This window comes from Mesorhizobium sp. M1227, assembly GCF_040318315.1.
GTDB lineage: Bacteria > Pseudomonadota > Alphaproteobacteria > Rhizobiales > Rhizobiaceae > Mesorhizobium.
Map to the genome: position 1 here is coordinate 337,741 of NZ_JAMYLZ010000003.1, position 56,383 is coordinate 394,123.

Genomic DNA, 56,383 nt, shown 5'->3' on the forward strand with positions numbered 1-56,383 from the left:
TCCTGTCAAATACGGCGGGGATGCCGAGGACGCCTTCGATGTCGTCGCACCGTCGCTTCCGGGTTTCGGCTTCTCGTCCCCGCCGCATCAGGCCGGCGTTAGCTCAAAGCGTGTCGCGAAGCTGTGGCGGGGGCTGATGCGCGAACTGGGATATGATCGCTTCGCCGCACAAGGTGGCGACATCGGCGCAGGCGTCTCGACCTGGCTCGCTCGGCTTTACCCGGACGACCTTATCGGATTGCACCTGAATTACATTCCAGGCAGTTTCCGCCCGACCCTCGGTCGCGACGACCCACCTGTCACGCCGGAGGAGAAGGCATTCCTCGACAGTGTGGCGAATTTCGCCGCAACGGAGGGGGCCTACGCTTTTCTGCAGGGGACCAAGCCCCAGACGCTAGCCTTTGCACTGACAGATTCCCCAATCGGGCTAGCCGCATGGATTGCCGAGAAGTTCCGCAGTTGGAGCGACTGCGAAGGCGAACTCGAACGCGCCATCCCTCTAGACACGCTGCTTACCGACATCTCGCTCTACTGGTTCGGTAACACGATCGAGGCCTCGCTCCGGATTTACAAAGAGAACCGGCTCTGCCCCCTGATCTTCGGGCCAAGGGAGCGAATAACACCGCCCCTCGGCGTTGCAGTCTTCCCTCGAGAGCTTCCTATGCCACCTCGCTCCTGGGTCGAGCGAGTCTTCCGTGTCGAGCGCTGGACCGACATGCCGAAAGGCGGACATTTCGCGGCGATTGAGCAACCCGAACTCCTGGTCGAGGACATCCGGGCGTTTTTTCGGCCGCCGAGGCTCCGGCCGGCAAAGTAAGGACGAAAACCTGCCCGTTGTCACGGCTCGGAAGTCCTGATGAGACGGTAGCATCGCATTCGCTTTCGCTAAAAGCGCCCGTTGGTCCTGACTAAGGGTCAATGGGTCAATGTCGACCTTCGACTCGATCAAGACCTCATCGCGGGTCGGAACCGGTATTCGGCTTAAGGTACCAAGCGCTAGGTTTTCACTTCAACCGGCTCCGGCCCGGTCAGAAGGTAACGCGGCCGAGTACCCGCAGGCCGTCGCCTTGCGGCTCGACGACCACGGCCTCGCCTTCGCGCGGCGAGATGCCGGTCAATTCCTTGATGTCTTCGAGATGCGTGACCATGACCAGATTGTCGGAGCCGGAATAGCCGCGGATCTCGGCCAGGATCGCAGCGATCTGGGCGGCCTTCTCCTTTTCGTCGGTCTTCAGCAGGTCAAGCGGTGCGAACGGCTCCGGTTCGCTTTCGAAAGCGATGCGGGCGGTCTCGAGGCAGCGGCAATAGCGGCTGGACAGCACGCGCTCGACCGGTGCGGCGCGGGCGCCAAACAGCGCGCCGATCTTGCGCGCCTGTTGCTTGCCGCGCTCAGAGAGATTGACCTGGGTGGCGCATTTGCCGAGGTCGAAATTGGCCGCATCGGTGGTGCCGGTGACCATGGCATGGCGAAGCAGGACCACATGCCCGCCGTCGCGCAGCAGCGCCCAGCCGGCTTCCGTCGCATGGGCTGTGGCGGAAACGGCAAGCAACAGCAGCGCCAGCACAAATCGAAGCATCAGACATCCTTTTCGGGTGACCGGCAGGCAGGTCCCCGGTGACCGGCATATAGGGACGGCAAAGCCGGCTGAAAGACAAGCCGAGTGCAACCTGCGGCCGAAATGCCTATTTCTTCGCTATCTGCTTCTTCACCAGATCGATCTTGCGGTCGGTCAGCGGGATCGGGAGTGTGTAGCCGGCTTCGGTAAAGCCCTGCTTGGCGTTCTCGAAGAATTCGATCGCCTTTTGGTATTCGGCATTGCCACCGCCATAGCTGCCGCGGTTCCAGTGGACGTCGCCGAGATTGTTCTGCTCGAAGGCCCATTGCATCGGCTGGCTTTCGCGGGTGAAGACCTTGAGCGTTGCCTCGAAGGCGGCTTCGGCTTCATCCAGATATTTGCCGGTGCGTTCGAGATTGCCAAGATTGATCAGGCTCATGCCGATGCCGTTCTGCGCGTTTGCCCAGTCGACGGGCGAGGTCTCGAAGGTCAGCACCTCCAGCGCCGCCCGGCGCGCGGCGATCGATGCCGCCAGTTTGCCGGGGTCGGCCTCGCTCATGCTCAGCCATTGCAGCGCCGAGCCGAGGCCGGCCTGCGCCAGTGCCCATTGCCGCGGCGTCGTCTCGCGCTTGTATTCGCGCAGTGCATCGCGATAGGCCTCGATCGCCGCCTCGTAATGCACCGGCTTGTCGGTCACGCCGCCGAGCAGTTGCAGCGTGTTGCCGAGATTGTAGTGGGTCATCGCCCAGTCGAGCGGAAACTCCTTTTTGGTATAGACGCGCCGTGCCGCCCGGTATGCAGCAGCCGACTGCTCAAGCCTGGCAGGATCGCGCGTGCGCTGGCCGAGCGTCTGGTAGATCGAGCCGAGATTGTTCTCCGCCGAAGCCCAATCCGTCGGAAAACGCTGGCGTGTAAATATGGTCAGCGCGTCGCCATAGGCGGCAGCCGCCTCTTCGAGCAGGCCGGTGCCGAGATCGAAACGGGCAGCACTGCTCAGCGCGTTACCCAGATTGAGACGGCTGCTCGCCCACGAGAGCGGGAAGGTATCGCGTGTGCGGATTTCGAGCGCGGCGCGGAAGGCGTCGGCTGCCTCGTCGATTTTTGCCTTGTCGTTGCGTTGCGTGCCCAGAGACACCAGCGTATTGCCGAGATTGTTCTGGACCATCGCCCACTGAACGGGCGCCTTTTCGCGCGTGTATTCTTCAAGCGCCAGCCGGTAGGCGGCCTCGGCCTCGGTCAGGCGCTCGCCGCCCGGTTCGCGTTCCGAAAGCGCGTAAAGCGCAAGGCCAAGGTTGCTTTGCGAGGCGGCCCAGTCCAGCGGGACTTTGTCGCGCGGCCGCTTCTCCAGCGTGGCGCGCATCGCCACCACCGCCTCGTTCAGGCGTTTCGGGTCGCTCTGGCGTTCGCCGATCTTCAGCAGCACATTGGCCAGGTTGTTCTGGGCGGCCGCCCAGTTGAGATCATCCTTCTCGCGCTCGAACACGGCAAGCGAATCGCGAAAGATTTTCGCTGCCTCTTCCAGCCGGTCGGTTTGGCGCTCGCGCTCGCCGATCGTCTGCAGCACCACCGCCATGTTGTTGCGGGTGATCGCCCAATCGCGGTTCTGCTCGCCATTGGGGATGAAGTTCAGGATGACGCGGTAGGCGTCGATGGCGTGCTGCAGCGCTTGCCTGTCGCCGGTGGCGTTGCCATGCGCGTTAAGCGCTTCCGCCTCCTGGTTCTTGTAGTTCCAGCGCAGCCTGTCGTCCCATTTCTCGACCAGCGAGAAGGCCTTGCCGTAATCGTTGGCGGCCGACAGATAGTCGAAGACCAGCGCCGAAGCGTCGGCGCGCCTGGCATAGATCGCCGCGTCGGCAAGACGCTTCTGCCTGACCAGATCCTCTGCCCGATCGACCACGCCGCTGGCCTGCTCGACCCGGCCCACCGCCTGGTCGAGGAAGTTGCGCGCGGTGACGATGGCGCCCTGGCCGATCGCCTTGTCGGCCGAGGCGACGAGGCGGCTGATCTCGGGGTCGTCGGTGCGCAGCGCGTCGCGCTCGGAGATCATCTTCTTCAGGCGCTCGGCCTGGGCGTCGAGCAGCTTTTGCAGGTCGGTGGGGTCCTCCGGCATGTTTTCGGTGCCGAGCGCCTTCAGCACGCCATAAAGCGCGTCGAGCGGGACGCCGTCCTGCAGCGAGGCCAGTTCGACCTGTACCCGCTTGGGGTCAGGCAACTCGGCGATCGTCAGCAGCAATTGCCGCCGCTCGCCGGTGATCAGGCCGTCGTCGCCGGTCGGCTCCTGCGGTGCAACGCCGAAATAGAGCAGCCGGCGCAGGCTTTCATTGACCCATGGCCGCTGCTTTGCCTTGGTGTCGAGATAGACCTCCTCTGTCACCATGCGCATGACCGAGCCGAACTCGGTGCCCTTCATCGCCGCGAGATGGCGCAGAAGTGCCGCTGCGTAGGGGCTGTTTTCGCCGACGATGCCATCGAGTGCCGGCCGCCCCGGCTCGGCGGCAAAGCCGATCACCGTTCCCAGATTTTCCGTCGCGGTCGCGTTTGCCAGTGCCCTGGCGCCGCGCACCGGCTCCAGGCCGCCGGCGCCAATCGGCGAGGCCGAGGCCGTCGGCGCCCGGCGCAGCACCGCATCCGCCGGAAACGGGTTGGTGCGGCAGGCATCGAGCAGCATGATCGTTACCGGCACGGTCGTCTTCAGTTCGTCCATGACGGCGGAAATCGGCACCAGGGCCTGATCGGCGTCCTTCAACGAAGAAACGTCAGCGTCGACCGGCGCCAGATAGTTTTCGCCGCCGGCCTCGATGCCGTGGCCGGAATAGTAGATCAAGGCGACGTCGGCGTCCTCGGCATCCTCGGCGAAACGCTCGAGGTCGCGCTTCAGCTTTGCCGTGTCGCGGTCGGTGACGCTGCGCGCCTCGAAGCCGAGATCGGTCAGCATCTTGGCGATGTCGCGGGCGTCGTTGGCGGGGTTGGGGAGCGCCGCTATGTGCTGGTATTTCGACTGGCCGACAATCAGCGCCACGCCTTTGAGGCTTGCCGGCTCCGCGGCATGAGCCGAGGTCACCACGAGGCAAAGCAGGGCGCCGACGAAAACCGTCAGCCACGCCTGCTTGAAGAAGTGCTGATTTCCGACAGCGCCCATTCGCCGCGTTTCCCCCCAACAACCCTGTATAGCGCTGGCATCCAACCATGAGCAAATTCGGGCAAGATCCGAGCGGCCGGATTGTTGGCCGGTACATTCGCGAGGGAAGGGCGATTGCGCCGCCGCCGGGGCTCGCCTATCACGGGAAAAATGTCTCCGCTTACCGAAACCGTCCTCTTCGTCTTCAGTCTCGTCGGGCTCGGCTATCTTGCCGGGTTGACCGGCTATTTGAAGCCGGCGAGCGGCGAGGGCGTATCCGAATTCGCCATCAACGTGGCAATGCCGCTTTTGCTGTTCCAGACCATGGTAAAGGCTGATTTCCACGGCGTGGCGCCGTGGTCGCTGTGGGGCGCCTATTTCGCGGCGGTGGCGCTTACCTGGGCTGCCGGCCATCTGGTCATTACGCGCATCTTCGGACGGGACGCCCGCGCCGGCGTCGTCGGCGGCGTGTCGTCGTCCTACTCCAACGTTGTCCTGCTCGGCGCGCCCTTCATCATCGGCGTGTTCGGGCCGGCCGGGTTCGAAGTGCTGTCACTGCTCGTCTCCATTCACCTGCCGGTGATGATGATGGCCTCGATCATCCTTTTCGAGATGTTCGGCCGCGGCGGCAGCGAGCCTGTGCATCCGCTCCGCGTCGTCAGGAGCTTTCTCAGGAGGGTATTCATCAATCCGCTGATCATCGGCATACTGGCCGGGCTGGCGTGGCGCTTCACCGGTGCGGCGCTGCCGGTGCTTGCGACGCGGCTGAGCGACGCGCTGGCCGGCACGGCCGCCCCGGTGGCGCTGTTCGCAATGGGTCTCAGCCTGCGCCGTTTCGGCATTTCCGGCAATGTAAGGCCGGCGCTGGCGCTGTCGGCGCTGAAACTGTTCCTGATGCCGGCGCTGGTTCTCGGCCTGGTCTGGCTGATCGGCCTGCCGCCATTGACGGCCAAGGTGGCGGTCATGGTTGCGGCGTTGCCGTCCGGCATCAATTCCTATCTCATCGCGGTGCAGTTCAACACCGGCCAGGCGCTGGCGTCGAACCAGATGACCATCGCCACCGCCTGTGCGGTCGTGACCACTGCGTTTTGGCTGACAGTGGTCGTCCATGTTTTTGGATAAGAACTCGGGTTTTTGGATAAGAACTCGGGTTTTTTGGATAAGAATCCGGGTTTTTGGATAAGAACCCGGCTGCATCGCCTCTCGCTTTGGCTGGCCCAAACCCTATATGCCATCTTGTGATTGCTTGCGGGGCTTGCCCTGGGCTAAGAGCAGTGGCTCTAGCGATGCTATCGCGCACGTCCATTCACGAAATCAGCGACCGGCCCGCCAGGTGCCGAACGGAGGCGAGATCATGCTTCAGAAAACCAGCCATTTCATGCGGCAGGCCAATCTCATCAATGGCGAATGGGTGCAGGCCGATTCAGGCCAGACGGTCGACGTCAACAATCCTGCCACCGGCCTCAAGATCGGCACCGTGCCGAAGTCGGGCAAGGCCGAGACCCGCCGCGCCATCGAGGCCGCCGACGCTGCCTTCAAGACGTGGCGCAAGACCACCGCGCTCGAACGCTCGAAGCTGTTGCGCAAGCTGCACGACGCGATGATGGACAATCAGGACGTGCTGGCCGAACTACTAACCATCGAGCAGGGCAAGTCGCTGTTCGAATCGAAGGGCGAGATCGGCTCGGCCGCGTCCTACATATTGTGGTTCGCCGAAGAAGGCCGCCGCACCTATGGCGACGTCGTGCCGTCGCCTTGGGCGGACCGCCGTATCCTGGTGACCAAGGAGCCGGTCGGCGTCATCGCCGCCATCACGCCATGGAATTTCCCGTCCTCGATGCTGGCCCGCAAGCTCGGTCCGGCGCTTGCCGCCGGCTGTACCGCCGTGGTCAAGCCGGCGTCGCAGACGCCTTACTCCGGCCTTGCCTGGGGCGCGCTTGCCGAGGAAGTCGGCTTCCCCAAAGGCGTGATCAATATCCTGACCGGCGCTGCCGGCGAGATCGGCGACGAGATCTGTGCCAACCCGCTGGTCAAGAAGATCACCTTCACCGGCTCGACCGAGGTCGGCAAGATCCTGATCCAGAAGTCGTCGGTGACGGTCAAGAAAGTGTCGATGGAGCTCGGCGGCAATGCGCCGTTCATCGTCTTCGATGACGCCGATCTCGAGCGGGCCGTCGCCGGCGCCATCACCGCCAAGTACCGCAATTCCGGCCAGACCTGCGTCTGCACCAACCGCTTCCTGGTGCAGGCCGGCATCTACGACCAGTTTGTCGAAAAGCTGGCTGCTGCGAGCAACGGGCTGAAGGTCGGTTCCGGCCTCGAGGAAGGTGTCCAGCAGGGACCGCTGATCGACGAAAAGGCGGTGGAGAAGGTCGAGGAGCTGATTGCCGACGCTACCGCCAAGGGCGGCAAGGTCGTCGCCGGCGGCAAGCGCCACGCGCTCGGCGGCTCGTTCTTCGAGCCGACGGTGATCGCCAATGCGACGCCGAAGATGCGCTTCATGAAGGAAGAAATCTTCGGCCCGGTGGCGCCGGTATTCAAGTTCGAGACCGAGGAAGAGGCCGTGGCACTCGCCAACGACACCGAGTTCGGGCTGGCCTGCTACTTCTACACCGGCGATCTCGGCCGCGCATTCCGGGTCATGGAAGGGCTCAAATACGGCATGGTCGGCGTCAATGAAGGGCTCATCACCACCCCTGAAGCGCCGTTCGGCGGCGTCAAGGAATCGGGCCTCGGCAAGGAAGGCGGCCACCAGGGCATCGAGGATTATCTCGACACCAAATATGTCTGCATCGGCGGACTTGGTCTCTAGAAGCCTGATGCGGTAATACCGAAGAAGACCCTGAGCCGCTTCGAAAGGCCAGGCTGGCATCGATCAATGAACTTGCGAGCATGGCAATGAAGGACGGCGAGGTTTTCGGCACGACGCAGGCGGGCGAGGCCGTCCGCCGCTTCACCATCCGTGGCGGCGGCCTCACCGCCAACATCATCGGGCTGGGTGCGATCATCCAGGATCTGCGTCTGGCCGGGCACGACGCGCCGCTGGTGCTCGGCTATGATCGTTTCGAGCACTATGAGACGGACACCGCCTTCTTCGGCACCGTCGTCGGGCGCTATGCCAACCGTATCCGCGACGGCCGCTTCACGCTTGCCGGCAAACGCTATCAGACTGAGCGCAATTTCCTCGAAAAGCACACGCTGCATGGCGGTTCGCAAGGTTTTTCGCGCCGGGCCTGGGCGGTTTCGCTGCATGGCAGGGATTTTGTCACGCTGACCCTGCACGACCCGGACGGCACGATGGGCTTTCCCGGCGCGCTCGACGTGACCTGCACCTACCGGCTCAAGATCCCGGGCACGCTCAGCGTCGAACTGACCGCCACCTGCGAGGAGCCGACGCTCTGCAACCTCACCCAGCATTCCTATTTCAACCTGGATGACGGCGGCGCCGGCGACATTCTCGATCACCGGCTGATGCTGAATGCCGGCGCCTATCTGCCGGTCGACGCGGATCTCATTCCGACAGGCACGGTAAAGCCGGTCGACGGCACGCCCTTCGACTTTCGCCAGGCGCGGCCGCTGCGCATGGAGACCGAGGGCGAACAGCTCCCCTATGACCAGAATTTCTGCCTCGCCTCGACGCGCGGGCCGCTGAAGCAGGCGTCGTGGGCGCAAGGCGCGAATTCCGGCGTCGAGATGGAGCTCTGGACCACCGAGCCGGGCGTCCAGCTCTATACCGGCCAGTATCTGGCGCCGTCCTCGCCTGGACTGGGCGGACGCCAGTACAAGGCGTTTTCGGGCTTCTGCCTGGAGCCGCAAATCTGGCCGGATGCGCCGAACCGGCCGTATTTCCCGCAAGCCACGCTGTGGCCCGGGCAGATCTATCATCACGTGACCGAATACCGGTTCAGGCTGCCTTAGGGCGGGACCCCCGGAAACCGGCATGGTTTTGCTGCGCTGACCTCCGGTTCGGAAAGGGTCATGCAAAATTCAAAGTGTTATAGCGTCCTTTGCGCGTCCAATGACGCGCGGCGCACTGGAGTCAAAACGCAATCACTCTGAACGACCGACGTCGAACTCTCTCGGACCTTTGACGCCGAGAGCCCTGACGACGCAAGTTGACCCTTATCCAACATTCGGGCTCTCATGCAGCAAAGTACACAGACCTGAAAAGCTGTCTTTCAGGGGCGGCGGCAATGGCATCAACCTGCGACCTGCTGTAAGCTTGGAAAGCGGGTAACAATCCGCGAAGGATTGGGGGGATGGAACGTCATCTCGCAGCCGTCCTGATTGCCGATGTCGTCGGCTATGGCCGCTTGAGCCAGATCGACGACGAGGGTACGCGTGCGCTTTTCCGAACCGACCTGAACGAAGTATTCAAGCCAAGGATCGCTGCGCACCATGGTCGACTGGTGAAAACCATGGGAGATGGGATGTTGGTCGAGTTCCACAGTGTGGTCGACGCCCTACGCTGCGCGGTCGAAATCCAGCAACAGAAGGCGGAGGTGAACGTTTTCACGCAGCCAGAACGGCGGCTTGATTTCCGCATCGGCATCAATCTGGGCGATGTTATCGTTGAGGGTGACGACATCCACGGTGACGCGGTGAACATCGCCGATCGGCTGCAAGGGCTGGCGGAACCTGGAGGAATCGCGATTTCCGCCACCGCCTGCGACCATGTGAGGGGAAAGGTGCCGATCGGCTTTGCCTCACTCGGCGTGCAGAAAATGAAAAGTATCGCCGAACCGGTTCGCGTGTACCGTGTCTTGATCGACCCCGCTACTGCGGGCAAGATCGTCGGTGCCAAACCACGCCTTTCTTCCGGCGACGACAGTAAGCCGCCGGTAATTGCGGTTTTGCCGTTCGAAAACCTGAGCGCCGACGACGGCTGGACGCGGCTGGCAGACGGCCTGTCGGCCGACATGATCGGCGACCTAGCGCGCTATCCCGACCTTGCGGTCATTTCGCGCCAGACCATGCAGTCCTATCGGGGACGGGCGAGCGACACACGCTCGGTTGGACGGGAACTGAACGCCGATTACCTGCTGGAAGGCACCCTCCAGGCGATCGGACAGCGTGTCCGCGTCGCGGTGCAGCTGGTCGACACCCGGACCGGAGCCAACCTTTGGTCGGCGCGGTTCGACGAGTCGACCGATGATTTTTTTCTCATGCAGGACAGCATCACACAGAACGTTATCAACGCCCTGGCAGGCACTTTCGGCAAGCTCGCCAATCTCGGGCGTGAGGTGGCTCGGCGGAAGCCTCCCTCGAGCCTGGGTGCTTACGACTGCTATCTACTCGGGGTGGAACTGCACGACAGATTCACGACCGATGCGAGGGCAGAAGCCATACGCATGCTGTCCCGCGCCGTGGAACTCGACCCCGGCTTCGCGCGGGCCTGGATGACGTTGGGATTGGCACATGCGGTCGATGCCTTCAATGCCTTCACGCCAGATTCAGCCGCTTCGGTCGAGCGCTGGCGAGAATGCGTGGAAAAGGCTCTGGCGCTCGACCCTACCGATCCGATGACGCGCCTTTACATGGGCGCTCTCCGCGCCATTGACGGCGATATCAGCGGGGCCGCAGAGGAATACGACCGGGCGCTGGCCCTGGCACCCAATGACGCCGATGTGCTGTCGATGCTCGCCTCAAGCCGAGCTCTCGTGTGTGGAAATCCGGAAGAAGGCTGTGCTCTCGCCGAACGGGCGCTTCGCCTCAATCCGCAGGCTCCGAGTTGGTACTACGCGCAGCTCGCCCGGGCGCGGTTCGTCGCCGGTCGCTATGCCGACAGTCTGTCGTCGCTGTGCCAAAGTCCGCCGGATATTCCCGTCACTCTGATGTTCCGTGCCCTGTGCCACGCGCTGCTCGAAGAGTCGGCGCAGGCGCAGTCGATCGCCAGGCGGATTGCCGTCGAGTTTCCAAGGTTCACCGTCGAGAACTTCATCCGAACCTATCCCGTCACCAATCCTCTGGCCCTCGCTGCGATTAAGGAAGGGGCTCGTCGCGCAGGCATAGCGTAGAGCCGAAAACGGTGCCTAGCTGAGGAGGGGGACGCGCTTCCTGGATATGCCACTTGGTAAGCCGGGCCCCGCTTCCGGCACAGGCTGAAGGTCTGCTTCGTAGCGCTAACTGGGCGCTGGCGTGACCGCTGCTAAGCTTCCGCTCATGGCGCTCTGTGCTCATTCCCGCCGACTAATTCAAACGGCAAGTTCGGCCCATCTGGGCCATTGGCGGCAGCCAGTCTGATTGAGTTTTGACCCTAATCCTCAAACGCCGCCCTCAGCGTTTCGAACGTCGCAAACACGCCCAATGCAGCGCCCTCGGGATTCTTGGTCGGTGGCAGAGCTTCAGCTATCCGGCGCACCAAGGTCGTCTCAGAACCGGCTGGAGCGTTCTTTCGGCTGAGGCGACTTCAAGCCGTTACAGGAGCATTCCGGATCAGCGGGAAGTCGCGCGGCGGTCTCCAGCGCGACCCGCGAGGCTGTCATGGAGAGACTGGGCAGCACGTCCTCCTGCAGCAATTTCTGGCGATTGCGATCCGTGTAGTCGTTGAAGCCCGCCGTCACGAACGCGCAAGGCACGAAACACGCGCCGATCTCGCGCGACAAGGTCGCCTCAGGGGCGATGGAATGGTTGAGTACATCCGCCCCCATGCCCCGATATGCCAAGGCTTCGGCAGGTGTTGTCAGCCGGGGCCCATAACAATGGGCAGCCACCAACTGCTGTTCGATGCCATAAACGCGGCATTCGGCTGGCCAATGACGGCGGGCCGTTTCGACCAGAACCGCCGCACATCTTGGACACACGATTTGCTTGCCCGAACAGTCAAAGCTCTGACGGTCAGGAAGCAGTGAAAACGGGGTCTGCGTCAGTTCGATGATATCGGCGGTCACCACCATGTCGCCCGGCTGGATCGCCTTGTTGACGGCGCCTACGGTCGAGCAGGCGAGAACTTGCCGTACACCCGCCCGCATCAATACCCAGAACGCGCGGCGATGGCAGGAATGGTCGATACGGTCGCGGGGATTGCCGTGCGAATACATGCACAGCGCGCGTTTTGCTCTCCCTTCGGCAGTAATCGACGCATCGAACTCGAGCAGCTTCCAGTTGTCGGTGCGACCGAAAGGCGTTTCAAAACTCATGTCGCGCCGCAAGGTGCGCACACCATCGAATTCGACATCTTCCGGGAAGGCAAGCCCCCAGTTTGCCGACCCGGTGATGATGGCCAACCCTACCTGAGGGATGTCCGTCGAATGATCCGTCAGATCGTCGGCTGCATGATAATTGGTGGGCATGTTTCCAGTCTCGGTCAGGATTTTTGGCGAAGGGTCACAATCAGGACCACGGCCACGACGATGACGGTCCACAATGTCGAGATCGCCGCAATGGTCGGATCGATCTGATCGCGCAGCGACAGGAACATAAGCTTCGGCATCGTGCTGTTGCGACCGCTTGCGATGAAGATCGAAATCACGGACTCGTCGAGCGAAGTCAGGAACGCCATCAATGTCGCTGACAGCAAGCTGATCCGAAGTTGCGGAACGATGATTCCGCCAATGGACCTGGCCCAGTTTGCACCGAGGCTGCGCGCCGCCTGAACCTGGTTCCAGTCAAAGCGGGCGAGAGCGGGTAGCAACACAATGCAGGCGACCGGAACGGCCAGCACCACATGTCCGACCAGCACACCGAATAGCGTTCCGATCAGATGTTGTGCGGCCAACACAAAGAAGAGACCGATCGCAAGCAGGATACCGGGGGTGATCGAGGGGGTCAGCAGGACGCTCTGGATGGCCGCAGCGGTCTTTCCGCCCAGCCGATTCATTGAAATGCAGGCGAGCAGCGCGAAGGGCACCGCGATCAACGCCGTCAACGTCCCAAGGATCAAACTCGTTCTGAGCGCGGCCATCCACGTTGCCGAGCCGAAGAAGTTCTCGTACCAGCGCAACGAATAGGCGTGCGGCGGAAACTCGAGGAGATTCGACGCCGAAAAGGAAAGCGGCACCACCACGAGCGTCGGCAGCATCAGAAATGCCATGACAAGAGCGGCAAAGCTCCAGAGCAAAATGCGGGCGAGCCTGTTTTGCGGATAGGCTTCAAGCATGGGAGGCTTCCACGGTGTTCTGGGCCACCAGACGGCGTGCCGCCAGCAACATCACACCGATCAGCGCCATAAGAACGAGGAGCAGAATGCCCAGGACGCTTGCCGACCCCCAGTCCTGAAAGGTCGATAGTGTACGCTCGATCCGGGTAGAGAGCGGATTTACCTTGCCGCCGCCAAGCACCGCCGGCGTGATGAAAAAACCTATGGCGTAGATGAGGACGATGATCGAACCCGAGAAGATGCCGCCCGCCGAAAGCGGCATAATGACTGTGCGGATGACCTGCCTGAGAGTGGCTCCCATGCTCGCAGCCGCGCGAATGAGATTTGGGTCGATATCGCGCATCGCAGCATAAACAGGCAGCAGAAAGAGTGGCAGCATGTAGTGCACCATGCCGATGAGCGTTCCCGTGAAGTTGTAGACCAGCGGCAATGGCTCCGCAGTCAGGCCTGAACCGGTCAAAGCCGCGTTGATCAGGCCGTCGCGCCGCAAGAGCACGAGCCAACCATAGGTACGCACCAGAATAGAGGTCCACAGCGGCAGCATGACGAACGCCATGAGCACGTTGGCCAGCCTTGGTCTGACGCTGGCCAGCGCCAGCGCCAGAGGAGTGCCGAGGAGAATGCAGCCCGCCAGCGTACCCAAGGACAGTTCGAGGGTCGTGACGAGCGCCGACCACGTCAGTCCGCTAGAAAGGACCTTCTGGTAATTGCCGACGGTGTACTCACCCCCGGTGGTCAGGAAGGATTGCCGGATGATCCAAAGGATGGGCAGTATCGCCGCCAGTCCAACGATGAACAGCGCCGGGAGCGAAAGTGAAAGAAAAAACCGCCGCTCGCGCCGCGCATCCGCCGCGAGCGCCGGGTCCCGGACGACGGTCACGCCATCGCTCCCGGTATCGCGTGAACCTTCGCTGCCGGTGCATATGCGGTCATCCGCTGACCGGCGGCAAGCTCGGCGCAGCCGCCGGCCAGCGCCGCCGGAATGCAGACAAGAACCTCTTGCCCGCCGTCAAGCGCCAGCGTCAAAAGCCAGTTCTCGCCGCGGAACGCTTTGGCGCGCAGTATTCCTTCGAGAGCCACTCCGTCTCCCCCGACGAGCTTCGCATCAAGATGGAAGCTTTCGGCGCGGATCATCAGGGTTTCGCGTGATGCTTCGGCGCCGTCGATTCTGCGCGCTGAGCCCGGGGCCACAATGTTGGCCTCACCCATGAACTCCGCGACGAAGCGGGTCGATGGACGATCATAAATCCGCTGCGGCGTATCTATCTGCTGGATGCGGCCAGAATTCATCACCGCAATCCGGTCAGACATAATCAGCGCTTCGCGCTGGTCGTGGGTCACATAGATCGTGGTGATCCGTAGATGATCATGCAGACGCCGGATCTCATACTGCATGGTCTCGCGCAGGTTCTTGTCGAGCGCCGACAGCGGCTCGTCCATCAACATCACGCGCGGTTCGAAGACGATAGCCCGCGCCAATGCCACCCGTTGACGTTGGCCGCCGGATAGTGCGGCAATATTGCGCTCCGCCAGACCATCCAGCTTCACGCGGGCCAAGGTATCAAGCGCCCGCTGACGCGCCTCCGCTCTCGGTACCTGGCGCAGCACCAGCGGATACGCGACATTCGCCAGGACATTCATGTGGGGAAACAAGGCGTAATTCTGGAATACTATACCGATGTCTCGTTTGTTGGGCGGCAGGCGGGTGATGTCTCGATCGCCCAAGAAAAGTTTACCGGAATCCGGCCGGACAAAACCGGCCAGAGCCATGAGTAACGTGGTCTTGCCCGATCCCGATGGTCCTAACAGCGTGAGGAATTCGCCAGCCTGAATGTCGAGCGAAACATCATCCAGTGCGACGTAGGACCCATAAGCCTTGTGCACGCTTTCGATGGTGATCGCGAGCGACTTCATCATGTGCTCCAGCCTTGAAGCGCGTCGCGTTCGACCGGCTTCACGCGACGCGCTTTAGGTTCTTGTTTTCATGCATGTCATTGTCGCGCGCTGCACATTTTTGCGCGACATGCGTCAGAGCTGAGAGTCAGCGAGCCATCATTTCATCGAAGGCTCTTTGGGCAGCCTCGCCATTCTTGACCCACCATTCTGAATTGGAAAACACCGAAGTGCCAGCATTTTCAGGTGCGGTCGCAAGGGTCTTCAGACGGTCCTCGGGAATAAGGCCACCCTCATATGCCGCAGGATTGACTGGGCCGTAGGCAATGAAATCGGTCAGCTTGGCAACCCGCGCGGGCTGCGTCATCGCTGCGATGAGCTTCATCGCGGCTTCCTTGTTCGGCGCTCCCTTCGGCACCCCAAGACAGTCCGTGCCGATGACCGAACCCTTGAACGTGTAGTCAGCCGCGCCGCCATCTGCTTTCACGGTTTGGGCGCGTCCGTTCCAGGTAATGACCAAATCCGCCTCACCGTCTTTCAGCAACTGCGCGGACTGGGCGCCCGAGGTCCACCACACGGCGACATCTGGTTTGATCGCTTCAAGCCGCTTGATGGCGCGCTCTAGCCCTTCCGGGGTGCTGAGCACGGAATAGACGTCCGCCGGTGCCACGCCATCGGAGAGCAGCGCGATCTCGATCGAGTCTTGCGCATTGGCGCGCAACGCGCGACGGCCAGAAAATTTGGCAACATCCCAGAATTCCGCCCACGTCTTCGGCGGGTTCTCGCCATAGGTCTTGGTGTTCCACGACATGACGGTGCCATAGGAGTCAAACGGATAGCAGTAGTCGGACTTTGCACCCTCCGGCACGGATTTCGGATCGATGATCTTGTAGTCGAGTGGCTCCAGCAGCGATTGTGCGGCCGCCTGGGCACCTTCCGGTGAGCCCAGGTGAATGACGTCGGTCGTGACCGCACCCGAGGTGACCTGCATCTTCAAGGCGGCCAGGCCGTCGCTTAGGGTCTCCTCGCGGACATCATAGCCAAGCTCTTTTGCAGCCGGGCCCCACATGGCCTCCTTCATGGCGTTACCATAATCGCCACCTGCGGTCGTGATGGTGACCGTCTGCGCATGAACGGGCAGGGCAGCCGAGATTGCGAATGCTGTTAAGGAAATGCGTAGCCAGGACATAGGTTCTCCTCCCCAACTTTATCAAACATCGCTCAAAAGAGCCATTATTTTGTAATCGTAACGTTACGATTGCATCTCAATGCACTGGAGTCAAGCTGCTTCCTACGGGAGTTTCGATTGACCGGGATGTCGAATTCGGTAACGTTATGGCGGTCAGCAAATCAGCCGGCGCTTTCGCAAATGAAGTCGGGCGAACAATGGCCAATCTAAAGCAGATCGCCGCGGAACTTTCCCTCTCGGTGACCACGGTTTCCCGCGCTCTGAAAGATGGACCGGAAGTGCAGCCCTCGACCATAGCCCGCGTCAAGGAGGCGGCTAAGCGGGTCGGCTATTTACCAAATCATCATGGTCGCGCGCTCAAAACCGGTCGAACGCAGACGCTGACGGCAGTACTCCCGATGGAAACACGAGACCATCTGTCCGATCTGTTGAAGCTTCCTTTAATCGAAGGCATGACGCTGGCGGCGCGGCAAGCCGGTTATAGTCTGTCCATCTATTCCACCACTCCCGACGACGATCCCGTTGAGAGTGTGCAGCGGCAGCTTCAGGCGCACAGCGCAGACGGCCTGGTCATCACGCGCCTGGTGTCGGCTGATCCGCGCGTCGAGCTGCTGCTGGATAAACGCATGCCGTTCGTTGCGTTTGGAAGAACCGACCTGGATATCGCGTATCCTTATGTCGATGTCGACAATGAACAGATTGCCTACGAGGCGACCCGGCGGCTCATGGATAAGGGCTGTCGACGCATTGCGCTGCAACTTCTCGTTCCGGAGGACCAGGCGAGTGCCACGCGTCTTTCCGGGTATGGAAGGGCAATGGCCGAGGCTGGTATTCCGATCGACCAGTCGTTGATCGGTCATGGCATGTTCACCATGGAATCGAGCGCAGGCTGGTTCGATCGCTTGCTGGCGTCATCAGATCCGCCAACGGGCTTGGCGTGCGCCAACGAACTGGGCCTTCTGGGAGCGTTGCACGCTCTCGGCAAGTGGGGTCTCACACCAGGCCGCGACGTCCACATCGTCACCCGTGACAGCACGCGGCTGGCACGCTTCCTGCCGGCAAAGATCGGAGTTCATTCCGTGGATATGGCGGGTGTTGGACGCAAACTTATCGAAGTCCTGGAGAGCCGGATCATCAATCCGCTCGGGCCGGTGGAGACAGTCTTGGTGCAAGGCAGATTCGAGCCGGCCGAATAATCCGGGCTGCCCTCAGGAGGCCGCCTCGTCTTGAACCGGCCGGATCAGCGCCTTTGCGGCAGCTGCTCCCGCCGCTAGGATACGATCCGATAATTCCGTTCCTTCCACGGCGCGCGCGAGTTGAAGCGCGCCGATGAGCGTTGCAAACATGCCCAACGCAGCGCCCTCGGGATCGTTCGTCTGCGGCAGAGCTTCAGCTATCTGGCGCACCAGGGATTGAGCGCGCTTGGCATAGAGGGCTCGCGTTTCAGGCGGCTGCCGCGCGATTTCCGGCAACAACGCGGCCGAAGCGCAACCCTTTCCAGGATTGTCCCGGTGCTCGGCCGATAGATACGTCTCTATGGCCATTTCCGGACCGCCGGCGGCCAATGCTTCCTGCACTTCATGCGACTGCGCGTCCAAGGCCGCCGCCACGCTTTCACGGACGAGCTCCGCCTTCGACTGGAAGTGCGGATAGAAGGCGCCGTTCGTCAGCCCGGCGTCGCTCATGATGGTTGCCAGCCCGGACGCCGCGATGCCGTCAGATCGAAAACGTTCGGCGGCGACCTCCATGATCCGGCTGCGTGACGCGTCTTTTCGGCCCTTTTCGTAGCGCATGGTCTTTCTTTCCTGTCCTGCTATTGCATTATGCTCATAATCTGATATTACGATCATAAGTCAATTCGTGGAAATAAGCTAGACCTCTCGAACCTGGAACATCAAAATGAATGGGAATTCTGAAAAGACCGCAATCGTGACCGGGGCCTCCTCGGGCATCGGCCGCGCCAGCGCCGAGGCCTTGGCGCGGGCGGGTTTCACTGTCTTCGGGACAAGTCGCCGCAAGACCAGTAATGGTCCGGGCGGAGTGACCATGCTGGCATGCGACGTGACCGATGATGCGGCCGTCAATGCGCTCGTTGCCAACGTGCTCGCGCAGACCGGCCGGATCGACCTCCTGGTCAACAATGCCGGTGTCGGTCTGCTAGGAGGCGCCGAGGAATCCTCGGTCGCACAGGTACAAGCCCTGTTCGACGTCAATCTGTTCGGCGTCATGCGGATGACCAATGCGGTGTTGCCGTCGATGCGGCGGCGCGGCGAAGGGCGCATCATCAATATCGGCTCGATTCTGGGACTGGTACCCGCGCCATACTCAGCTCATTACTCGGCGGTCAAGCACGCGCTCGAAGGCTATTCGGAATCGATCGACCACGAGGTGCGCGCCTTCAACGTCCGCGTTTCCGTCATCGAGCCGGCATTCGTCCGCACCGTCTTCGACCAGAACGGCATCGAGCCGGATTCGCTGTTGAAGGAATACGATCGGGCTCGAGCCGGGTTGAAGGCGCTGCTGGGCGATGTGATGCCCAAGGCCGATCGGCCGGAAGTGGTGGCGGATGTGGTTGTCAAGGCAGCGACCGATGCCCGTCCGCGACGGCGCTATACCGCTGGCAAGGCAGCGCGCCAGGTCAGCCTGCTGCGCCGCTTTGCCCCCGCGGGGATTTTCGACAAGAGCCTGCGCAAGCAGTTCCGACTGCCGGTCTGAACAACGGCGAGCCAGAGGATTTCACGCACATGCGACTAGCAACCACAACACATTTGGCCAGGCCCTACGAAACGGAGACGCCAAGCATGACACATAGATCAATCGGTTGCCGCGTTCACCGGCGTTGTTCCAGGACGTGCCAACGCTCTCGATCGACGTCGGCGGCACAGCCTTTGCTTACAGGGAACTCGGGCCCAGGGCGGGCGTGCCGGTGATCCTGCTCAACCATCTGGCTGCTCAGCTGGACAATTTTGATCCGCGCATCGTCGATGGCCTCGCTGCGACCCGGCGGGTAATTGCCTTCGACAATCGCGGAATCGGTGCTTCGGGTGGCAAAACTCCGTCGACCATTTCCGGCATGGCGCGGGATGCGGTCGCCTTTGTCCGGGCGCTGGGGTTCGAAGAAGTCGATCTCTTCGGCTTTTCACTCGGCGGCTTCGTGGCGCAAGAGATTGTGCTGACCGAGCCCAAGCTTGTGCGCAAACTCATCCTGGCTGGCACGGGGCCGGCCGGTGGGCAAGGCATCGACAAGGTGACGCCGCTGACGATCGTGGACATGATCAAGGGCGCGCTGACTTTTCGGGATCCGAAGTACTATCTCTTCTTCACAAGAACGCCGAATGGACGCCGCGCCGCAAACGCATTTCTGCAACGGTTGAAAGAGCGCCGGAATAACCGGGACAAGGCGATATCGCTGAGCGCGTTCGGCGCGCAACTCAAGGCGATCAAGGCCTACGGACTCCAGGCGCCACAAGACCTGAGCACCATCCGCATTCCCACTTTGGTTGCGAATGGCGACCAGGACAGGATGGTGCCGAGCAGCAATACCTACGATCTCGCCGGGCGTATCCCGGGGGCGCATCTGGTCATCTATCCGGATGCCGGGCATGGCGGGGTATTTCAGAACCACGCCGCTTTTGTCCCGAAGGCGCTGTCCTTCCTCGAGGCTGAGGCCTTGCCGCAGGGCGGCCATGCAGCTGAAAACGTTCGGCTTGTTTCGTCCCGAACAGCAACAGACATTCTTGGAAAGTAACTGCCATGAAGGCATTCGTTGTCGATAAGTATAATAAAAAGGGCGCCCTGCGGCTGGCCGAAATGCCGGAGCCGGAGCTCCAGGACAGCGATGTCTTGGTCGAGGTCCATGCCGCAGGGGTGAACCTGCTCGATTCCAAGGTCAAAACCGGAGAATTCAAGCTCATCCTGCCCTACCGCCGGCCCTTCATCCTGGGCCACGACGTGGCTGGGAAGGTTATCCGCGTAGGATCGCAAGTCAGCAAGTTCAAGGCCGGCGACGAGGTCTATGCGCGGCCGCGCGACGGCCGGATTGGGACATTCGCCGAATTCATTGCCGTGAATGAGGCCGACGTAGCCTTGAAGCCCGAGAATCTCAGTATGGAAGAGGCGGCGTCGATTCCCCTGGTCGGTCTCACCGCCTGGCAGACGCTCATCGAACGGGCAAACCTGAAGAAGGGACAGAAGGTCTTCATTCAGGCTGGTTCCGGCGGCGTCGGGACATTTGCTATTCAGTTGGCCAAGCACCTCGGCGCGACCGTTGCGACAACCGCGAGCGCGGCGAGTGCCGATCTGGTCAAAAGTCTCGGCGCCGATGTCGTCGTCGACTACAGGAAAGACGACTTGGAGAAAGTTCTGTCGGGCTACGATGTCGTCTTGAACAGCCAGGACGCCAAGACACTGGAAAAATCCCTGAGGGTGCTGAAACCGGGTGGCAAGCTCATCTCCATCTCCGGTCCACCGGATGCCGAATTTGCCAGGGAAAAGGGACTGAACTTGATGCTGAGGCTGGTGCTGCGCTTCCTGAGTCGCGGAATTCGGGCCAAAGCCAAGCGCCGCGGCGTGCAGTTTTCGTTCCTGTTCATGTGGGCGCAGGGCGATCAGCTGAGCAAAATCACCGCTCTCATCGAAGCCGGCGCGATCCGCCCGGTTGTGGATCGGGTCTTTCCATTCGAAGCGACCAATGACGCCTTGGCCTATGTCGAAACAGGACGCGCCAAGGGCAAGGTCGTCATCAAGGTCAGATAGCAGTTGCCTCGAACGCAGCCTTGAGCGTCTCGAACGGCGCCAGGGCGCCGCGCACCTGCACGACGGCGGCGGCGACGCGATGAGCGCGCAGCACGGCTTCTGCCGGGGCATGGCCGGCAAGGCGGGCGGCGAGGTAGGCGCCGTTGAAGGAGTCGCCGGCGCCGGTGGTGTCGACCGGGGTGGCGACGTGTACCGCCGGCACCGATTGCGAGGTTCCGTTTTGCGCGATCAGCGCCGGTTCCTCGCCGTTCTTGACGACGACTTCGCCGACCAGCTTTCGCAGCCGTTCAGCTGTTTTCTGCGGTGTTGTATCACCAAACAGCATCTGCTCGTCGGGAAAGGTCGGTAGCGCGATGTCGGCGACGGCGAGCGCCTCGAGGATCGCGGCCTGCGCTTCCTCGCTTTGGCGCCACAGCCTCGGCCGGTAATTGGGGTCGAAGGCAATCAGCGAGCCGGCCGCGCGCGCCTTGGCCACGGCCGTCAGCAGTACCTTGCGTGGAGCCTCGTCGAGGATTGCCAAAGTTATACCGGAAAAATAGACAAGCGCTTGGCTTTCAAGGCTTTTCTGCAATGCGGCTGGGTCCGAAGCCAACTGCCTTGCGGCCGCATCGGCCCGCCAATAGGTGAAAGAACGTTCGGCGCCGGTCAGCGTGATCGCATAGAGGCCGGGGCGGGCGCCCGCTATCACCGGGCTGGCGCCGATGCCGATGCCGTTCTCGGCCAGGAACTTGATCTGGTCGCGTGAGAACGGGTCGTCGCCGAAGGCCGACACATAGGTCGCCGGCCGCTCGCCGCTCAAAGCATGCAGCGCCCACAAAGTGTTGAACGTGTCGCCGGCAAAGCCCATGCGCCAGTTCGGCCCGGCCTGGCCCGAAAGCTCGAGCATGCACTCGCCGATCGAGGCGATGCCGTTTCCTGCCATGAAGCACTCCTCCATCCTGCAATTGCGGTGCTGTAGCTTTTTGCAGCCGGCAGCGCCATGCTTGGCGACGGCGGATTCTTGCACTGGGCTCGATTTCCCACAGGGGCGTGGGACGCGATCTGCCCAGCGAAACGTTATCCGCAGAACAGGAATGGGTTTGGCATCGTTATGGCGTTATCTTCTTGGAGGCCTCGGCCTGGCTGCCTTGCTCGCCGGCGTGCTGGCAATCGTCTATCTGACGGCGCCGCATGCACCGCAACCAAGTTCGGACGTCGGCCGTTCCAAGACGACGGCGAACAAGCTGTTCGTGGCGACTTTCGAGCCCGAGAAAGGCGTCATCCGGCAGGGCGAACTGGAATCCTGGCTGCTGACGCTCAAAACCGTCGAGGGTGCGCCGGTGGAAGGTGCTGCGATAACGATTTCCGGCGGCATGCCGCAGCACAAGCACGGTCTGCCGACGAGCCCGCAGGCGACCGATTACCTCGGCGCGGGGCGCTATCGCATCGACGGCGTCAAATTCACGATGAGCGGGTGGTGGCAATTGCATTTTGCCATTTCCGCTGCGGCCGGTTCGGACACTGTCGTCTTCAATGTGGTGCTGTGAGCCACTGATGAGCCGGTTTCCCAGTCTTCTCGCGTTGGTGGTGGTGGCCCTGCTTGCCGGCTGCGGCAGACCGGAGTTTTCCGATGCCGAAAAGCAGACCATCGCCTCGCTGGCACTATCCAAGCTGCCGCCGCTGAAGCCCGACACCACCAATCGCTTCGCCGATGTGCCGGCCGCCGCGGCACTCGGCTCGACGCTGTTCTTCGACACCGGGATGAGCGGCGACGGCACGGTATCGTGCTCGACGTGCCACAAGATCGACCGCCAATTCCAGGACGACTTGCCGCAAGCGGTCGCCGTCGGCCGCACCAACCGTCGTACCATGCCGTTGGCCGGCGTCGCGCATGATTCCTGGTTCTTCTGGGACGGGCGGCGCGACAGCCTGTGGGCGCAAGCGCTGACACCGCTCGAAAATCCGCTGGAGCAGGCCGGCAACCGCGCCGCCTTCGCGCATTACATCAAGGCCCGCTTCGGCGAGCGCTACGAGCGCATCTTCGGGCCGCTGCCGGACCTTTCGGGCGTGCCGGCCAATGCCGGCCCGCTCGGCACCGATGCCGAGAAGGCGGCCTGGAACGCCATGCCCGCCAGTCAAGCCGAGGAGGTCAACCGCGTCTTTGCCAACATCGGCAAGGCGATCGCCGCCTTCGAGCGCTCGATCGCGCCGCCGCAGACACGCTTCGACCGCTTCGCCATCGACCTGGCTGCGGGCGCCGAGCCGAAAGGCGACGCCGCCTTTTCGCCGGAGGAAATCCTCGGCCTGAAATTGTTCATCGGCAAGGCCAATTGCGTGACCTGCCACAACGGCCCGCGTTTTACCGACGGCAGCTTCCACAACACCGGCGTGCCGCCGGTCGCGGGCCTGCCACCGGATCGCGGCCGCGTCGAGGCGGTGGCGCAGGTCGAGGCCGATCCGTTCAACTGTTTCGGCGCCTTTCGCGACGGCGATGCCAGCGCCTGCCGCGAGTTGCGCTTCATGGTCAAGACCGGGCCGGAACTCGTCCGCGCCTACAAGACGCCGTCGCTGCGGGGTGCCGCCACCCGGCCGCCCTACATGCACGCCGGGCAGTTTTCCTCCCTCGACGAGGTGGTGGCGCATTATTCGAAGGCACCGGCAAGCGTCGAGGGCACATCCGAGATCCACCCGCTGCAGCTTTCGGACCGCGAACGCGCGGCGCTGGTGGCGTTTTTGAAGACACTGGCGGAGTGAGGGCGGGACAACAACAGCGCTCTCCTACCGATCCTTCACCGTCTCCATCGCGACAAACGTCGAGGTCTGGGCAACGTGCGGCAGGGCGGAGATGCGCTCGCCAAGCACACGGCGGTAGGCGGCGATGTCGGTAGTGCGGACCTTCAGCAGATAGTCGAAGCTCGATGCCATCATGTGGCACTGCTCGATCTCCGGCACCGCCTGCACGGCGCGGTTGAAGGCGTCGAGCGCGGCCGAGCGGGTGTCGGACAGTTTCACCTGGACGAAGGCGACATGGCCTTCGCCCATGCGCTCACGGTCGATGATTGCCTGGTAGCCCCTGATGAAGCCGTCCTTCTCCAGCCGTTTGACTCGTGCCTGCACCGGCGTCTTCGACAGACCGACTTTCGCCGCCAGTTCTGACATGGAAAGCCGGCCATTGCTGCCCAGAGCCGACAGGATGTTCCTGTCGATGCGGTCCAATTGGTCTTCCGTCACTGAATTCCTGGTCGAATTGGAGGTGATCAGTCCTAATGATAGATCGATCGATCTGTTCTGTCGACTTCTTTGGACCGACTGCAATCCCTACTTATGTTAGCTTGCGCCGTTCGGTCCGGTGACCGTCGGCCCGCTCCCTTATGCTCGCTCTACAGGACCGCCATGCCAGCGCTCGACACCATCCGCCAGCAGATCCGTGCCAATTATTTGCCCGACGAAGACCAGGCGGTGAAGCGGCTGGCCGAGGCGGCCGGGCTGTCCGCGCAAGACCGCAAGGCGATTTCGGCGCGTGCCGCCGATCTAGTGCGGGCGGTGCGCGGCTCGTCCGATCCGCGGCTGATGGAGGTCTTCCTGTCCGCCTATGGCCTGTCGACCAAGGAGGGCGTGGCGCTGATGTGCCTGGCCGAGGCGCTGCTGCGGGTGCCAGACACCGAGACGATGGACGACCTTATCGCCGACAAGATCGCGCCGCACGACTGGTCGGCGCATGCGGGCGGCTCGAGCTCGATCTTCATCAATGCGTCGACCTGGGCGCTGATGCTGACCGGCCGCGTGCTCGACGAGGGCGAGGGCGGCATCGAAGGCACGCTGCGCGCCATGGTGCGCCGGCTTGGCGAGCCGGTCATCCGCAAGGCCGTCGCCGCCGCCATGCGCGAAATGGGCGAGCAGTTCGTGCTCGGCCGCACCATTGCCGAGGCGGTCAGGCGCGGCCGACCGATGACGCAGAAGGGCTATCTCTATTCTTTCGACATGCTGGGCGAGGCGGCCCGCACCGAGGCCGACGCGCTGCGCTACCTCAAGGCATATGCCGATGCCATCTCTTCGCTCGATGCCGGCGCCAACGGCCCCGACATCCGCCAGAACCACGGCATCTCGGTAAAACTGTCTGCGCTGCATCCGCGTTATGAAGTGACGCAGAAGGAAAAGATGCTGCCCGTCATGGCCGAGCGGCTGTTGTCGCTGGCGCTGGCGGCGCGCCATTCACGCATGGGCCTCAACATCGACGCCGAGGAAGCCGACCGCCTCGATTTGTCGCTCGACGTCATCGAGCGGGTGCTGGCCGAACCGGAGCTTGCCGGCTGGAACGGTTTTGGCGTCGTCGTGCAGGCCTATGGCCCGCGCGCGGCCTTCGTCATCGACTGGCTCTACGAGCTGGCGAGGAAATACGACCGCAGCATCATGGTGCGGCTGGTCAAGGGTGCCTATTGGGACACCGAGATCAAGCGGGCGCAGACGCTCGGGCTCGACGGCTATCCGGTTTTTACCCGCAAGGCCAACACCGACGTCTCCTACCTGGCCTGCGCCAAGAAGCTGTTGGCGATGACCGACCGCATCTACCCGCAATTTGCCACCCACAACGCCCACACCGTCGCCGCGATTCTGTCGATGACGACGGAGCGCGATACGTTCGAATTCCAGCGGCTGCATGGCATGGGCGAGGCGCTGCATGAGACGGTGCGGCGGGCCGAAGGCACTCGCTGCCGCATCTATGCGCCGGTCGGTGCTCATTCCGACCTGCTCGCCTATCTGGTCCGCCGGCTGCTCGAAAACGGCGCCAATTCCTCCTTTGTCCACCAGCTCACCGACGAGGAAGTCGAGCCCGAGGACATTGCCCGCGACCCGCTCGAAACGGTGGAGAAACAAGGTCCCGCCGCCAATCCAGCGATCGTGCCGCCGTCGGCAATCTTCGGTCCAGGCCGGCGCAATTCCAAGGGCTTCGATATCACCGACACGCTGACGCTGGCTGCGATCGACAAGGCGAGGGCCGAGTTCGCCGGGCCGGAGCGCTGGCACGCCAAGCCGGTCAGCCGCGCGGCCGGCTACGGCAAGCAGCGTCCGGTCGTCAATCCGGCAAAACCTTCGGAAGTGGTCGGCACGGTCAGCGAGGCCGGCGCCAAGCAGGTCGAGACCGCCGTGCGCATCGCCGTCGAGGCACAACCGGCATGGGCAAGACGGCCGGTCGCCGAGCGCGCTGCCATCCTCAACCGGGCGGCCGATCTCTACGAAGCAAACGCCGTCGAGTTCTTTGCACTCGCCGCCCGCGAGGCCGGCAAATCGCTCGCCGACGGCGTCGCCGAAGTGCGCGAGGCGGTCGATTTCCTGCGCTACTATGCGGCTGAGGCCGCCAATGCCGAGGCGGGCACCGAGGCGCGCGGCGCCATCGCCTGCATCTCGCCGTGGAATTTTCCGCTCGCCATCTTCACCGGGCAGATCGCGGCGGCACTCGTCACCGGTAATTCGGTGATCGCCAAGCCGGCCGAACAGACGCCGCTGATCGCCTTCCGCGCTGTCCAGTTGCTGCGCGAGGCCGGCGTGCCGGAGGATGTCATCCAGCTTCTGCCCGGCGACGGCCCCTCGGTCGGCGGCCCGCTGACCGCTGACCCGCGCATTGCCGGCGTCTGCTTCACCGGCTCGACCGAGGTCGCCAAGCTGATCGAAAAGCAGCTCGCCGACACCGCCGCGCCCGACGCCATGCTGATCGCCGAGACCGGCGGCCTGAACGCCATGATTGTCGATTCCACTGCGCTGCCCGAACAGGCGGTGCGCGACATCCTGGCCTCCGCCTTCCAGAGTGCCGGCCAGCGCTGCTCGGCATTGCGCATTCTCTACGTGCAGAAGGACGTCGAGAAGAAGATGCTTGAGATGCTGAAAGGCGCGATGGAAGCGCTCAGCCTCGGCGACCCGTGGCGGATATCGACCGATGTCGGTCCGGTCATCGATGACGAGGCGCAAGCATCGATCCGTGACTATTGCACCAAAATGGGCCTGCAGGGCCGGCTGATCGCCAAGCTCGAAGCGCCGAAGGACGGCCGCTTCGTTGCGCCGCACGTCTTTCGGGTCAAGGGCATCGAGGAGTTGGAGCGCGAGGTGTTCGGGCCGGTGCTGCATGTCGCCACCTTCGATGCCGACGAGATTGATGCGGTGATCGCGGCGATCAACCGCAAGGGCTATGGCCTGACCTTCGGCCTGCACACCCGCATCGAAGGCCGCGCCCAGCATTTCGTCGATGGCATCCATGCCGGCAACATCTACGTCAACCGCAACCAGATCGGCGCCGTCGTCGGCGCGCAGCCGTTCGGCGGCGAGAGCCTTTCCGGCACCGGGCCGAAGGCCGGCGGCCCACATTATCTTCGACGCTTCCGCAAGGGACCGGAGGCCGGCACCCATCTTGCCGAAGGCCGCAAGGTGACTGCGACCGAGCTCGCCGACAATCTGCCGGACCCGGCGCTTGGCGGCTGGTCGACGCGTCCGGATCGTGTCGCCATCCTGAGGAAACATCTGCGCGGCAAGGGTGCCGCCGCCATCGGCACCGCCGCCGCCATCGATTTCGGCCAGGTCGACCTGCCCGGGCCGACCGGCGAGGCCAACACGCTGTCGCTGTCGCCGCGCGGGCGCGTGCTGTGCCTCGGTCCCGACGCGGATACGCTGCTTGCGCAGACGATCCAGGCGCTGGCCGCCGGCAATGCCGTGCTCGCCGTCGCCCCCGGCGCGCCGGCGGCGCTATCGGCGCTGACCGGCAAGGGCCTGCCGCTGGCGGCGATCGACGGCCGGCCGGACCCGGTCGAAGCGCGCTCGCTGCGCGTCGATGTCGTTGCCTTTTCCGGCACGCCCGAGGCCGCGCGCATCGTGCGCAAGGTCATCGCCGAGCGCGCCGGCCCGATCGTGCCGCTGGTCAGCGAAGTCTATTATCCGGCCGCCTACGCCCACGAGCGCGCCGTCTGCGTCGACACCACGGCGGCGGGCGGCAATGCCAGCCTGCTGGCCGCTGCGTAGGTTTCGCCAGGGTTCGCGTATCGCGGGGCAGGGGCGGCGCCGACTTTGGTATCCACATGAGGACGATCGTTACCTGATAGCGAGCGGAACTTCGAACTGCCAGGCCGAGCGACCGGCTCCTTCCGGAATGGGAGGAAACGGAGAAGCCCGGCGGACTGCGTCGAGTGCGGCTTTGTCCAGCGCGGCAACACCCGAACTGCCCGTCAGCCTAGCCGACCGGACGCTGCCGTTCGAGCCGACGGTAAAGGCAACGGTTGCTGTGCCGGTGGCGCGTGTGCGTGTCGAATTGAAGGCCCGCACCAGTTTTGATCTGATCTTGCCGGGATAGTTCGTGACGGCTGCATTGCCGATGCCTGATTTGCCGCCTCTGCTGGCGGTCAGGATCTTGCCGTCCTTCCTGCCGTCGGCCATGCCGCGCGCGACATCCGTTTCGTCACGGCCGCCGGAGCCGGCTTTTTTCTTCTTGGTGTCGGCTTTGGCCGCAGCCTTGCCCGCCTTCTTGCGCAGGGGCGGCTTTTCGGTTTCAGCCGGTTCGGCTTTTTTGACCGGCTTGTCCTTTGCGGTTGCCTTCTTCGGCCGCTTGGGCTCCGGCCTGTCCGGCTTCGGTTCTTCCGCCGCGCCGACTGTCTCGGTCGTCTGAACCGTTTCCGCCGGCGCCGGGTCGGTTGGTGCCGGTGCGCTTGTCTTGGCAGGCTCGGCTGTTTCTGCGGCGCTGACTGGCGGCGGCACGGCATTGTCGTCGGCAGGCACCAGCCTGTCGGTCGCAAGAACGTCGGGCGATGGGTCCTGGCGCGCCGGCTGGACGGGTTGGGCAGGTGCGGGCTCGGTGCGATCGGCAGGCACAGCGATTTCCGTGGCGGCCTCGTTGACCGGCTCAACCACTTCTTTGTCCGATGTCTCCGCCGCATCGGTGACCGGCTGGAGCGTCTCCTCTGCCGCGGTCGCCTGCGCCTCGACCGTTTCGACCGGCTTGGCGTCCAGCATGGTCACCATCGTCACGTTGGCCACTTCCGGATCGTCTCCGACATCGCCGGCCGCCTGCTGCGGGTCGGCGCCGAGCAGCATTTCGCCTTGCTGGTCGGCACCTTCGATGCTTGGCCGATCGTCCGGCAGCGTGAGAAAGGCCAGCGCCACGGCTACGTGGAATGCGCAAGAGCAGGCGATCGCCACCGTCCAGTTGCGGCGCCGCCGCGTCTGTCGTGCCTGCCGCAATGGCTCCGCAGGCACCGTCGGCAAGTCGCCGTCGGCATCGGCGATGTAACTGTCTTCCGGCCTGTCGCGCAGCGAAACACGCAGCGCCTCGCGCGGGATGGCGAAGTCCGGATCGTCCGGCTCCGGCGGCAGGAAACCGGCTAGTGGCCACGCCACGGCGTTTCGCGCGAATGCGGGTTCCGGTCCCAAAATTCAGACCCCGAAGGCGATGCCGGTCCTGGTCTGCGTCGTCAGCCCGCGCATGCAGGCATTCGGCTCGGCGCCGGCGCATTCCGTGGCGCTGTTGATCAACACGCGGCTGACCTTGCCGCAATCCGTGCCGGCAAGATCGAAACGCGTCACCTTGGTCTTGCCTGCCGGCAGCTCCTTGAAGTCGAGCACGGTCAGCCGCTCGACGACGCCGGCCTCGTTGAACAATGCGATCTCGAATGCCGCCTTGGAAAGGTCGGCGCCGAGATTGTTGGTGACCACGAAGGTCAGGCGGCAGCCCTTGTCGGAGGGCTGCGCGCCGTTGAGCTCGAGGATCAGCGCCGGTGCTTGCTGTTGTGTCCACGCTGGAGCCGCCGCAAGCAATATTGCCAGCACCGCGGCGAACAGACGAAGGGATGCCGTCATGCCTTTCATTGTCTCAGCCTCCAAACCTCATGGTCGCCGCCAGCTTCAGGGTGACGCCTGGCTCGTAGACAACACTGGTGGTTGATGCGTTCAGCGGGTTGGCGTATTTGACGTCGAACAGATTGTCGGCGCGGAAATCGACCTTGAAATTGTCGGTTGCCTGGTAGCTGGCGAAGGCATTAACCAGCGTGTAGTCCTTGGCGACGGCGTTGCCCTGCGGCTTGCCGTTGTATTGCACCTCGCCGCCGACGGTCAGCCTGTCCTCGAGGAAGCGAAAGCCGAGTTGCCCGGTGACCTGGGAGGAAGGGACGGTGACAAGGTCCGCCCGTTCGCCTTCATAGGAAATCGTATGGCCGTCGGTGAACGACGCCGAAAGCCCGGCAAAGCCCCAGGCGGCATCATAGACGCCCTCCATCTCGAAACCGTGGATCTTGGCCTTGGCGAAGTTCTGATACTGGAAGCAGATCGGGATGCCCGGGCCGAACGGGCAGCCGCTGGTCGGGTCGAACGGTGATAGCGTTACGCCATCAATGTAGTCGTCGACGTTGTTGTTGAAATAGGCCGCCTTCAGCCGCAGCGCGTCATCAGCCTCGATGACGCCGTTGGTGCTGTAATTGACGCCAAACTCCACGGTCTTGCCGGTTTCGGGCTTGAGATTGGGATTGGGGAGGAACGGGAAGCTGACGCCGGCTGGATGGTTGCCGCTGATCAGGGTCTCCGACAGCGACGGAGAACGATAGCCTTCAGCGTAGGTGCCGTAGAATTGCAGCCCGGAAAGGCTGGCGCTCTCGAAGGGCGAAATGCCCACTGTGATGCGTGGCGACAGCCGGTCGCCAGAGGTTTCGCCGACATCGCTGTCAAGCTTGTAGCTGTCGTAGCGCAGCCCGGCGACGATCTCGAGCCAGTCCCAGGTGAGCTTGTCCTGAACGTAAGCGCCGGAGACGTTCCTGTTGCCCGAGGGCGTATAGAAGCTGTCGCCGCCCGCCGTGCCGCCTGTCTCGACATCGTCGCCAACCCAGTCGCCGCCATAGGTCAGCTCATGCGCAATGCCGACGGTCTCGAATCTCGACGTGTTCCAAATGTCGATGCCGGAGGTGCCGATGTCGAACGTCGATTTCGAACCCGCCGGCAAAACCACGGGCAGACCGGTGACCGGATCAAACCGGTTTTGCGCCACAAGGGTCGTCAGATCGAGCTTGGTCTTGTTGTAGGATGCGTTGATGTGGAGGTCGAGCCAGCTCTTGTCTTCGTCGGTGATGTTGTAGCGGGCCGTGAACGTATTCGCCTTCAGGTCGGCGTCGTTCACCGGCGCGCTGCCGCTGGTCTCGGTCCATCCGTCGTTCGAGCCGATCCAGCCCAGCTTCAGCTCGCTGTTTTCGCTGGGGCGGATGGTCGTCTTGAGGAGGCCGCTCAAGACGTCGAAGCCAGTGCCCGCCACAGTGTCGCCACCGCCATGCTTGTAGTCGTCATAGTCGCGGTAGACGATATTGCCGAGCACGTCCCAGTTCTCGTTGATCCGATAGGCGCCGGTGGCGCTGGTGGTCCAGCCTTCGCCGTTGGTTTCGTAGCGCCCGGTCGCGGATGCCGCCCAGGTCTCGTCGGGCTTGAGGAAATCCTGCGCATCCTTGGTGTCGAAAAATACGACGCCGCCGATCGCCCCGGAGCCATAGGTGTTGGCGACCGGACCGCGGATCACATCGACGGATTTGATCAATTCGGGATCGATGTAGAAGGTCGATTGCGTGCCATGATCCGAGCGCTGGAAATTCTGGCGGGCGCCGTCGACGATGACGGAGACGCGGCCGAAGTCCTGCAGGCCGCGGATGTTGATGCTGGAACTGACACGCCTTGTGTCGGCCTGGACGGCGACACCCGGCACACCGAACAGCATTTCGTTGGGCGTCGTCGCCATGCGGCGCTCGAGCTGTTCCTCGTCGACATGGCTGGCTGAAGCAAGCGACTCGATCGCCGTCTCGCCGGTACGGCTGAGGATCAGGATCTTGTCGAGCAGTGTGGTACCCGCCGGGGCCGGCTTTACCTTTTCGGGCTGTTGAGACGGGTCAGTCTGCTGCTGGTCGGCTGCCGGTTGGGCGGCCTGCTGGGCGCCGGCCGGTGTGGCAAGCAGCGGGATCGCCGCCGCGCCGGCCAGCAACGCGGCCATTTTGCTTGTCATAGAACAATGTGTCAGGCCGCTGCCCGCCAGCCGTCCCCAATTCGCCAACCCCATGCTGCAGCTCCAAGAATCCATGTTCGATGCTGGCTGGCTTGGGGCTCGCTGGCATTTTTCATCGTGTCCGGCGTCTTAAATGTTGACTCATTTACTCCGGTATTGCACTGCTAGATAACATGATCATTCGAGTCAAGAATTGAATCGGCATTTCACGCAGGCGCCGCGCCAGATGCCCGGCACAGGAAAGGGATCGAACCAATGAACACGCACAATCCCAGCGACTTTCGCTATCGCGTCCGCCGTTCCGACGAAAATTCCGTCCGTTTCGACCGGGTCCAATCGGCCGTGAGAACGCTGTCCAGCAACACGCTGTTCCAGGGCGAGCACGAGATCGGCATCGAGCATCATGGTGCGCTGTACCGGCTGAAGATCACCCGGCAGGGCAAGCTCATCCTCAACAAGTAGGTGGCAGAAATGGACCAGCGCGTAAAACCCGCCCCGCACGAGATCCGGCGGGCACGGGCAGACAATCCGAAAATGCACGAGCGCGACCTCGCCGCCCAGCTCGGTATTTCGGAGGCCGAACTGGTCGCCGCGCATTGCGGCGACGGCGTCGTGCGCGTCGAGCCGCGTGTCAACGACCTTTTGACTGGCCTCGAAGCTGTCGGTGAGGTGATGGCGCTGACCCGCAACGAAAGCGCGGTGCACGAGAAGATCGGCGTCTACGACAAGGTTGTCACCGGTAATCACAATGCCATGGTGCTCGGCGAAAATATCGACCTGCGTATTTTCCCAAAAGTTTGGGCGCACGGCTTTGCCGTGGAAAAGCGCGATGGCGCCGACATCCGCCGCAGCCTGCAGTTCTTCGACACCGCAGGCGAGGCGGTACACAAGGTGCATCTCAGGCCAGCCTCCAACCTCTACGCCTATCAGAAACTGGTGGCCGGGCTGGAATCGCCGAACCAGGAGCCGACGGTGGCGATTTCAGCGGGCACGGCTGACGAGACCGAGACTGCGGACAATTCGGCGAGCATCGACGATCTGCGCGACCGCTGGAGCCGGCTGACCGACGTGCACCAGTTCTTCGGCATGCTGAAGACACTGAAGATCAGCCGCCGACAGGCGGTGCGCATGGTCGGCCAGGACTACGCCTGGCTGGTCGACAAGGATGCAGTGAACGCCATGTTCAACCACGCCGCTGCCGGCGCCATGCCGATCATGTGCTTTGTCGGCAATCGCGGCTGCATCCAGATCCATTCCGGCCCCGTCGCCTCGATCAAGCCGATGGGACCATGGCTCAACGTGCTCGACGAGACCTTCCATCTGCACCTGCGGACCGACCACATCGATGAGGTCTGGGCCGTGCGCAAGCCGACCGGGGACGGCCATGTCACGTCGCTCGAAGTCTATGGCGCCGACGGCAAGATGATCATCCAGTTCTTCGGTAAGCGGCATGAAGGCGAAAGCGAGCGCGACGACTGGCGCTTTCTGGCCGAAAACCTGCCGCGTATCCCAAGCCCGACCGCAGCCTGAGGAAAACGACGATGGTTCTTGTCTCCAGGCTGGCATCGGTCTCCAGGTCGGCGCTTGGTCCTGCGGCCGCCGTTTTCCTGGCCTTCGCCGCGCTGATAACGGCTCAAGCCGCTGAGGGCATCGCGACTTTCGCCGATCGCTCGAGGATCGTGGCTATTGGTGGCTCGATCACCGAGATCGTCTACGCGCTCGGTGAACAGGATCGTCTTGTCGCACGCGATTCGACCAGCCGCTATCCGCAAGCGGCGGTGGAACTGCCGGATATCGGCTACATGCGCCAGCTGTCGCCGGAGGGTGTGCTGTCGGTCAAGCCGTCGGGCATATTGGCCCTGCGCGGCAGCGGACCGAAGGAAGCCGTCGACGTCTTGAAGAAATCAAGCATCCCGTTCATCGAGGTGACCGAGCGCTATGATAATCAAGGCATTCTCGAAAAGATCCACATCGTCGGCAAGGCGCTTGGCACCGAGGCCAAGGCCGATGCGCTGGCGGCCCAGATAGACGCCAAGCTGAAGGCAGCCGAAAAGCAGACCGCCTCGATCAAGGAGCGCAGGCGCATCCTGTTCGTGCTGTCGATGCAGGGCGGCAAGCTGCTTGCTGCCGGCAGCGACACCGCCGCCGACGGCATCATCAAGCTTTCGGGCGGCATCAACGCCATCGACGGCTTTGCCGGCTACAAGCAATTGTCGGACGAGGCAGTCATCACCGCCAGGCCCGACGTGATCCTGATGATGAACAACGCCGGGCCGGCCACCGCGGATGACGAATTGTTTTCGAACCCTGCCGTGGCTTCGACGCCGGCGGGTGCCGCCCGCAAGCTGATCCGCATGGACGGCGGCTATCTGCTCGGCTTCGGCCCGCGCACGGCCGACGCCATCCACGACCTCGCCGTCTCGCTCTATGGCGGCCAGGTCACGGATTGAGCGCGATGGCGGATCATTCGATCGCCGGTGCGGCGGGCATCATGGCGACGGCAGCCGAGGGTGATCGTTCGCGGCGCGCCCGCCTTGTCATCGTGCTGCTCTGCGTCGGGTTGACTATCGCCGCGATGTTGTCGCTGACCTCCGGCGCATCCGATGCCTCGGCCATCGGCGTCATGCACGACTGGCTGTTCGGCGCGTTGCCCGGCGACGCGGCATTGAGCGCCCGCGACCGCCTGATCATCCATGACATCCGTCTGCCGCGCGTTGTTCTGGGCGTGCTGATCGGCGCATCGCTTGCAGTCTCCGGTGCCGTCATGCAGGGGTTGTTCCGCAATCCGCTGGCCGACCCCGGCCTGATCGGCGTTTCGGCCGGATCGAGCCTCGGTGCGGTCGCCGTCATCGTGCTTGGCTCGACCATGCTGGCGCCGCTGACTTCGGCGCTCGGCACGATGGCTTTGCCGCTGGCTGCGTTCTGCGGCGGGCTGGCTACGACATTGCTGCTCTATCGGGTCGCGACACGGCAAGGCCAGACCTCCGTCGCCACCATGCTGCTCGCCGGCATCGCGCTGGCCGCGCTTGCCATGGCGCTGACTGGCATCCTGATCTTCATGGCCGACGACCGGCAATTGCGCGACCTGACCTTCTGGCAGCTCGGCTCGCTGGGCGGCGCAACCTGGCAGAAGATCGGCTCGGTCGGGCCGGTCATCGTGCTGGCGCTGGCGGCAATGCCGTTCCTGGCGCGCGGCCTCAACGCGCTGGCGCTCGGCGAGGCCACGGCCGGCCATCTCGGCATTCCGGTGCAGCGGCTGAAATACTCCGCGATTGTCGGCGTCTCGGCAGCGGTCGGCGCGTCGGTCGCCGTCAGCGGCGGCATCGGCTTCGTCGGCATCGTCGTGCCGCATTTGCTGCGCCTGCTGATCGGCCCCGACAACCGCTATTTGCTGCCGGCATCGGCACTGCTTGGTGCCGCGCTGCTGCTGTTGGCCGACGCCGTCGCCCGCACCATCGTTGCCCCGGCCGAATTGCCGATCGGCATCGTCACCGCGGTCGCCGGTGCGCCGTTCTTCCTGTGGATCCTGCTGCGCAAGCGCGGCGTCATCGACTTGTGAGGGTTTGCCTATGATCGAAGCGCGCGATGTCTCGGTGGCGATTGGCGGCAAGCGCATTGTCACCAATGTCGATTTCGAGGCGCGGCCCGGCGAAATCGCGGCCATCGTCGGCCCCAACGGTTCGGGCAAGACGACCTTCCTCAGAGCACTGTCCGGCGATCTTGGCTATTCGGGAGAGGTCACCGTCAACGGCCGCAATCTATCCGCGATGAAGCCTCTCGAAGCGGCGACGCTGCGCGCCGTGCTGCCGCAGGCGACGACGCTGTCCTTCCCGTTCACAGTGCGTGAGATCGTCAGGCTGGGCCTGGTCGGCGGGCGCTCCGGCGCGCTGTCCGGCGAGGACCAGCGCCTGCCCGAACGGGCGCTGGCTCGCGTCGACCTCGACGGTTTCGCCGGCCGCTTCTACCAGGAGCTGTCCGGCGGCGAACAGCAGCGCGTGCAGCTTGCTCGCGTACTCTGCCAGGTCTGGGCGCCGGTGCTCGACGGCAAGCCGCGCTATTTGTTCCTCGACGAGCCGGTGTCCAGCCTCGACATCAAACACCAGCTGATCATCATGGACATCGCCCGCGATTTCGCCAGACGCGGCGGCGGCGTGGTCGCCATCCTGCACGACCTCAATTTGACGGCGATGTATGCCGACCGGATTTTCGTCATGCATCGCGGCAGGCTCGCCGCTACAGGTTCGCCGCAACAGGTGCTCAGCGACGAGCTGATCGAAAAGGTCTTCGATTGCCGGCTGAAGGTCGGCGTGTTGCCGGCGGCAAACATGCCGTTCGTATTGCCGCAGTCGGGCCTGCAAATGGCGGTTTCCTGCGCTTCCGGCCTTCGCCGGCCGAAGCATTCATGAGAGGTGCGGCAGTTAACGCTATGGCCGGCGCAGGCCGGTACTCACGTACCCAAACGTACGCTCCGTTCCGGTTCTCGGAACCCACCATTTTGGTCGCTTCGCGCCCGTCTTCGACTCCGGCTCGGCCTGACCTGAATCTCAACAGACCTCACCAATTGAGATGCGACCAAAAATCAGGCGGCCGGCGCCCTTTGCACCAGCATGTCGATGCCGAGCAGGTGGCGCACATTCGGGCGCGCCGCCACCAGATCGGCGATCGTGTAGCGCGACAGCACGGCGAAGAAGGCGTTGAGCGCTTCGCGCAATGCCGAATTCAGCGCGCAGCTGTCGACCAGCGGACATTCGGCGGCGTCGTTCTCGAAGCACTCGGCCATGGCAAAGCTTTCCTCCGTTACCCGCACGACATCGAACAGGCTGATTGATTCGGCCGTGCGGCCGAGCCTGACGCCGCCATTCCTGCCGCGCACCGTTTCGATCAGGCCGTTTTCGACCAGCGGCTGCAGGATCTTGAACAGGAAAAGTTCCGATACCGAATAGGCGGCGGCGATCTCGGGGATGCGGCTCAACCGCTCGGTGTTGGCGGCGCAATACATCAGAATGCGCATTGCGTAGTTGGTCTGACGGGTAAGCCGCATTGTGTCCTCACATAGCAGTGGTTGGCATCAATATGGCCTATAGTTTGGAACAATTCCAGACTGGCGCTGCATAATAGATGAATTCCGGCGTCAAGTTTGCGTGCACGATTGCGCGCACCGGAACCAGCGGCGCGCTTTCTGAGGCAGGCGACACTAGATAAGTTCGCATACACGATCAGGAGCGGCCCATCATGTCACGACCAGCCCCGGCATTTGCATCCGTCGCGTCCGTCCGGTTCGACGCCGATGCCGACGCCAAGCTTTCGGCGCTCAGGCGCACCAAGTTCGTCGCCGCCGCAGCACTTGCGTTTTGCGTGCTGATCTTCGCGGTGGCGAAATCGCTCGAGAGCCGGCATGCGTGGCTGGGCTTCGTCGCCGCTTTCGCCGAGGCCGCGACGATCGGCGGCCTGGCGGACTGGTATGCGGTGGTGGCGCTGTTTCGGCGGCCGCTTGGCCTGCCGATCCCGCATACGGCCATCATCCCGGAAAACCAGAACCGCATCGCCGACAATCTCGGCCGCTTCATCGAGGTGAATTTCCTGGCGCCGGAACCGGTGCGCGAAAAGCTCGCCGAGGTCGACTTTTCCGCGCTGGTCGCGGACTGGCTGGCCGACCCGAACCGCGCCGCCGATTTGTCGCGCTTCGTCGGCCGGCTGGTGCCGCAGACGCTGGCGGCGGTCGAGCAATCCGGGCTGCGCGGCTTCGTCACCAGCCGTATGCTGGAGCAGATCAAAAAGGTGCCGCTGGCGCCGCTCGCCGCCGAACTGCTGTCGGCGCTGACTGATGATCGCCGCCACCAGAAACTGTTCGACGAGTTCACCAAGGTGGTCGGCCGCTTCCTGAGCGACGAGCAGGCGCTGGCGACGATGCGCGAGAGGATCCGCGAGGAACTGCCGTCGCTGTTCAACCTGTTTCGCGCCGACGCCTATCTGTTGAAGAAGATCATTGCGTCGGCCGGCTCGCTGCTCGATGAGGTGCGGGCCGATCCGCACCATCCGATGCGAGTCGAATTCGACCTTTTCGTCGAAACCTTCGTCGAGCGGCTGAGGACATCCAAACAATATGCCAGGCGCGCCGAAAAGCTGAAGCGCGATTTCCTTGCCCGGCCGGAGCTCAGCGCGCTGGCCGGCGATATGTGGGACAGCCTGCGGCTGTTCATCGAACAGGACGCCAAGGCGCCGAATTCGATGATCCGCGACCATCTCGCCACCATGTTCGTCGAGGTCGGCCGCCATCTTGCCGACGACGCGCAGATCAGGGCCGACATGAACCAGGGGTTCATCGTGGCGCTGGCCTCCTTCGTCGAAAGCCAGAAGAGCGGCGTGTCGAAGTTCATCGCCGACCAGGTCAAGCGCTGGGACCTCGCGCAACTGACAAGGCTTATCGAAATGAACATCGGCAAGGACCTGCAATATATCCGCTTCAACGGCATGATCATCGGTGGCCTTGCCGGCCTCGTGCTCTACACTGCCGAACGGCTGTTTCTTGTCGGCTGACTAGTCCGAATGGACCGCTGAGCTTCGCTGCACTATCTTCCGTGCAGTGGCGGCGTTCGCGGCAACAGGGGAGAGAACCAGCATGGCAAAACGACCGGAGTCCGAGTCCTTCATCGACATGTTCGGCAAATTCGGCCGCGACCTGAAGCTGCCGAATGTCGATGTCGAGGCGATCCTCGCCCACCACGCCAGGAACCTGGAAGCGCTGGAGAAGTCGGCACGGGCGAGCGCCGCCGGAGCGTCGGCGCTGTTGTCAAGGCAACGCGAGATGCTGCAGGACACGCTGCGCGAAATCACCCACATGGCACAAAGCTACAGAGCACCCGGCAATCCGCAGGAAATGATGCAGAAGCAGGCGGCGTTCGCCAGGAAATCCTTCGAGACCGCGCTGAAGAATGCCGGCGAGATGGCCGAACTGGCAAGGGCGTCCGGCACCGAATCAATTGAAATCCTGCGCAGCCGCATCAAGGAGGCGATGGAGGAGATCCGCGCCGGCCACGACAAGAGGTAAGCTGTTCCCCGGCAGCACGCTTGCCGGCAGCGAAGACCGGCGGTTCGCGGCCGAAGATTATGGGCTGGAATCGCACTGGCGAATTGACAGGGGCGGCCCGTCGTGGTCCGGAACAGGCAAGCGATCGGGAAAGCAGGAATGACGCAGATACGGCCGAGGACGCCGCCGACCTTCGAGCAACTCAGGGCGATGGCCGGGCAGGAGTTGGGCGTTTCGGACTGGACGCTGGTCGATCAGCACCGCATCGACCAGTTTGCCGAATGCACGGGCGATCATCAATGGATCCATGTCGATCCCGAGCGGGCGAAGCGGCAAAGCCCGTTCCGCACCACGATCGCGCATGGCTATCTGACTCTGTCGATCATCGGCGCGCTGGCGCTCGAGATGGGGATCGTACCTGAAAACACGCAGGCCGCGTTCAACTACGGTTTCGACAAAGTGCGCTTCGTGGCGCCGGTCAGGGTCGGCTCGCGAATCAGGCTGCGCACCACGCTGTTGTCGATGGAAGACAAAGGTCCGGGGCAATATCTGATGAAGGCCGCCAATACGGTCGAGATCGAAGGCGAGCAGAGGCCGGCGCTGACCGCCGAGACGCTCGTCATGCTTTATGCACGCCGCAAGCGGGCAGGGGCCTGAGAGTTCAGCCTCAGTTTTGCGGCAGCGCAATCAACGCGACATCGCCTGTTCAAGCGCCCTGAAAACCCGGTCGTCTCCCGATTGGGCGACGTTGAAGCGCATGTAACGGCTGGCCGAACGGGACAGGCTGAACGCATTGCCGGGCGCAAGCACGACATTGGCCGACAGAGCATGGCGGGCGACGTCCGCGGCATCTATCCCCTCCGGCAGCCTGCACCATAGAAACATGCCGGCGGGCTGATCTATCCATGGCACGATGCCGATCGCCCTGAGGCGGGTGCCGGTTTCTTCCATGGCGCGCGAGAGCCGCGCGCGCAGCAGATCGACGTGCTTGCGATAGAGGCCGTCCTTCAGCAGCGTCAGTACCAGTTCGGATGCAAGCCGACCGCTGCCAAACGACGTGGCGATCTTGAGATCGGTCAATCCTTCCATCCAGTCGCGAGGAGCGGCGATGAAGCCGCAGCGCACCGATGCCGACAGCGTCTTGGAAAAGCTTCCGATATGAATGACCCGGCTGAGGCCGTCGAAGGCAGCCAGCCTGGGCGCCGGTGTGTGTTCGAAATCGGCGAAGATATCGTCCTCGATGATCGTCAGCCCCGACTGGTCGGCGAGCTTCAGCAGCCGATGGGCAACGACCGGGGACAATATCGCGCCGGTCGGATTGTGGAGCGCCGAATTGGTGATGTAGAGGCGCGGCCGGTGCTCGTTCAGCGCTTGCGCGAACCGTTCGATGTCCGGACCCGAGCGCGTGTAGGGGACGCTGATCACCTTGGCCCGATGGGCGCGCAACAGGGCATGGAAGTTGAAGTAGCAGGGATCGTCGACCAACACCGTGTCACCCGGTTCGAGCAGGAACCGGCACAGCAGGTCGATCGCCTGAGTGCCCGATTCCGCCAGCATGATCTGGTCCGGGGAGGCTTCGATACCGTGCTCGGCCATGCGCCGCGCCAGCAGATGGCGTAGCGCCGGCAAGCCGAGCGGCGTGCCGTAATCGGTCAGCGCTGCGTCGTCGGCGCGGGCCATCGTCCGCAGCGCGCGACGCAATCCGGCCTCGGGCATCCACGACGCCGGCAACCAGCCGCAACCCGGTTTCAGGACGCCGTCGCCGGCTTCCAGCGATTGGCGCGAGACCCAGAGCGGGTCGACAGCACGGTCAAGCCTGGGGCCGATCTCGGCCAGTGACAGCGGAGCCAGCGGTCCGGCGGCATAGAAACCCGAGCCTGGCCGCGAGCGGATCATGCCTTCCGCCGCCAGACGCTCATAGGCTTCGACCACGGTGGATTTGGAAACCTGCATGGCCTTGGCGAACGCCCGGATCGAAGGCAGCCGCGTTCCCGGTGTGAGGCTGCGCGCGGCGATCCTGTGCCTGATCGTCGCCATGACGCTTTCGACAAGCGTTCGGCTGCGCTCATCTGTTGTCGTCTGCTCATCCATCCGTACTGCTCGCCCTACCATGACGGTTTTGTCAAACTGTACCTGATTGTCTCTGGCGGAGCCAGACCGCCCGGCCCGATAGAGGGCGAAAACGAGCGGGGCATCGATGAACAAGGCGATGAGTAGTTGGGCGGCGAGTAGTTGGGCGGCGAGTGGTTGGGCGGCGAGTGGCTGGGTCAACGGGTTCATAGGCGTGCTGATCTTCAGCGGTTCGCTTCCGGCGACGCGCGTGGCGGTGATGGATTTCGATCCGGTGTTCGTAACGGTCGCCCGTGCGGCTTCGGCGGGCATCCTCGGCCTGGCGCTGCTGCTCATTTTTCGTCAGAAGCGTCCGGAGCGGCGAGATCTGTTCCCGCTGGCGATCGTGGCGCTTGGCGTCGTGGTCGGCTTTCCCCTGCTGACGGCGCTGGCGCTCAAGCACATCACGTCGGCTCACTCCATCATTTTCGTCGGCCTGTTGCCGTTGGCGACCGCGATCTTCGGTGTGGTTCGAGGCGGTGATCGCCCGAAGCCGGCGTTCTGGCTGTTCTCGTGCCTCGGCAGCGCCCTTGTCGCCGGTTTCGCAGTCACCCAAGGCCTGTCGGTCTCGCCGCTCGGCGACATCTTGATGCTGGCCGCCATCATCGTGTGTGGATTGGGCTATGCCGAAGGAGCGGCGCTGTCGCGCAAACTCGGCGGTTGGCAGGTGATTTCGTGGGCGCTGGTGCTGTCGCTGCCCCTCATGCTGGCGCTGACGTTCATCACTTTGCCGCCGTCGCTCGAAAGTGCCGGCAGGGGCGCCTGGATCGGCTTGGCCTATGTTTCGCTGTTCAGCATGCTGATCGGTTTCGTGTTCTGGTATCGCGGCCTGGCGCAAGGCGGCATCGCCGCCGTCGGGCAGTTGCAACTGCTGCAGCCCTTCTTCGGCCTCGGGCTGGCGGCAGCGCTGCTGCATGAGCAGGTCAGTCCCGCCATGATCGCCGTCGCCGCCGCCGTCGTACTTTGCGTCGTCGGTGCCAAGAGATATGCGAGATAGGTGCGCCAGTTGCCGGAGTTGCATGCGAACCGGGTGGAAACCCTCAAGGATGCTTGGCAACGATATCAGTTCGCCCGGCCGTGGCGCGGGCTGAAAATACCGCAAGATCAGCGCCATCAGCACCAGGCCCGTCGCCAGCTGGAAAGTGACCTGCATCCCTCGTGCCGCTGCCGCAGGTGCCAACACTGCCAAGCCAGTGCCTTCCCCAGCCGATGCGAAGGCGAACACCGCGCCCATCACCGACGCACCGGTGATCAGGCCGAGATTGCGCGACAGATTGAGCAGGCCGGAGACGACGCCACGCTGGTCGGATGCGACGCCCGTCATCACGGCCGAATTGTTGGAGGTCTGAAACAGGCTGTAGCCGGTGCAGACGATGATGATTGGTACGACATAGCCGGCAATGCCGAATTCCGCCCGCGACAGACCAAAGGTGCCAATAGCGAGATCGAACAGGCCGACGATCATCATCCGGTTCGCCCCGAAACGATCGACCAGGCGTCCGGCCGGCAGCGCCGCCAATGCGGTAACCAGAGGGCCGGTCGACAGAACCAGCCCGACCATGGCCGCGTCTAGCCCAAGCGCGCGCGACAGATAGAATGGTGCGACCACCAGCGTCGCCATCATCACCGTGGCGACGATCAGGTTCATGGCGAGGCTTGCGTTCAACGCCTGGTCGCGGAACCTCGCAGGTTGAATCAAAGGGTTCTGGACCCTTGTCTGCGCAATGACAAACAGCAGGCCAGCCACGGTTGCGGCAATCAGCAAGCCGACATTGAGAGAACCAAAACTGCCACGCCCAAGGGTCATGGCGAGCGCATAGGCGGCTAGCGTCAGCGCGAGCAAAGCCGTGCCGATCCCGTCGAAACCGCGCCGACCTGGCGTCTTTTTTCCGGCCGGCAGGAAGCGCCAGGCAAGCGCAAAGGCCAGCATCCCCAATGGCAGATTGATGAGGAAGATCGCGCGCCAGCCGAGGCCGGCGATCAACTGTCCGCCAAGGGAGGGGCCAAGCGTGGTGCCGATCGCCGACATGGCGCCGAGCAGGCCCATGGCGCTGCCGGTTTTATCCCGGGGAACCGTGTCGGCGACAAAGGCCAGCGTCAGAGCCATCATAATGGCCGCGCCGAGCCCCTGTGCCGCCCGAGCGGCAATCAGCAGCCAGAGCGTCGGCGCGAGCCCGCAAAGCACCGATGCGAACGTGAACAGGGCAATGCCGCCGAGCAATAGCGGTCGGCGGCCGAATATGTCGGCGAGCCGCCCGACGCTGACGATCAAGGTGGTGATGGCGAGCAGATAGGCCAGGACGACCCATTGCACGAGCTGGAACGATGCGTCGAACGCCTGCATCAGCGATGGCAGCCCGACGCTGGCGATGCTGGTGGCGAGCGACGACAGCAGCGTTGAAAGCGACAGGCTTGCCAATGCCCATCGGGTCGAGCGTGCGCCGCTCACCGGGGCAACTTCGTCCCAGGTCTTTTCAGCGGTCGATGCCAAGGTGAACTCCTTTGCCGGCAGCCCCCAATCGGAGCTGTCGGACGCTATTCCCTCGCCTGATGTGGCGGAAGGCGCAGTATTTGCATCTTATTCGTGCATGAAACGCCACATCGCGGCCGAGCTGTGCTACGGTCCGTCGATGTCGTCGCCAGATCTCAATCTGCTTGTCGCCCTCGATGTGCTGCTGACCGAGGGCAGTGTGGCGCGCGCGGCCGGGCGGCTGCGCCTCAGTCCCTCGGCGATGAGCCGGACGTTGGCGCGGTTGCGCCAGGCGACAGGCGACCCATTGTTGGTCCGGGCCGGCCGTGGCCTGGTTGCGACGCCGCGCGCGCTCGAGTTGCAGCAACAGGTAGGCCGCGTCGTTCAGGATGCGGAAGCGCTGCTGCGCCCGGCCAAGCTCCTCGACCTCTCTGCTCTCGACAAGGTCTTCACGCTGCGCGCCAACGAAAGTTTCGTCGAGGAGTTCGCACCGCGTCTTCTGACCCGTGTCGAAGCGGATGCGCCTGGCGTGCGGCTGCGTTTTGCGCCGAAATCCGACAAGAACGACATGTCGTTGCGTGGCGCGGCGGTTGACCTCGAAATCGGGGTTGCCAGTGAAACGAACCCTGAAATGCGCATTCAGGCGCTGTTTCGCGACCGCTTCATCGGTGCGGTGCGAACGGGTCACAGCCTGGGCGAGGGCCCAATGACGCCGGAACGCTATGCGGCCGGCCGCCACATCAGCGTTTCGCGGCGTGGCCGCGAAAAGGGCCCGATCGACGAGGCCTTGAAACTGCTCGGTCTCCAGCGGACGATCGTGTGCATGGTTTCCAGCTTCTCGGCCACGCTCGCCATGGCGCGCGCCTCCGATCTGATCGCCAGCGTCCCCGAACGGCACACGCTGGGCGCGCGCACGGGCATGTACAGCTTCCCGTTGCCGGTCGATATCGAGGAGGTCACCATTTCGATGCTGTGGCATCCGCGACTCGATGCCGATCCGGCACAACGCTGGCTGCGAGCCTGCGTGCGGGAGGTCTGCGCGTCGTTTCGCTGATCCAGGCTCAGGGCGTGATCTAGAATCTGGTCACCACGCCGATGCCTATGCCTTCGAAGCCGCCCATCGCCATCAATGCGGCCGGCGCCTCTTCGAGGCTGATCTTCTTGCCGACCAGCAGTTCGGGTTTCAGCTTGCCGGTGCGGATCATCTCCATCATCGCCTGGTAGCGAAACGCCTGCATGCCGTGGCTGCCGCGGATTTCGAGCTCGAATGCGATCACCTTGTCCATCGGAATCTGCGGCCTGGCATGGTCGCCGAGCATCAGGCCGACCTGCACGTGGCGCCCGCGGCGGCGCAGGTTTGCGATCGAGTTGAACGAGGTACTGGGGTGGCCGAGCGCGTCCATCGACATGTGCGCGCCGCCATTGGTGATCTGCTTGACCGCCTTGACCACGTTCGGCGTCTTTGCCGCGTTGATCGTCGCCACCGCGCCGATCTTTTTGGCAAAGTCCAGCTTCTCGTCGGTGAGGTCGATGGCGACGACATTGGCGCCCATGACGCTGGCGATCATGATCGCCGACAGGCCGACGCCGCCGCAGCCATGCACGGCAACCCATTCGCCGGGGGTCACGCGGCCCTGATCGACGATGGCGCGGAACGAGGTGACGAAGCGGCAGCCGAGGCTAGCGGCGGTGGCGAATTCCATCTCGTCGGGCAAGCGTACGAGATTGGTGTCGGCATGGTCGATGGCGACATATTCGGCGAACGAACCCCAGGCGCTGAAGCCGGGCTGGAACTGATGTTCGCAGACCTGGTGGTTGCCCGACGTGCATTCGAAGCAGCGGCCGCAGCCGACGGCAAACGGCACAGTGACGCGCTCGCCGCCCTTCCAGCGGGTCACCTGGTTGCCCACCGCGGCCACGACGCCGGCAAGCTCGTGGCCAGGCACATGCGGCAGGCGGATACCGTCGTCGTGCCCCATCCAGCCATGCCAGTCGCTGCGGCAGAGGCCGGTGGCCTCAACCTTGATGACGACGCCTTCCGGCGCCGGCGTCGGATCCGGCACGGTCTGGATCGTCGGCGCCTCGCCGAATTTTTCGAAGACGACGGCTTTCATCGGCTGTTCCTCATGACTTCTGCGATTTGCGGTCTATTCGGCATCGATCTGGTTCTCAGGCGCGGCCTTCTGGAACGCCGGCAGCGCCGTGCAGGCGGCATTGATGCGCGAGATCGTCGGGTAGGGCGTCATGTCGACGCCGAAGCGGGCATTGGTGGTGACCTGTGCGACCAGGCAGATGTCGGCCAGCCCCGGCGTGTCGCCATGGCAGAATGTCTTGGTCTCGGGCGAGGAAGCCAGAATCTTTTCAAGCGGCTGGAAGCCTTCGTTGACCCAGTGCCGGAACCAGTTGACGACATCCTGGTCGCCGGCGCCGAACAGTGTGCGCAGCGAGGTCAGCACGCGCAGATTGTTCACCGGATGGATGTCGCAGGCGATCATCTGCGCCAGCATCCTGACGCGGGCGCGGCCAGGCGCATCCGTGGGCAGCAGCGGTGGCTCAGGCGTGGTCTCGTCGAGATATTCGATGATCGCCAGCGATTGCGTCAGTAGCCTGCCGTCGTCTAGGACCAGTGCCGGCACCAGCCCTTGCGGATTGACCGCGAGGTAGGCGGGTTCGAGATGCTCGCCGTGGCGCAAATGATGCGGCACGTAGTCGTAGGACAGGCCCTTCATCTCCAGCGCGATCCGCACCCGGTAAGAGGTCGAGGAGCGGTAGTAGTTATGGAGGACGATGTCGCTCATCGGATCGGTTGGCCGATGGTCAGTTCGATTTCGCCGATGCCGTCGACGCCACCGGTGATCTTTTCGCCCGGCCCGACGGCGCCGACGCCAGCCGGTGTTCCGGTGAAGATCAGGTCGCCGGGCTTAAGCTCTAGCGCCTCGCTGCAAATCGAGACGATGTCGGGAACCGGCCAGATCAGTTCGGCGAGGTCGCCGTCCTGCCTGATCTCGCCGTCGACCGCGAGCCAGATGCGGCCCTTGTCGGGATGACCGGATTTTTGCGCCGGAACCAGCGGGCCGCAGGGCGCTGAACGGTCGAAGGCTTTCGACCAGTCCCACGGCCTTGCCGCCTTTTTTGCCTCGTCCTGAAGGTCGCGGCGAGTCAGGTCGACGCCGACGCCGTAGCCCCAGACATGGTCCAGCGCGCGCTCGCGCCGGATGCGGAAGCCGGCTCCGCCGATCGCGACGACCAGCTCGATTTCGTGATGCAGGTTTTGGGTCAGCGGCGGGTAGGGGATAATCGTGCCCGAACCGACCGCCGCATCGACCACTGCGTCGCCTGGCTTGGTGAAGAAGAAGGGCGGGTCGCGCTCGTCATTGCCGAGCTCGCGGGCATGAGCGGCGTAGTTGCGGCCGACGCAGAAGATCCGGCGCACCTCAAAACGCTCCGGCGAGCCGGCCACGGCCACCGACGAGGTTGCGGGCAGGGGAAGGACGAAGCCGGTCATGCACTGTCTCTGTTCAGTGGATCTGTCCGCGGCACATTCGGCCGATTTGGGCAAACGGGCAAGGCATTGGATGGCGGAAGAGCAGGCCTGCCGCACGGTGCCGCGGAAATCGCCGGTACATTTTGCTCTGCCGGCCAAGATGGAGATGTACCATTTGCCGTTAGGCTGGCCATGGCGCGCAGCGCCTGCCGCCAACGCCTGAGACTGTCGACCGTTGGTTTCGAGTAACGGACGTGAGAGCCCCTTTTCGGTCCGTCCTGTACTTCGGGCGTGTCGTTATCTCGCACTTGCACAAAGCTCTGGTGCGCTGCAATATAGCTGGAGGAATGCGGCCTTCCGCCCGCCTTTCGCAGGTTCAATGAAGGGACCGGCATGACGGACATCTCCGCGACGCGTCTTGTCGTGTCCAGGCCTGTGGCCGATAGCTCGGCAAGAACCAGGCTTGCCTATCTCGACGGCTGGCGCGGCCTGTCGATCGCGCTGGTGCTGATCGGCCATTTCTTCCCCGTTCCCGGCATCAATCTCGGCGTCCTGGGCGTCGAATTCTTCTTCGTGCTCAGCGGCCGGCTGATGGCCGAGATCCTGTTTGTCGAATACTATCCGCTGAAGAAATTCTTCAAGCGCCGGTTCTCCCGCATCTACCCGGCACTGCTGATTTTTGTCGTCGCCGCGATGGTTGCCTTGTCCGGCACATTCATCGCCTTCAAGTGGAAGGCGGCGCTGACGGCGCTGACGTTCACCTACAACTATGCCGGAATTCTCGTCACCCGCGCCGGCGCGCTCGACCATATCTGGTCGCTCTGCGTCGAAGAGCACGCCTATATCATCTTGGCGCTGATCAGCGTCGTCGTCTCGGGGCGATCCCGGGTCATCATGTTGCTCGGCGTATTGTCGGTGCTGGCCATGGCAAACGGCGCCATCTCCTACTGGGTGCTCGCAATAGGCTACGAGGGCACCTATTGGCGCACCGACGTGCACATCGCCTCGATCCTGCTGTCGGCGGTGATATGCCTGCTCAAGGCCGACGGCAGGCTGCCGGCGCTGTTCAAGGGGCCACATGTCGCCCTGGCGGCCTCAGTAGTGGCTGTGCTCCTTTTCATGGCTGCCGTGCCAACCCCCATCCACTATCTGGTCGCGGTGCCGCTGCTGGCACTCGCCGTCAATTCGCTCGACTTCGGCAGCCGGTATCTGACCGGGTTTCTATCGTCCCTGCCGATGACGATGCTGGGGCTGTGGTCGTATTCGCTCTATCTTTGGCAGCAGCCCTTTTATCAATTCGTCGACATAAAAGGCAGTTCGCCGTGGTTGATGCTTGCGGCGGCGTTCGCTTGCGCGCTGTGCAGCTACTACATCATCGAAAAGCCGGCCCGCTCCTGGCTGAACCGCAATTGGTAGGGCGTACGGCGCCCGCCGTTCAGCCGGCGATCCGTCTTGCATAATACCGCACGGCTTTCCTGCCGCCGTGGATTACCGCGTCGCCCACTTCCGCAAAGCCGAGTGCGGCATGGAAGGCGTCCGAAGCCGGATTGGGTGGCTCGGCATTGACTTCGCAGGTGACGATCGCCTGGCCCGCGCGTGACGCCTGCTCGAACAGATCCTCATACAGCCGGCGGCCATGGCCGCGCCCGCGCGCTGCGGCGGCGACCACGACGCGATCGACATAGACGAACCGCGGGTAACGCTGGCGAAACCACAGGAAGTTCGGGCTGTCGTAGCTGGCGTCCTGGTCGAAGGTCATGATGAAGGCTTCGAGCGTACCGATGCGGCGCGTGTAAAACGCTTCGGCGAGCAGGAAGGACAGGCGCTCGGGTTCGAGCCACGACAATTCGGCGGCATGCTCGTTGTTGAGCGCGAGGATTGCGGACTCATCCTGCGGCGAAACCCGTTCGATCGGCAAACGCACTTCGATCATGTTGTTCGATCTTCCAGGATCACAGCCGGGCGGCTGCGATGGTCGCCGCCACCATCGCCTCATCGGTTACGGTGTTGCGGTATTCGCGGTCGAGGTCGGTGCCGCCCATGCCGACCCTTGGGTTGCGGTAACGCATAGCGCTCTGCACGTCCTTGAGCGCGGCGAAGTGCATTTCGCTCAACCCGGTTTTCCTCCGCACCTTGCCGATGTTCTCGGGATCAAGCCCGCCGCAGCCGAGGATGATGATGCGGTCGCCGGCCTGCCTGACAAGATCGGCGAGCAGGTCCGCGCCCTCGAGCGCCGTGTCGCGCTGGCCGCTGGTCAGCACGCGGCCGACCTTGCAGCGGATCAGCGTCTCCAGCGCCTCTGTCGGGTCGCGGGTCATGTCGAAGGCGCGGTGGCAGGTGACGTTCAAGTTTCCCGCCGCCTTAACCAATTCGCTCATGCGCTGTTCGTCGATGGTGCCGTCGGCAGTGAGGCAACCGACGACGACACCGGCGACGCCGAGCTCGGCAAGCGCGCCGACATCGGCGAGCATCGAACGATATTCGGCTTCGCCATAGAGAAAATCGCCGCCGCGCGGCCGCACGATGACGTGGAAGGGGATCGTCGCCAGCTCGAGCGCCGTGCGCACCGTGCCGAAGCTCGGTGTGATGCCGCCCTCGATCAGGCTGGCACAGAGCTCGACACGGTCGGCGCCTGCGGCTTGCGCGGCCAGCAGGCCGTCTATGCCTTCGACGCAGATCTCGATCAGCGGCAGGCGAGGGCGTTCGGTCTCGATCATAGGCGATCCGTCGATGATTTCAGCTGCCCAGCGGTAGCATCGGGCATGGTGCGATGAAAGCCGGAACTGTTGGCTCAACACGCGACAGGGCGGCCGGCGGTGCTCCAATTTTGCCGCTTGACATATCCATAACCGTTCAGCTATATGTCGATTCATAGCTAGCGAGTTATTGATTGATTAACAGCACAGCCGACCGAAAGCTAAATGTGCGGCCGGCAGAAACACGCCTAAGGAGACCACCATGCAAGCACGGTTGAAAAACCCGGTGATGCTCATTCCCGGCGCCTTGCAGGCACTGCTCGCGCTGGACAAGTCGACGGAGACGGCCGACCTGTCATATGTGACGCGCAAGCTCGTCCATTTACGCGCCAGCCAGATCAACGGATGCAGCCTCTGCGTCGATATGCATGCGCGCGAATTGAAGAAGGCCGGCGAGAAGGACGAGCGCATCTTTGCCGTGTCCGCATGGCGGGAGACACCCTACTTCACCGACGCCGAACGCGCCGCGCTGGCACTGACCGAGGCGGCAACCCGGTTGGCCGATCGGCCGGATCCGGTGCCGGATGCAGTCTGGGACGAGGCCGCCCGGCACTATGACGAAAAGGCGCTTGCCGCCCTGGTCGTCCAGATTGCCCTGATCAACGCATTCAACCGGCTCAACGCAACCACCAGGCAGATGGTCGGCGCCTGGGGCTGAACGGGGCCGGGTTCTCGAAAAGCCACTTCAGATCCGCAGCTTGTACGAATTCGCGCGGACGAAGTCGATGAAGGCCCGCAGCTTCGGCGGTACCAGGCGGCGGCTCGGATAATAGAGGTGGAGCGGCTCGTAAGCGGGACAGAAAGGCTCCAGCACCTTGACCAGCGCGCCTGAGGCGAGAAGCGGCGCGGCGAGGCCCTCGACCGCGAAGGCGAGGCCAAGCCCTTGCGCGGCGGCGGTAATGCACAGCGGAAGCGTGTTCACGATCAGGCATGCGTCCGGCGTAAATGCGACTTCGCGTCCCTCCACAATGAATTCCCAGGGTGAAATCGTGCGGGTGCGGGTGAGGGCGAATGCGATGCAGCGATGGGCGGCGAGGTCTGCCGGCCGCTTCGGCGTACCGTTGCGCGCCAGATAATCGGGGCTGCCCACCACGACCATCTGCAGGGGCCCGCCTAGGCGCGCGCCGATCATATCTCTCTCGAGAAGCTCGCCGATGCGCAGGCCGGCATCGAAGCCCTCGGCGGCGATGTCGACGAAGCTGTCGTCGAAAATCAGACTAAGCCGCACTTCGGGATAAGCATCCATGAACGGCCGCATCAGTGGCTCTATCAGCAGCGGCGCGGCGATCCAGGGCAGGCTGAGGCGCAGCGTGCCGGCGGGACGATCGCGAGCTTCGCGCAGTGCCGCGCCAGCCGCCCAGATATCTTCGGCTGCCGGGCGCACGTGGTCGAGGTATTCAGCGCCAGCTTCGGTCAAGCCAACGCTGCGGGTCGTCCGGTTGAGCAGCCGCACCCCCAGGCGCTCCTCGAGCCCCTTGATCGCCTCGCTCAACGAGGCCGGAGCGACGCCGAGCTCGGCGGCGGCGCGGGTGAAGCTTTTGGCCTCGGCGACTTTGACGAAGGCGACGATGCCGCTGAACTGGTCGAGGCGCATTGTAAGGATTTTCCAAATAGCCCTGTCGAATTCTACCGGTTTTTCCGGCGAACGAAAGGCGTCATGCTGGGTCTGACGAACGGGCCTCGGTGTTGGGAACGGCTCGAACAGGCAAGGAGACAGGACCGATGACCAGGCTTGCTTTACTCGCCGCCGGCACTCTTCTGGCGGTGTCTGCCGCCCCGGCGCACAGCGGGCCACTGGAAGACCGCAATATCCAGCTCATCAAAGGCTATTACGCAGCTTACGCGACCGGTAATCCCGAGGCCGTGCGGCCCTTCCTCGCGCCCAACATCGTGTGGCGCATTCCCGGCCATCATCCGCTCGCCGGCGACAAGCGCGGGCCGGACGAGGTGGTCGCCTTCTTCCGCGGCCTGGCCGATGGCAAGTTCAAGGCCGAGCCGATCTTCTTCCAGGCGCAAGGCGACCTCGTTGTCGACGTCCATCGCGGCTGGTCGAATGTCGGCTCAGGTCCCGAGATCGACCAGTTCTACGCGCTGATGTTCCGCATCAAGGACGGCAAGATCGCCGAGGCACAGAATTTTTTGACCGACATGTACCAGTCGGACGCTTTCTACTGGGCGCATTACCCGCTGAAGCCGCTGCCCGGCCGACTGGCTGGCGAGCGCTGAGACGGCGGTCTTTCTCGCAACGCGCAGCGCTTCTCACTCCAAGCCAAAGGAGACTTGCGATGTTTAAAACCCTGACACTTGCCGTAGCAACCACCGCCGCGCTCGCCGTCACCAATGCCGTCGCCGCACCGCGCGTCGAGCACGTCACATTCTCCTCGCATGGTGAGCAGCTTGTCGGCGAGCTCTATCTGCCGGAGGATATGGACGCGGCAAAACCTCGGCCGGCGCTGGTCGTGACCGGCGCCTGGATGACGGTGAAGGAACAGATGCCGGCCCGCTACGCCCGCGAGATGGCCGATCGTGGCTTCGTCGCCTTGACCTTCGATTTTCGTGGGTGGGGCGAAAGCGGCGGCCTACGCCGCCAGTACGAGGATCCTAGGGCCAAGATCGCCGACATCGAAGCGGCGGTCGCCTATCTCTCGCGCCGGCCCGAAGCCGATCAGGACCGCATCGGCGGGCTCGGCATTTGCGCCAGCTCCGGCTATATGGTCACCGCCGCCGCCGAAAACGCCGCGATCAAATCGGTCGCCCTCGTTGCGCCCTGGTTGCAGGATGCCGAAGTGGTCGAGCAGGCCTATGGCGGCCGGCATGGCGTCGCCAGGCTTGAGGCCGTGGGCGATGCGGCCGAGGCTGAGTATCGCCGCACCGGCAAGCAAGCGTTCTTGCCGGCCGCGAGCCTGACCGACGAGCGCGCGGTCATGTTCAAGGTGCCCTATTACACCGAGCCCGATCGCGGCATGATCCCGGCCTGGCGCAACGAGGCCGATCCGGCGTTCTGGCGCGGCTGGCTGACGTTCGACGCCATCCAGGCTGCTCCGCGCCTGCACCAGCCTTTTTTGATGGTGCACAGCGAGGCGGCTGCCATTCCGCAGGGGGCGCACAAATTCTACACGCGGCTGACCAGTTCCAAGCGGGAGCTGTGGCTCGACAACGTCACCCAGTTCGATTTCTACGATCGTGCCGCGCCGGTGAAGGCCGCAAGCGATACCGTCGCCGCGCACTTCCGCGCGACGCTGGGCAGTGCGGGGGAGGCGGGACAATGAGCCTCGTCACGCGCCGGCATGTCCTGGCCTCGGCGGTTTCCGCTGCGATGATTTCCGCCGTCTCGGCGCCCGCCTCGAGCGCTCCGGGAGATGCGCTGACGGTCAAAGACAGGATCGCAATCGCCGAGGCGATTGCCGGGATCGGCCTCTATGCCGATCTGCGTGAATGGAACCGGGTCAGATCCTATCTCGCGGCCCGTGTCACGACCGACTACACCAGCCTCTTCGGCGGCGAGGTCACGACTAGCGGCCGCGACGCGTTGATCGCGCAGTGGCAACGGCTGCTGCCGGGCTTCGACGCCACCCAGCACCTCATCACCAACATCACCGTCGAGGGCGCGGGCAATGACGCGGTCGCACGCAGCCATGTCCGCGCAACCCACTGGATCGGCGGGCGGTTCTGGACGGTCGGCGGCAGCTATCTCCACCGGCTGGTGCGGACGCCGGAAGGTTGGCGCGTCAAGGCAATCTCCATCCGTCGCTTGTACGAAGAGGGGGATCGCGCCGTGCTGGCCGCCGCTGCCGGCCGGGTAAAGGCGGAGGCCAAATGAGTGTTCGGGTTTGCGCAGGCCCAATCGCGCGGCGAGGTTGCTCGGAGCATCGGCAACGTGAATATTGATCGAAATGTCGGGGCAGGCTTGGCGCATGCGGCATTAGTGCCGCCAACCGCGGAGACAGGACATGACCCTTTCATTGCAGGAGGTTTCCGATAGGCTTGAGATCGAACAGCTGCTTGTTCGCTATTGCTATGCGGTGGACGATCGCGACTGGGAAGCCTATCGCAAAATATTCACACCCGATGCCTTGCTTGACAACACTGTAACAGGTGGAATCAGGAGCGGTGTAGATGAGCATGTTGCTTACATGAAAGGCGCCCTTTCGAAGATATTGATCTCGCAGCACACCATTTCGACAATCCTTCTGGATCTCCGCGGGGATGAGGCCAGCGCGCGCGCGCATTGTTCATGCCCGATGGTGGTCGACCTCGGCGAAGGCAAAAGGCAGGTCTTCTTCCAGGGGCTTTGGTATCGAGACCGCGTCGTACGCACGTCCGAGGGCTGGCGCATAAGTGAACTTGTCGAGGAAGGCTATTGGAATCACAATTTGCCGGAGGGGTTCGCGTTCTGACGCCTGTTACGCGCTGTGCTGGATCCGCCCCGGACGCCGTTTTCAGACGTGGCAGCTACTGGCGCAACACCGTGTTCTTGGTACCTTCTTCGACCTGGTCGATGACCAGCAGCTTGACCGGATCGGCGCCGACATTGGTCGCCTGATGCCATTGCCCGATCATTTCGATGATGAAATCACCTGTTTGATAGGTGTTGCTTTTGCCGGTCTCGACGTTGGTGACCTGAAGCGTGCCGGCCTCGACATAGGCATAGCGCGGAAACGGATGCTTGTGGACCGGCAAGGTCGCGCCCGGCGCGATCTGATAGGCCGAGACCAGGACCTGGACGTTCTTCTGCGGCAGCGTGATCGGCTGGCCGGACGCGGTCTCGGTGTGAGAGGCAAGCGGGGTCACGATGACCGGCGTCCCGCTGGCATCCAGCGCCTGGGCAGCCGTTGCGGATAGAATGGCCGCGAGCAGCAGCGTCGAAGCCAAGATTTTTCGCATGATTCCCCCCGAGCTGCGTCAGCATTGCGCAGCGGGCATTGGCGCGCAAGCTTGTCTGTTCAGGAGCGCCTTATCCCGCTCTTCTGAACATGCCTGGCGTCATGCCATGCATGGCCCGGAATGTACGGGACAGATGGCTCTGGTCCGCGAAACCTGCTGCGATAGCGGCGTCGGCGAGGCCAGATCCCTGTTCGATCAGCGCGCTCGCCCGGCGCAATCGCCGGTCCCGGATATAGGCCGCCGGCGTCAGGCCGATCGCCTTGTTGAAGTCGCGGATGACCTGGAACCGGGTCACGCCTGCCACGCCGGCAAGCCGCTTGAGGTCGAGCTGCGAACCAAGTTCGCTTTCGATAAGGTCGCGACAGAGCGAAAACCTCCGCTGCGATCCTGAGCTTTCGATCTCTTCGGCCCGTCCGCTCGAGTCGCCATGGCGAACGATCAGCCGTCTAAGCGCCACGAGCAGGGACGTCTCGGCCGTCATTGTGTCCGGGGATGTCGAGCCCTGGTGTGCTGCCGTCAATGCTGCGGCGAGACTGCTGTCTTCGATCGTCGCGCGCGAAAACACCGGAGCGCCGTCGCGGCCGAGTTCGTCGGCAAGCGCGCTCATCAGCGGCACCGAAGGATAAAACGTCCGGTAGGCCCAGCCTTCATCCGCCCCGCGTTCGCCGTCATGCCACTCCTCGGGATTGACGACGGCAATGGTGCCTGCCGGAGCGAGAACGCTTTGACGGCCGATGCGAATACGCTCGCAGCCGGAGGTGATCAGGGCGATCACATAGGTCGGGTGCGTGTGCAGGTCATAGCGGTGCCGGGTGAAGCGCGCCTCGAACAGGCCAAGGTCGGGGAAGCACGGATGGCGCCAGTATTTCCCGGTCTCTGCCGCTTCGTTTGTCCTTGCCATGGTCAATCCGGTTCAAGACGCCTCTCGCCGGGCCTTCTATGGCTGGCAAACCAAGCCGCTTTTTGTCGGCGGAAAGGAGGCATCATGTTGCATAATGACCCCGTCGCCGCGCTGACACCAGAGGTCGTAGGCTGGCGGCACCATATCCATGCCAATCCGGAGCTCGCATTCAATGAATACGAAACGGCCCGTTTCGTTGCAGAGAAACTGCGCTCTTTCGGCGTCGACGAGGTGCATGAGGGGATCGGCGGCACCGGCGTCGTCGGTGTCCTGCGCAGCGGTGGCGGCGCACGCGCCATCGGCCTTCGCGCCGAGCTCGACGCGCTTCCGGTGCTGGAGAAAACCGGCTTGCCCTATGCTTCGAGGCAAGAGGGCGTGATGCACGCCTGTGGCCATGACGGCCACACCGCGATGCTGCTCGGCGCCGCCAAATTGCTCAGTCAATCGCGCGCCTTCGACGGCGCCGTCAATTTCATCTTCCAGCCGGCCGAGGAAAACGAGGGCGGCAGCATGCGCATGATCGAGGACGGCCTGTTCAAGCGCTTTCCGGTCGAGGCGGTCTATGCGGTCCACAACTGGCCGGGCGTCAGGCTGGGGACGATCGCCGCCCGCGCTGGTGCGCAAATGGCGGCCGTTGATAATTTCGAACTGACCTTCCAGGGTCTTGGCGCGCATGCCGCGATGCCGCAGCTCGGCGACGACCCGATCCTGGCCGCCGGCGCCTTCGTGCAAGCCGTCCAGCGCATCGTCAGCCGCTCGGTCGACCCGCAGGGCGCGCTTGTCGTCAGCATCACGCAGATCCATGGCGGCAATGTCGGCAACATCGTGCCGGGCAAGGTCTGGCTGCAAGGCACCTGCCGCTTCTTCGAGCACGGCCTTTCCGACCATTGCGAGAGGCTGATCGGCGAGATCGCAAAAGGTATTGCCGCCGCGCATTCGCTCAAGGCCAGGCTCGACTACAGGGAGGGCTATCCGTCGCTGATCAATACGGCGGATGCGACGGCCCGCGCCGTCGAGGCCGCCGCCTCCGTCGTCGGCCGGGAGAATGTCTTGACCGAGTTCAGCCCCAGTCTCGGCTGCGAGGATTTCGCTTTCATGATCCGCGCCGCCGGCGGCTGCTATGCGTGGATCGGCGCCGGCGAGGTCGGCCCGGGCGAAG

At 63.4% G+C, this 56,383-nt stretch carries 52 protein-coding genes and 1 pseudogene (2 of these 53 running past the window's edge); 29 read left to right on the plus strand and 24 right to left on the minus strand.

From position 1 onward, the window contains the following. Nucleotides 1-817 carry the 3' portion of an epoxide hydrolase family protein gene (locus NKH28_RS07160; protein ID WP_352978423.1) on the plus strand. It extends 344 nt beyond the left edge of the window, so 817 of the gene's 1,161 nt are visible here — the last part of the coding sequence; its start codon lies beyond the left edge, outside the window; its stop codon occupies nt 815-817. A gap of 211 nt (nt 818-1,028) precedes the next feature. Here NKH28_RS07160 and NKH28_RS07165 read toward each other — a convergent pair whose 3' ends face one another. Both NKH28_RS07165 and NKH28_RS07170 read right to left on the minus strand, forming a co-directional pair. Beyond that, nucleotides 1,029-1,577, minus strand: coding sequence for a histidine phosphatase family protein (locus tag NKH28_RS07165; protein WP_352454578.1), 549 nt, complete (start codon nt 1,575-1,577; stop codon nt 1,029-1,031). 106 nt (nt 1,578-1,683) lie between these two features. Further along, nucleotides 1,684-4,695 (minus strand): caspase family protein, encoded by a 3,012-nt coding sequence (locus NKH28_RS07170; protein ID WP_352978336.1) that lies wholly within the window; start codon nt 4,693-4,695, stop codon nt 1,684-1,686. 150 nt (nt 4,696-4,845) lie between these two features. Here NKH28_RS07170 and NKH28_RS07175 point away from each other — a divergent pair, with 150 nt between their 5' ends. From NKH28_RS07175 to NKH28_RS07190, 4 genes are all read left to right on the plus strand, one after another. After that, a complete protein-coding gene (locus NKH28_RS07175; protein WP_352978338.1) occupies nt 4,846-5,796 on the plus strand; it encodes an AEC family transporter in 951 nt (316 codons plus the stop codon). A gap of 232 nt (nt 5,797-6,028) precedes the next feature. Continuing rightward, nucleotides 6,029-7,486, plus strand: a complete 1,458-nt coding sequence (locus NKH28_RS07180; RefSeq protein WP_352978340.1) for an NAD-dependent succinate-semialdehyde dehydrogenase — start codon at nt 6,029-6,031, stop codon at nt 7,484-7,486. A gap of 80 nt (nt 7,487-7,566) precedes the next feature. Beyond that, entirely contained in the window at nt 7,567-8,592 is a 1,026-nt protein-coding gene (locus NKH28_RS07185) for an aldose epimerase family protein (RefSeq protein WP_254818213.1), read from the plus strand. 341 nt (nt 8,593-8,933) lie between these two features. Continuing rightward, nucleotides 8,934-10,691 carry an adenylate/guanylate cyclase domain-containing protein gene (locus NKH28_RS07190; protein ID WP_352685100.1) on the plus strand — a complete coding sequence of 586 codons (1,758 nt, stop codon included), beginning with the start codon at nt 8,934-8,936 and terminating at the stop codon, nt 10,689-10,691. Nucleotides 10,692-11,045: 354 nt separating this feature from the next. Here NKH28_RS07190 and NKH28_RS07195 read toward each other — a convergent pair whose 3' ends face one another. From NKH28_RS07195 to NKH28_RS07215, 5 genes are all read right to left on the minus strand, one after another. Further along, a complete protein-coding gene (locus NKH28_RS07195; protein WP_352978342.1) occupies nt 11,046-11,966 on the minus strand; it encodes a phosphorylase family protein in 921 nt (306 codons plus the stop codon). 14 nt (nt 11,967-11,980) lie between these two features. Continuing rightward, the gene (locus tag NKH28_RS07200) at nt 11,981-12,772 is read right to left on the minus strand and encodes an ABC transporter permease (RefSeq protein WP_352624600.1); all 792 of its coding nucleotides are present in this window, start codon (nt 12,770-12,772) and stop codon (nt 11,981-11,983) included. Next, on the minus strand, nt 12,765-13,652 hold the full coding sequence (locus NKH28_RS07205; RefSeq protein WP_352454571.1) for an ABC transporter permease: 888 nt from the start codon (nt 13,650-13,652) through the stop codon (nt 12,765-12,767). Before NKH28_RS07205 ends, NKH28_RS07200 begins: the two co-directional genes overlap by 8 nt. Next, nucleotides 13,649-14,686: an ABC transporter ATP-binding protein gene (locus NKH28_RS07210; RefSeq protein WP_352978345.1), complete on the minus strand. Its 1,038-nt coding sequence runs from the start codon at nt 14,684-14,686 to the stop codon at nt 13,649-13,651. The genes NKH28_RS07205 and NKH28_RS07210 overlap by 4 nt, the downstream gene beginning before the upstream one ends. A 127-nt stretch (nt 14,687-14,813) precedes the next feature. Further along, nucleotides 14,814-15,854 (minus strand): ABC transporter substrate-binding protein, encoded by a 1,041-nt coding sequence (locus NKH28_RS07215; RefSeq protein ID WP_023676450.1) that lies wholly within the window; start codon nt 15,852-15,854, stop codon nt 14,814-14,816. Between the two features lie 146 nt (nt 15,855-16,000). On the opposite strand from NKH28_RS07215, the gene NKH28_RS07220 reads away from it, so the two are divergent. Next, nucleotides 16,001-17,050, plus strand: coding sequence for a LacI family DNA-binding transcriptional regulator (locus tag NKH28_RS07220; protein ID WP_352500911.1), 1,050 nt, complete (start codon nt 16,001-16,003; stop codon nt 17,048-17,050). Nucleotides 17,051-17,062: 12 nt separating this feature from the next. Here NKH28_RS07220 and NKH28_RS07225 read toward each other — a convergent pair whose 3' ends face one another. Continuing rightward, nucleotides 17,063-17,647 (minus strand): TetR/AcrR family transcriptional regulator, encoded by a 585-nt coding sequence (locus NKH28_RS07225; RefSeq protein WP_352685094.1) that lies wholly within the window; start codon nt 17,645-17,647, stop codon nt 17,063-17,065. Between the two features lie 106 nt (nt 17,648-17,753). On the opposite strand from NKH28_RS07225, the gene NKH28_RS07230 reads away from it, so the two are divergent. From NKH28_RS07230 to NKH28_RS07240, 3 genes are all read left to right on the plus strand, one after another. Beyond that, nucleotides 17,754-18,569, plus strand: coding sequence for an oxidoreductase (locus NKH28_RS07230; RefSeq protein ID WP_352978347.1), 816 nt, complete (start codon nt 17,754-17,756; stop codon nt 18,567-18,569). A gap of 124 nt (nt 18,570-18,693) precedes the next feature. After that, entirely contained in the window at nt 18,694-19,602 is a 909-nt protein-coding gene (locus tag NKH28_RS07235; RefSeq protein ID WP_352978349.1) for an alpha/beta fold hydrolase, read from the plus strand. Between the two features lie 5 nt (nt 19,603-19,607). Then, a complete protein-coding gene (locus NKH28_RS07240) occupies nt 19,608-20,609 on the plus strand; it encodes an NADP-dependent oxidoreductase (protein WP_352978351.1) in 1,002 nt (333 codons plus the stop codon). On the opposite strand, the gene NKH28_RS07245 is transcribed toward NKH28_RS07240, so the two are convergent. After that, a complete protein-coding gene (locus NKH28_RS07245; RefSeq protein WP_352978353.1) occupies nt 20,602-21,531 on the minus strand; it encodes a sugar kinase in 930 nt (309 codons plus the stop codon). The two genes, NKH28_RS07240 and NKH28_RS07245, sit on opposite strands and share 8 nt — an antisense overlap. Nucleotides 21,532-21,688: 157 nt before the next feature. Between NKH28_RS07245 and NKH28_RS07250 the strand changes: the two genes are divergently transcribed. After that, on the plus strand, nt 21,689-22,135 hold the full coding sequence (locus NKH28_RS07250; RefSeq protein WP_352470464.1) for a FixH family protein: 447 nt from the start codon (nt 21,689-21,691) through the stop codon (nt 22,133-22,135). Nucleotides 22,136-22,142: 7 nt separating this feature from the next. Continuing rightward, a complete protein-coding gene (locus NKH28_RS07255; RefSeq protein ID WP_352815725.1) occupies nt 22,143-23,342 on the plus strand; it encodes a cytochrome-c peroxidase in 1,200 nt (399 codons plus the stop codon). A 24-nt stretch (nt 23,343-23,366) separates the two neighbouring features. On the opposite strand, the gene NKH28_RS07260 is transcribed toward NKH28_RS07255, so the two are convergent. Continuing rightward, nucleotides 23,367-23,819: an Lrp/AsnC family transcriptional regulator gene (locus tag NKH28_RS07260; RefSeq protein WP_023676441.1), complete on the minus strand. Its 453-nt coding sequence runs from the start codon at nt 23,817-23,819 to the stop codon at nt 23,367-23,369. 162 nt (nt 23,820-23,981) lie between these two features. On the opposite strand from NKH28_RS07260, the gene putA reads away from it, so the two are divergent. After that, on the plus strand, nt 23,982-27,593 hold the full coding sequence (gene putA, locus NKH28_RS07265; RefSeq protein ID WP_352766844.1) for a bifunctional proline dehydrogenase/L-glutamate gamma-semialdehyde dehydrogenase PutA: 3,612 nt from the start codon (nt 23,982-23,984) through the stop codon (nt 27,591-27,593). Between the two features lie 69 nt (nt 27,594-27,662). On the opposite strand, the gene NKH28_RS07270 is transcribed toward putA, so the two are convergent. Genes NKH28_RS07270 through NKH28_RS07280 form a run of 3 tightly spaced genes read right to left on the minus strand, consistent with a single transcriptional unit; the run spans nt 27,663 to nt 31,647 of the window. Continuing rightward, nucleotides 27,663-28,961, minus strand: a complete 1,299-nt coding sequence (locus NKH28_RS07270) for a TonB family protein (protein WP_352978356.1) — start codon at nt 28,959-28,961, stop codon at nt 27,663-27,665. Between the two features lie 36 nt (nt 28,962-28,997). Next, nucleotides 28,998-29,429 (minus strand): hypothetical protein, encoded by a 432-nt coding sequence (locus NKH28_RS07275; RefSeq protein ID WP_352766840.1) that lies wholly within the window; start codon nt 29,427-29,429, stop codon nt 28,998-29,000. Between the two features lie 4 nt (nt 29,430-29,433). Next, complete coding sequence (locus NKH28_RS07280; RefSeq protein WP_502906608.1) at nt 29,434-31,647, minus strand: TonB-dependent hemoglobin/transferrin/lactoferrin family receptor; 2,214 nt, start codon at nt 31,645-31,647, stop codon at nt 29,434-29,436. A 201-nt stretch (nt 31,648-31,848) separates the two neighbouring features. Here NKH28_RS07280 and hemP point away from each other — a divergent pair, with 201 nt between their 5' ends. From hemP to NKH28_RS07305, 5 genes are read left to right on the plus strand one after another with little or no spacing between them, the layout of a single operon-like run. Beyond that, nucleotides 31,849-32,055 carry a hemin uptake protein HemP gene (hemP, locus tag NKH28_RS07285; RefSeq protein WP_352451949.1) on the plus strand — a complete coding sequence of 69 codons (207 nt, stop codon included), beginning with the start codon at nt 31,849-31,851 and terminating at the stop codon, nt 32,053-32,055. Nucleotides 32,056-32,064: 9 nt separating this feature from the next. Continuing rightward, nucleotides 32,065-33,123, plus strand: a complete 1,059-nt coding sequence (locus NKH28_RS07290) for a hemin-degrading factor (RefSeq protein ID WP_352978359.1) — start codon at nt 32,065-32,067, stop codon at nt 33,121-33,123. A gap of 11 nt (nt 33,124-33,134) precedes the next feature. After that, nucleotides 33,135-34,043 carry a heme/hemin ABC transporter substrate-binding protein gene (locus tag NKH28_RS07295; RefSeq protein ID WP_352470347.1) on the plus strand — a complete coding sequence of 303 codons (909 nt, stop codon included), beginning with the start codon at nt 33,135-33,137 and terminating at the stop codon, nt 34,041-34,043. Nucleotides 34,044-34,048: 5 nt separating this feature from the next. Further along, nucleotides 34,049-35,152 carry a FecCD family ABC transporter permease gene (locus NKH28_RS07300; protein WP_352614008.1) on the plus strand — a complete coding sequence of 368 codons (1,104 nt, stop codon included), beginning with the start codon at nt 34,049-34,051 and terminating at the stop codon, nt 35,150-35,152. A gap of 10 nt (nt 35,153-35,162) precedes the next feature. Then, nucleotides 35,163-35,999, plus strand: a complete 837-nt coding sequence (locus NKH28_RS07305; RefSeq protein WP_352685065.1) for a heme ABC transporter ATP-binding protein — start codon at nt 35,163-35,165, stop codon at nt 35,997-35,999. Nucleotides 36,000-36,172: 173 nt separating this feature from the next. Here the strand turns inward: NKH28_RS07305 and rirA are convergent, their stop codons facing one another. After that, entirely contained in the window at nt 36,173-36,634 is a 462-nt protein-coding gene (rirA, locus tag NKH28_RS07310; RefSeq protein ID WP_352771488.1) for an iron-responsive transcriptional regulator RirA, read from the minus strand. A 191-nt stretch (nt 36,635-36,825) separates the two neighbouring features. On the opposite strand from rirA, the gene NKH28_RS07315 reads away from it, so the two are divergent. The 3 genes from NKH28_RS07315 (at nt 36,826) to NKH28_RS07325 (ending at nt 39,277) form a co-directional block, all read left to right on the plus strand. Next, nucleotides 36,826-38,130, plus strand: coding sequence for a DUF445 domain-containing protein (locus NKH28_RS07315; protein WP_352978362.1), 1,305 nt, complete (start codon nt 36,826-36,828; stop codon nt 38,128-38,130). A gap of 82 nt (nt 38,131-38,212) precedes the next feature. Next, on the plus strand, nt 38,213-38,641 hold the full coding sequence (locus tag NKH28_RS07320) for a phasin family protein (protein ID WP_352685061.1): 429 nt from the start codon (nt 38,213-38,215) through the stop codon (nt 38,639-38,641). Nucleotides 38,642-38,779: 138 nt separating this feature from the next. Continuing rightward, complete coding sequence (locus tag NKH28_RS07325) at nt 38,780-39,277, plus strand: MaoC family dehydratase (protein ID WP_023676428.1); 498 nt, start codon at nt 38,780-38,782, stop codon at nt 39,275-39,277. 30 nt (nt 39,278-39,307) lie between these two features. On the opposite strand, the gene NKH28_RS07330 is transcribed toward NKH28_RS07325, so the two are convergent. Continuing rightward, nucleotides 39,308-40,711, minus strand: a complete 1,404-nt coding sequence (locus NKH28_RS07330) for an aminotransferase-like domain-containing protein (protein WP_352978425.1) — start codon at nt 40,709-40,711, stop codon at nt 39,308-39,310. Nucleotides 40,712-40,817: 106 nt separating this feature from the next. Between NKH28_RS07330 and NKH28_RS07335 the strand changes: the two genes are divergently transcribed. Next, nucleotides 40,818-41,726, plus strand: coding sequence for a DMT family transporter (locus tag NKH28_RS07335; RefSeq protein WP_352685057.1), 909 nt, complete (start codon nt 40,818-40,820; stop codon nt 41,724-41,726). A 102-nt stretch (nt 41,727-41,828) separates the two neighbouring features. Here NKH28_RS07335 and NKH28_RS07340 read toward each other — a convergent pair. Next, nucleotides 41,829-43,220, minus strand: a pseudogene (locus tag NKH28_RS07340) (MFS transporter); the annotation flags it as partial. 139 nt (nt 43,221-43,359) lie between these two features. Between NKH28_RS07340 and NKH28_RS07345 the strand changes: the two are divergent. After that, nucleotides 43,360-44,253, plus strand: coding sequence for a LysR family transcriptional regulator (locus tag NKH28_RS07345; protein ID WP_352614065.1), 894 nt, complete (start codon nt 43,360-43,362; stop codon nt 44,251-44,253). Between the two features lie 19 nt (nt 44,254-44,272). Here NKH28_RS07345 and NKH28_RS07350 read toward each other — a convergent pair whose 3' ends face one another. The 3 genes from NKH28_RS07350 to NKH28_RS07360 are packed head-to-tail and all read right to left on the minus strand — an operon-like array spanning nt 44,273 to nt 46,704. Next, nucleotides 44,273-45,313, minus strand: coding sequence for a zinc-dependent alcohol dehydrogenase family protein (locus tag NKH28_RS07350; RefSeq protein ID WP_352614014.1), 1,041 nt, complete (start codon nt 45,311-45,313; stop codon nt 44,273-44,275). A 33-nt stretch (nt 45,314-45,346) separates the two neighbouring features. Beyond that, on the minus strand, nt 45,347-45,997 hold the full coding sequence (gene maiA, locus NKH28_RS07355) for a maleylacetoacetate isomerase (protein WP_352978365.1): 651 nt from the start codon (nt 45,995-45,997) through the stop codon (nt 45,347-45,349). Next, nucleotides 45,994-46,704, minus strand: a complete 711-nt coding sequence (locus NKH28_RS07360) for a fumarylacetoacetate hydrolase family protein (protein WP_352978367.1) — start codon at nt 46,702-46,704, stop codon at nt 45,994-45,996. Before NKH28_RS07360 ends, maiA begins: the two co-directional genes overlap by 4 nt. Nucleotides 46,705-47,076: 372 nt before the next feature. On the opposite strand from NKH28_RS07360, the gene NKH28_RS07365 reads away from it, so the two are divergent. Further along, a complete protein-coding gene (locus NKH28_RS07365) occupies nt 47,077-48,099 on the plus strand; it encodes an acyltransferase family protein (RefSeq protein WP_352978369.1) in 1,023 nt (340 codons plus the stop codon). Between the two features lie 19 nt (nt 48,100-48,118). Here the strand turns inward: NKH28_RS07365 and NKH28_RS07370 are convergent, their stop codons facing one another. Both NKH28_RS07370 and NKH28_RS07375 read right to left on the minus strand, forming a co-directional pair. After that, on the minus strand, nt 48,119-48,616 hold the full coding sequence (locus tag NKH28_RS07370) for a GNAT family N-acetyltransferase (RefSeq protein WP_352614018.1): 498 nt from the start codon (nt 48,614-48,616) through the stop codon (nt 48,119-48,121). Between the two features lie 19 nt (nt 48,617-48,635). Then, nucleotides 48,636-49,400 carry a copper homeostasis protein CutC gene (locus NKH28_RS07375; protein ID WP_352614019.1) on the minus strand — a complete coding sequence of 255 codons (765 nt, stop codon included), beginning with the start codon at nt 49,398-49,400 and terminating at the stop codon, nt 48,636-48,638. A 241-nt stretch (nt 49,401-49,641) separates the two neighbouring features. Between NKH28_RS07375 and NKH28_RS07380 the strand changes: the two genes are divergently transcribed. Further along, on the plus strand, nt 49,642-50,097 hold the full coding sequence (locus tag NKH28_RS07380) for a carboxymuconolactone decarboxylase family protein (protein WP_352470362.1): 456 nt from the start codon (nt 49,642-49,644) through the stop codon (nt 50,095-50,097). 27 nt (nt 50,098-50,124) lie between these two features. Here the strand turns inward: NKH28_RS07380 and NKH28_RS07385 are convergent, their stop codons facing one another. Then, a complete protein-coding gene (locus NKH28_RS07385; RefSeq protein WP_352614020.1) occupies nt 50,125-51,033 on the minus strand; it encodes a LysR family transcriptional regulator in 909 nt (302 codons plus the stop codon). 128 nt (nt 51,034-51,161) lie between these two features. Between NKH28_RS07385 and NKH28_RS07390 the strand changes: the two genes are divergently transcribed. From NKH28_RS07390 to NKH28_RS07405, 4 genes are all read left to right on the plus strand, one after another. Then, nucleotides 51,162-51,665, plus strand: coding sequence for a nuclear transport factor 2 family protein (locus NKH28_RS07390; protein WP_352539715.1), 504 nt, complete (start codon nt 51,162-51,164; stop codon nt 51,663-51,665). Between the two features lie 59 nt (nt 51,666-51,724). Further along, nucleotides 51,725-52,708 (plus strand): alpha/beta hydrolase, encoded by a 984-nt coding sequence (locus NKH28_RS07395; RefSeq protein WP_352978372.1) that lies wholly within the window; start codon nt 51,725-51,727, stop codon nt 52,706-52,708. Then, on the plus strand, nt 52,705-53,259 hold the full coding sequence (locus NKH28_RS07400; protein WP_352816877.1) for a nuclear transport factor 2 family protein: 555 nt from the start codon (nt 52,705-52,707) through the stop codon (nt 53,257-53,259). The genes NKH28_RS07395 and NKH28_RS07400 overlap by 4 nt, the downstream gene beginning before the upstream one ends. 130 nt (nt 53,260-53,389) lie before the next feature. Beyond that, the gene (locus tag NKH28_RS07405; protein ID WP_352978374.1) at nt 53,390-53,836 is read left to right on the plus strand and encodes a nuclear transport factor 2 family protein; all 447 of its coding nucleotides are present in this window, start codon (nt 53,390-53,392) and stop codon (nt 53,834-53,836) included. 55 nt (nt 53,837-53,891) lie between these two features. Here NKH28_RS07405 and NKH28_RS07410 read toward each other — a convergent pair whose 3' ends face one another. Both NKH28_RS07410 and NKH28_RS07415 read right to left on the minus strand, forming a co-directional pair. Then, nucleotides 53,892-54,323 carry a cupin domain-containing protein gene (locus tag NKH28_RS07410; protein WP_352978376.1) on the minus strand — a complete coding sequence of 144 codons (432 nt, stop codon included), beginning with the start codon at nt 54,321-54,323 and terminating at the stop codon, nt 53,892-53,894. A gap of 70 nt (nt 54,324-54,393) precedes the next feature. Then, complete coding sequence (locus NKH28_RS07415) at nt 54,394-55,224, minus strand: AraC family transcriptional regulator (RefSeq protein ID WP_352978378.1); 831 nt, start codon at nt 55,222-55,224, stop codon at nt 54,394-54,396. 84 nt (nt 55,225-55,308) lie between these two features. On the opposite strand from NKH28_RS07415, the gene NKH28_RS07420 reads away from it, so the two are divergent. After that, nucleotides 55,309-56,383, plus strand: partial view of an amidohydrolase gene (locus NKH28_RS07420; RefSeq protein ID WP_352978380.1) — the 5' portion only. It continues 125 nt past the right edge of the window; the window shows 1,075 of its 1,200 coding nt (coding positions 1-1,075); the start codon lies at nt 55,309-55,311; the stop codon falls past the right edge of the window.

Bases quoted from the DNA above. Each gene is read 5' to 3' on its own strand.
- NKH28_RS07385 (WP_352614020.1), bottom strand. From the start codon at position 51,033: ATGCGCCTCGACCAGTTCAGCGGCATCGTCGCCTTCGTCAAAGTCGCC.
- NKH28_RS07255 (WP_352815725.1), top strand. From the start codon at position 22,143: ATGAGCCGGTTTCCCAGTCTTCTCGCGTTGGTGGTGGTGGCCCTGCTT.
- NKH28_RS07230 (WP_352978347.1), top strand. From the start codon at position 17,754: ATGAATGGGAATTCTGAAAAGACCGCAATCGTGACCGGGGCCTCCTCG.
- NKH28_RS07375 (WP_352614019.1), bottom strand. From the start codon at position 49,400: ATGATCGAGACCGAACGCCCTCGCCTGCCGCTGATCGAGATCTGCGTC.
- NKH28_RS07390 (WP_352539715.1), top strand. From the start codon at position 51,162: ATGACCAGGCTTGCTTTACTCGCCGCCGGCACTCTTCTGGCGGTGTCT.
- hemP (WP_352451949.1), top strand. From the start codon at position 31,849: ATGAACACGCACAATCCCAGCGACTTTCGCTATCGCGTCCGCCGTTCC.
- NKH28_RS07320 (WP_352685061.1), top strand. From the start codon at position 38,213: ATGGCAAAACGACCGGAGTCCGAGTCCTTCATCGACATGTTCGGCAAA.
- NKH28_RS07210 (WP_352978345.1), bottom strand. From the start codon at position 14,686: ATGAAGTCGCTCGCGATCACCATCGAAAGCGTGCACAAGGCTTATGGG.
- NKH28_RS07215 (WP_023676450.1), bottom strand. From the start codon at position 15,854: ATGTCCTGGCTACGCATTTCCTTAACAGCATTCGCAATCTCGGCTGCC.
- NKH28_RS07175 (WP_352978338.1), top strand. From the start codon at position 4,846: ATGTCTCCGCTTACCGAAACCGTCCTCTTCGTCTTCAGTCTCGTCGGG.
- NKH28_RS07290 (WP_352978359.1), top strand. From the start codon at position 32,065: ATGGACCAGCGCGTAAAACCCGCCCCGCACGAGATCCGGCGGGCACGG.
- NKH28_RS07195 (WP_352978342.1), bottom strand. From the start codon at position 11,966: ATGCCCACCAATTATCATGCAGCCGACGATCTGACGGATCATTCGACG.
- NKH28_RS07180 (WP_352978340.1), top strand. From the start codon at position 6,029: ATGCTTCAGAAAACCAGCCATTTCATGCGGCAGGCCAATCTCATCAAT.
- NKH28_RS07220 (WP_352500911.1), top strand. From the start codon at position 16,001: ATGGCGGTCAGCAAATCAGCCGGCGCTTTCGCAAATGAAGTCGGGCGA.
- NKH28_RS07275 (WP_352766840.1), bottom strand. From the start codon at position 29,429: ATGAAAGGCATGACGGCATCCCTTCGTCTGTTCGCCGCGGTGCTGGCA.
- NKH28_RS07345 (WP_352614065.1), top strand. From the start codon at position 43,360: ATGTCGTCGCCAGATCTCAATCTGCTTGTCGCCCTCGATGTGCTGCTG.
- NKH28_RS07405 (WP_352978374.1), top strand. From the start codon at position 53,390: ATGACCCTTTCATTGCAGGAGGTTTCCGATAGGCTTGAGATCGAACAG.
- NKH28_RS07335 (WP_352685057.1), top strand. From the start codon at position 40,818: ATGAACAAGGCGATGAGTAGTTGGGCGGCGAGTAGTTGGGCGGCGAGT.
- NKH28_RS07315 (WP_352978362.1), top strand. From the start codon at position 36,826: ATGTCACGACCAGCCCCGGCATTTGCATCCGTCGCGTCCGTCCGGTTC.
- NKH28_RS07370 (WP_352614018.1), bottom strand. From the start codon at position 48,616: ATGATCGAAGTGCGTTTGCCGATCGAACGGGTTTCGCCGCAGGATGAG.
- NKH28_RS07330 (WP_352978425.1), bottom strand. From the start codon at position 40,711: ATGGATGAGCAGACGACAACAGATGAGCGCAGCCGAACGCTTGTCGAA.
- putA (WP_352766844.1), top strand. From the start codon at position 23,982: ATGCCAGCGCTCGACACCATCCGCCAGCAGATCCGTGCCAATTATTTG.
- NKH28_RS07165 (WP_352454578.1), bottom strand. From the start codon at position 1,577: ATGCTTCGATTTGTGCTGGCGCTGCTGTTGCTTGCCGTTTCCGCCACA.
- NKH28_RS07395 (WP_352978372.1), top strand. From the start codon at position 51,725: ATGTTTAAAACCCTGACACTTGCCGTAGCAACCACCGCCGCGCTCGCC.
- NKH28_RS07360 (WP_352978367.1), bottom strand. From the start codon at position 46,704: ATGACCGGCTTCGTCCTTCCCCTGCCCGCAACCTCGTCGGTGGCCGTG.
- rirA (WP_352771488.1), bottom strand. From the start codon at position 36,634: ATGCGGCTTACCCGTCAGACCAACTACGCAATGCGCATTCTGATGTAT.
- NKH28_RS07245 (WP_352978353.1), bottom strand. From the start codon at position 21,531: ATGGCAGGAAACGGCATCGCCTCGATCGGCGAGTGCATGCTCGAGCTT.
- NKH28_RS07400 (WP_352816877.1), top strand. From the start codon at position 52,705: ATGAGCCTCGTCACGCGCCGGCATGTCCTGGCCTCGGCGGTTTCCGCT.
- maiA (WP_352978365.1), bottom strand. From the start codon at position 45,997: ATGAGCGACATCGTCCTCCATAACTACTACCGCTCCTCGACCTCTTAC.
- NKH28_RS07300 (WP_352614008.1), top strand. From the start codon at position 34,049: ATGGCGGATCATTCGATCGCCGGTGCGGCGGGCATCATGGCGACGGCA.
- NKH28_RS07325 (WP_023676428.1), top strand. From the start codon at position 38,780: ATGACGCAGATACGGCCGAGGACGCCGCCGACCTTCGAGCAACTCAGG.
- NKH28_RS07295 (WP_352470347.1), top strand. From the start codon at position 33,135: ATGGTTCTTGTCTCCAGGCTGGCATCGGTCTCCAGGTCGGCGCTTGGT.
- NKH28_RS07200 (WP_352624600.1), bottom strand. From the start codon at position 12,772: ATGCTTGAAGCCTATCCGCAAAACAGGCTCGCCCGCATTTTGCTCTGG.
- NKH28_RS07415 (WP_352978378.1), bottom strand. From the start codon at position 55,224: ATGGCAAGGACAAACGAAGCGGCAGAGACCGGGAAATACTGGCGCCAT.
- NKH28_RS07280 (WP_502906608.1), bottom strand. From the start codon at position 31,647: ATGGGGTTGGCGAATTGGGGACGGCTGGCGGGCAGCGGCCTGACACAT.
- NKH28_RS07190 (WP_352685100.1), top strand. From the start codon at position 8,934: ATGGAACGTCATCTCGCAGCCGTCCTGATTGCCGATGTCGTCGGCTAT.
- NKH28_RS07410 (WP_352978376.1), bottom strand. From the start codon at position 54,323: ATGCGAAAAATCTTGGCTTCGACGCTGCTGCTCGCGGCCATTCTATCC.
- NKH28_RS07365 (WP_352978369.1), top strand. From the start codon at position 47,077: ATGACGGACATCTCCGCGACGCGTCTTGTCGTGTCCAGGCCTGTGGCC.
- NKH28_RS07170 (WP_352978336.1), bottom strand. From the start codon at position 4,695: ATGGGCGCTGTCGGAAATCAGCACTTCTTCAAGCAGGCGTGGCTGACG.
- NKH28_RS07240 (WP_352978351.1), top strand. From the start codon at position 19,608: ATGAAGGCATTCGTTGTCGATAAGTATAATAAAAAGGGCGCCCTGCGG.
- NKH28_RS07185 (WP_254818213.1), top strand. From the start codon at position 7,567: ATGGCAATGAAGGACGGCGAGGTTTTCGGCACGACGCAGGCGGGCGAG.
- NKH28_RS07350 (WP_352614014.1), bottom strand. From the start codon at position 45,313: ATGAAAGCCGTCGTCTTCGAAAAATTCGGCGAGGCGCCGACGATCCAG.
- NKH28_RS07305 (WP_352685065.1), top strand. From the start codon at position 35,163: ATGATCGAAGCGCGCGATGTCTCGGTGGCGATTGGCGGCAAGCGCATT.
- NKH28_RS07225 (WP_352685094.1), bottom strand. From the start codon at position 17,647: ATGCGCTACGAAAAGGGCCGAAAAGACGCGTCACGCAGCCGGATCATG.
- NKH28_RS07380 (WP_352470362.1), top strand. From the start codon at position 49,642: ATGCAAGCACGGTTGAAAAACCCGGTGATGCTCATTCCCGGCGCCTTG.